The sequence below is a fragment of the Fructobacillus fructosus KCTC 3544 genome, assembly GCF_001438695.1.
In the GTDB taxonomy this organism is placed as follows: Bacteria; Bacillota; Bacilli; order Lactobacillales; family Lactobacillaceae; genus Fructobacillus; species Fructobacillus fructosus.
Window position 1 is genome coordinate 118590 of the sequence record NZ_JQBH01000001.1, and the last position, 57671, is coordinate 176260.

General features: G+C 45.9%; 59 protein-coding genes (2 of these 59 cut by a window edge). 5 read left to right on the top strand and 54 right to left on the bottom strand.

Features of this window, described 5'->3' with window-relative positions; all coding sequences use genetic code 11:
- The 5 genes in view from asp1 to IV71_RS00575 are tightly spaced (at most 60 nt apart) and all read right to left on the bottom strand, a layout consistent with a single transcriptional unit that may run on beyond the window.
- Positions 1–392, bottom strand: partial view of an accessory Sec system glycosyltransferase Asp1 gene (gene asp1 / locus IV71_RS00555; RefSeq protein ID WP_059360730.1) — the 5' end (the start) only. 1027 nt of this gene lie to the left of the window's left edge; the window shows 392 of its 1419 coding nt (coding positions 1–392); its start codon is at positions 390–392; its stop codon lies off the left edge, out of view.
- Between the two features lie 56 nt (positions 393–448).
- Positions 449–1120: a hypothetical protein gene (locus IV71_RS00560; protein WP_010691533.1), complete on the bottom strand. Its 672-nt coding sequence runs from the start codon at positions 1118–1120 to the stop codon at positions 449–451.
- Positions 1110–2600, bottom strand: coding sequence for a glycosyltransferase (locus IV71_RS00565; protein ID WP_010691534.1), 1491 nt, complete (start codon positions 2598–2600; stop codon positions 1110–1112). The genes IV71_RS00560 and IV71_RS00565 overlap by 11 nt, the downstream gene beginning before the upstream one ends.
- A 25-nt stretch (positions 2601–2625) precedes the next feature.
- The gene (pta, locus tag IV71_RS00570) at positions 2626–3615 is read right to left on the bottom strand and encodes a phosphate acetyltransferase (RefSeq protein WP_010691535.1); all 990 of its coding nucleotides are present in this window, start codon (positions 3613–3615) and stop codon (positions 2626–2628) included.
- Positions 3616–3675: 60 nt separating this feature from the next.
- Positions 3676–4350, bottom strand: coding sequence for a uracil-DNA glycosylase (locus IV71_RS00575; RefSeq protein ID WP_010691536.1), 675 nt, complete (start codon positions 4348–4350; stop codon positions 3676–3678).
- 73 nt (positions 4351–4423) lie between these two features.
- On the opposite strand from IV71_RS00575, the gene IV71_RS00580 reads away from it, so the two are divergent.
- Positions 4424–5158 (top strand): hypothetical protein, encoded by a 735-nt coding sequence (locus IV71_RS00580; protein ID WP_056994984.1) that lies wholly within the window; start codon positions 4424–4426, stop codon positions 5156–5158.
- A gap of 30 nt (positions 5159–5188) precedes the next feature.
- Here the strand turns inward: IV71_RS00580 and cls are convergent, their stop codons facing one another.
- From cls to IV71_RS00695, 23 genes are all read right to left on the bottom strand, one after another.
- Positions 5189–6640 carry a cardiolipin synthase gene (cls, locus tag IV71_RS00585; protein WP_010691538.1) on the bottom strand — a complete coding sequence of 484 codons (1452 nt, stop codon included), beginning with the start codon at positions 6638–6640 and terminating at the stop codon, positions 5189–5191.
- Between the two features lie 31 nt (positions 6641–6671).
- Entirely contained in the window at positions 6672–7205 is a 534-nt protein-coding gene (locus IV71_RS00590; protein ID WP_010691539.1) for an adenine phosphoribosyltransferase, read from the bottom strand.
- A 19-nt stretch (positions 7206–7224) separates the two neighbouring features.
- The gene (gene recJ / locus IV71_RS00595; RefSeq protein ID WP_010691540.1) at positions 7225–9255 is read right to left on the bottom strand and encodes a single-stranded-DNA-specific exonuclease RecJ; all 2031 of its coding nucleotides are present in this window, start codon (positions 9253–9255) and stop codon (positions 7225–7227) included.
- Positions 9248–10198, bottom strand: coding sequence for a ribonuclease Z (gene rnz / locus IV71_RS00600; RefSeq protein WP_010691541.1), 951 nt, complete (start codon positions 10196–10198; stop codon positions 9248–9250). Before rnz ends, recJ begins: the two co-directional genes overlap by 8 nt.
- A 27-nt stretch (positions 10199–10225) precedes the next feature.
- Entirely contained in the window at positions 10226–10969 is a 744-nt protein-coding gene (trmD, locus tag IV71_RS00605; protein WP_010691543.1) for a tRNA (guanosine(37)-N1)-methyltransferase TrmD, read from the bottom strand.
- Positions 10969–11487 (bottom strand): ribosome maturation factor RimM, encoded by a 519-nt coding sequence (gene rimM / locus IV71_RS00610; RefSeq protein ID WP_010691544.1) that lies wholly within the window; start codon positions 11485–11487, stop codon positions 10969–10971. The genes trmD and rimM overlap by 1 nt, the downstream gene beginning before the upstream one ends.
- Positions 11488–11607: 120 nt before the next feature.
- A complete protein-coding gene (gene rpsP, locus IV71_RS00615; RefSeq protein ID WP_010691545.1) occupies positions 11608–12051 on the bottom strand; it encodes a 30S ribosomal protein S16 in 444 nt (147 codons plus the stop codon).
- A gap of 122 nt (positions 12052–12173) precedes the next feature.
- On the bottom strand, positions 12174–14972 hold the full coding sequence (gene ileS / locus IV71_RS00620; protein WP_010691546.1) for an isoleucine--tRNA ligase: 2799 nt from the start codon (positions 14970–14972) through the stop codon (positions 12174–12176).
- A gap of 264 nt (positions 14973–15236) precedes the next feature.
- On the bottom strand, positions 15237–15950 hold the full coding sequence (locus IV71_RS00625; protein ID WP_010691547.1) for a DivIVA domain-containing protein: 714 nt from the start codon (positions 15948–15950) through the stop codon (positions 15237–15239).
- A gap of 27 nt (positions 15951–15977) precedes the next feature.
- Positions 15978–16772: a YlmH family RNA-binding protein gene (locus tag IV71_RS00630; RefSeq protein ID WP_010691548.1), complete on the bottom strand. Its 795-nt coding sequence runs from the start codon at positions 16770–16772 to the stop codon at positions 15978–15980.
- 1 nt (position 16773) lies between these two features.
- Positions 16774–17040 (bottom strand): YggT family protein, encoded by a 267-nt coding sequence (locus IV71_RS00635; RefSeq protein ID WP_010691549.1) that lies wholly within the window; start codon positions 17038–17040, stop codon positions 16774–16776.
- Between the two features lies 1 nt (position 17041).
- Positions 17042–17479 (bottom strand): cell division protein SepF, encoded by a 438-nt coding sequence (locus IV71_RS00640; RefSeq protein ID WP_010691550.1) that lies wholly within the window; start codon positions 17477–17479, stop codon positions 17042–17044.
- Between the two features lie 13 nt (positions 17480–17492).
- Positions 17493–18761, bottom strand: a complete 1269-nt coding sequence (gene ftsZ, locus IV71_RS00645) for a cell division protein FtsZ (protein ID WP_056994985.1) — start codon at positions 18759–18761, stop codon at positions 17493–17495.
- A gap of 21 nt (positions 18762–18782) precedes the next feature.
- Positions 18783–20126 (bottom strand): cell division protein FtsA, encoded by a 1344-nt coding sequence (gene ftsA, locus IV71_RS00650; protein WP_010691552.1) that lies wholly within the window; start codon positions 20124–20126, stop codon positions 18783–18785.
- A 111-nt stretch (positions 20127–20237) separates the two neighbouring features.
- Positions 20238–20939, bottom strand: a complete 702-nt coding sequence (locus IV71_RS00655; protein WP_010691553.1) for a cell division protein FtsQ/DivIB — start codon at positions 20937–20939, stop codon at positions 20238–20240.
- Between the two features lie 9 nt (positions 20940–20948).
- Positions 20949–22046, bottom strand: coding sequence for an undecaprenyldiphospho-muramoylpentapeptide beta-N-acetylglucosaminyltransferase (murG, locus tag IV71_RS00660; RefSeq protein WP_010691554.1), 1098 nt, complete (start codon positions 22044–22046; stop codon positions 20949–20951).
- 3 nt (positions 22047–22049) lie between these two features.
- Positions 22050–23408, bottom strand: a complete 1359-nt coding sequence (gene murD / locus IV71_RS00665; protein ID WP_010691555.1) for a UDP-N-acetylmuramoyl-L-alanine--D-glutamate ligase — start codon at positions 23406–23408, stop codon at positions 22050–22052.
- A 55-nt stretch (positions 23409–23463) separates the two neighbouring features.
- Complete coding sequence (gene mraY, locus IV71_RS00670) at positions 23464–24417, bottom strand: phospho-N-acetylmuramoyl-pentapeptide-transferase (RefSeq protein ID WP_010691557.1); 954 nt, start codon at positions 24415–24417, stop codon at positions 23464–23466.
- Between the two features lie 3 nt (positions 24418–24420).
- Positions 24421–26478 (bottom strand): penicillin-binding protein, encoded by a 2058-nt coding sequence (locus tag IV71_RS00675; protein ID WP_158534679.1) that lies wholly within the window; start codon positions 26476–26478, stop codon positions 24421–24423.
- 86 nt (positions 26479–26564) lie between these two features.
- Entirely contained in the window at positions 26565–26933 is a 369-nt protein-coding gene (locus tag IV71_RS00680) for a protein required for the initiation of cell division (protein ID WP_010691559.1), read from the bottom strand.
- Positions 26934–26992: 59 nt separating this feature from the next.
- The gene (gene rsmH / locus IV71_RS00685) at positions 26993–27940 is read right to left on the bottom strand and encodes a 16S rRNA (cytosine(1402)-N(4))-methyltransferase RsmH (protein ID WP_010691560.1); all 948 of its coding nucleotides are present in this window, start codon (positions 27938–27940) and stop codon (positions 26993–26995) included.
- A 51-nt stretch (positions 27941–27991) separates the two neighbouring features.
- Positions 27992–28423: a division/cell wall cluster transcriptional repressor MraZ gene (mraZ, locus tag IV71_RS00690; RefSeq protein WP_010691561.1), complete on the bottom strand. Its 432-nt coding sequence runs from the start codon at positions 28421–28423 to the stop codon at positions 27992–27994.
- A gap of 163 nt (positions 28424–28586) precedes the next feature.
- The gene (locus IV71_RS00695; RefSeq protein ID WP_010691563.1) at positions 28587–28931 is read right to left on the bottom strand and encodes a hypothetical protein; all 345 of its coding nucleotides are present in this window, start codon (positions 28929–28931) and stop codon (positions 28587–28589) included.
- Positions 28932–29035: 104 nt separating this feature from the next.
- Here IV71_RS00695 and IV71_RS00700 point away from each other — a divergent pair, with 104 nt between their 5' ends.
- Positions 29036–29263, top strand: a complete 228-nt coding sequence (locus IV71_RS00700) for a DUF4044 domain-containing protein (RefSeq protein WP_010691565.1) — start codon at positions 29036–29038, stop codon at positions 29261–29263.
- Positions 29264–29311: 48 nt separating this feature from the next.
- On the opposite strand, the gene IV71_RS00705 is transcribed toward IV71_RS00700, so the two are convergent.
- The 21 genes from IV71_RS00705 to tig all read right to left on the bottom strand — a co-directional run bounded on the left by IV71_RS00705 (position 29312) and on the right by tig (position 49348).
- A complete protein-coding gene (locus tag IV71_RS00705; RefSeq protein WP_010691566.1) occupies positions 29312–31012 on the bottom strand; it encodes a DAK2 domain-containing protein in 1701 nt (566 codons plus the stop codon).
- Positions 31013–31015: 3 nt separating this feature from the next.
- Complete coding sequence (locus IV71_RS00710; RefSeq protein WP_029489887.1) at positions 31016–31375, bottom strand: Asp23/Gls24 family envelope stress response protein; 360 nt, start codon at positions 31373–31375, stop codon at positions 31016–31018.
- Positions 31376–31529: 154 nt separating this feature from the next.
- Entirely contained in the window at positions 31530–31730 is a 201-nt protein-coding gene (gene rpmB, locus IV71_RS00715) for a 50S ribosomal protein L28 (protein WP_010691569.1), read from the bottom strand.
- A 91-nt stretch (positions 31731–31821) separates the two neighbouring features.
- Complete coding sequence (gene trxA / locus IV71_RS00720) at positions 31822–32139, bottom strand: thioredoxin (protein ID WP_010691570.1); 318 nt, start codon at positions 32137–32139, stop codon at positions 31822–31824.
- Between the two features lie 3 nt (positions 32140–32142).
- On the bottom strand, positions 32143–32790 hold the full coding sequence (locus IV71_RS00725; protein ID WP_010691571.1) for a thiamine diphosphokinase: 648 nt from the start codon (positions 32788–32790) through the stop codon (positions 32143–32145).
- 59 nt (positions 32791–32849) lie between these two features.
- A complete protein-coding gene (gene rpe / locus IV71_RS00730; protein ID WP_010691572.1) occupies positions 32850–33506 on the bottom strand; it encodes a ribulose-phosphate 3-epimerase in 657 nt (218 codons plus the stop codon).
- Positions 33507–33530: 24 nt separating this feature from the next.
- On the bottom strand, positions 33531–34448 hold the full coding sequence (rsgA, locus tag IV71_RS00735) for a ribosome small subunit-dependent GTPase A (RefSeq protein WP_029489889.1): 918 nt from the start codon (positions 34446–34448) through the stop codon (positions 33531–33533).
- 74 nt (positions 34449–34522) lie between these two features.
- Entirely contained in the window at positions 34523–36358 is a 1836-nt protein-coding gene (gene pknB, locus IV71_RS00740; protein WP_010691574.1) for a Stk1 family PASTA domain-containing Ser/Thr kinase, read from the bottom strand.
- Entirely contained in the window at positions 36358–37227 is an 870-nt protein-coding gene (locus tag IV71_RS00745; protein WP_010691575.1) for a PP2C family protein-serine/threonine phosphatase, read from the bottom strand. The genes pknB and IV71_RS00745 overlap by 1 nt, the downstream gene beginning before the upstream one ends.
- A gap of 5 nt (positions 37228–37232) precedes the next feature.
- Positions 37233–38579, bottom strand: coding sequence for a 16S rRNA (cytosine(967)-C(5))-methyltransferase RsmB (gene rsmB / locus IV71_RS00750; protein ID WP_010691576.1), 1347 nt, complete (start codon positions 38577–38579; stop codon positions 37233–37235).
- A complete protein-coding gene (gene fmt / locus IV71_RS00755) occupies positions 38572–39543 on the bottom strand; it encodes a methionyl-tRNA formyltransferase (protein ID WP_010691577.1) in 972 nt (323 codons plus the stop codon). The genes rsmB and fmt overlap by 8 nt, the downstream gene beginning before the upstream one ends.
- A gap of 109 nt (positions 39544–39652) precedes the next feature.
- Positions 39653–42076 carry a primosomal protein N' gene (gene priA, locus IV71_RS00760; protein WP_010691578.1) on the bottom strand — a complete coding sequence of 808 codons (2424 nt, stop codon included), beginning with the start codon at positions 42074–42076 and terminating at the stop codon, positions 39653–39655.
- Between the two features lie 83 nt (positions 42077–42159).
- Positions 42160–43275 carry an AAA family ATPase gene (locus IV71_RS00765; RefSeq protein ID WP_010691579.1) on the bottom strand — a complete coding sequence of 372 codons (1116 nt, stop codon included), beginning with the start codon at positions 43273–43275 and terminating at the stop codon, positions 42160–42162.
- A gap of 100 nt (positions 43276–43375) precedes the next feature.
- Complete coding sequence (locus IV71_RS00770) at positions 43376–44083, bottom strand: DUF4097 family beta strand repeat-containing protein (RefSeq protein ID WP_010691580.1); 708 nt, start codon at positions 44081–44083, stop codon at positions 43376–43378.
- Positions 44076–44642, bottom strand: coding sequence for a DUF1700 domain-containing protein (locus IV71_RS00775; protein WP_010691581.1), 567 nt, complete (start codon positions 44640–44642; stop codon positions 44076–44078). Before IV71_RS00775 ends, IV71_RS00770 begins: the two co-directional genes overlap by 8 nt.
- A 1-nt stretch (position 44643) precedes the next feature.
- Entirely contained in the window at positions 44644–44952 is a 309-nt protein-coding gene (locus tag IV71_RS00780) for a PadR family transcriptional regulator (RefSeq protein ID WP_010691582.1), read from the bottom strand.
- Between the two features lie 101 nt (positions 44953–45053).
- Entirely contained in the window at positions 45054–45494 is a 441-nt protein-coding gene (gene msrB, locus IV71_RS00785; protein WP_010691583.1) for a peptide-methionine (R)-S-oxide reductase MsrB, read from the bottom strand.
- Positions 45481–46017, bottom strand: coding sequence for a peptide-methionine (S)-S-oxide reductase MsrA (gene msrA / locus IV71_RS00790; RefSeq protein ID WP_010691584.1), 537 nt, complete (start codon positions 46015–46017; stop codon positions 45481–45483). Before msrA ends, msrB begins: the two co-directional genes overlap by 14 nt.
- 103 nt (positions 46018–46120) lie before the next feature.
- Complete coding sequence (yihA, locus tag IV71_RS00795) at positions 46121–46705, bottom strand: ribosome biogenesis GTP-binding protein YihA/YsxC (RefSeq protein WP_010691585.1); 585 nt, start codon at positions 46703–46705, stop codon at positions 46121–46123.
- Positions 46706–46710: 5 nt separating this feature from the next.
- Positions 46711–47955 (bottom strand): ATP-dependent Clp protease ATP-binding subunit ClpX, encoded by a 1245-nt coding sequence (gene clpX / locus IV71_RS00800; RefSeq protein WP_010691586.1) that lies wholly within the window; start codon positions 47953–47955, stop codon positions 46711–46713.
- Between the two features lie 100 nt (positions 47956–48055).
- On the bottom strand, positions 48056–49348 hold the full coding sequence (tig, locus tag IV71_RS00805) for a trigger factor (protein WP_010691587.1): 1293 nt from the start codon (positions 49346–49348) through the stop codon (positions 48056–48058).
- A gap of 179 nt (positions 49349–49527) precedes the next feature.
- On the opposite strand from tig, the gene IV71_RS00810 reads away from it, so the two are divergent.
- Positions 49528–49950 carry a GtrA family protein gene (locus tag IV71_RS00810; protein WP_010691588.1) on the top strand — a complete coding sequence of 141 codons (423 nt, stop codon included), beginning with the start codon at positions 49528–49530 and terminating at the stop codon, positions 49948–49950.
- 78 nt (positions 49951–50028) lie between these two features.
- Here the strand turns inward: IV71_RS00810 and pepV are convergent, their stop codons facing one another.
- The gene (gene pepV / locus IV71_RS00815; RefSeq protein ID WP_033444894.1) at positions 50029–51444 is read right to left on the bottom strand and encodes a dipeptidase PepV; all 1416 of its coding nucleotides are present in this window, start codon (positions 51442–51444) and stop codon (positions 50029–50031) included.
- A gap of 123 nt (positions 51445–51567) precedes the next feature.
- Here pepV and IV71_RS00820 point away from each other — a divergent pair, with 123 nt between their 5' ends.
- Both IV71_RS00820 and IV71_RS00825 read left to right on the top strand, forming a co-directional pair.
- On the top strand, positions 51568–52428 hold the full coding sequence (locus IV71_RS00820; RefSeq protein WP_010691590.1) for an NAD(P)H-hydrate dehydratase: 861 nt from the start codon (positions 51568–51570) through the stop codon (positions 52426–52428).
- Between the two features lie 26 nt (positions 52429–52454).
- A complete protein-coding gene (locus tag IV71_RS00825) occupies positions 52455–53273 on the top strand; it encodes an exodeoxyribonuclease III (protein ID WP_010691591.1) in 819 nt (272 codons plus the stop codon).
- Between the two features lie 48 nt (positions 53274–53321).
- Here the strand turns inward: IV71_RS00825 and IV71_RS00830 are convergent, their stop codons facing one another.
- From IV71_RS00830 to IV71_RS00850, 4 genes are all read right to left on the bottom strand, one after another.
- The gene (locus tag IV71_RS00830) at positions 53322–54425 is read right to left on the bottom strand and encodes an HlyD family efflux transporter periplasmic adaptor subunit (protein WP_010691592.1); all 1104 of its coding nucleotides are present in this window, start codon (positions 54423–54425) and stop codon (positions 53322–53324) included.
- A 14-nt stretch (positions 54426–54439) separates the two neighbouring features.
- Entirely contained in the window at positions 54440–56605 is a 2166-nt protein-coding gene (locus IV71_RS00835) for a peptide cleavage/export ABC transporter (RefSeq protein WP_010691593.1), read from the bottom strand.
- Positions 56606–57034: 429 nt separating this feature from the next.
- Positions 57035–57568, bottom strand: coding sequence for a 3'-5' exonuclease (locus tag IV71_RS00845; protein ID WP_010691595.1), 534 nt, complete (start codon positions 57566–57568; stop codon positions 57035–57037).
- Positions 57565–57671, bottom strand: partial view of a GNAT family N-acetyltransferase gene (locus IV71_RS00850; protein ID WP_010691596.1) — the end only. Its footprint extends 451 nt past the window's final position; 107 of the gene's 558 nt are visible here — the last part of the coding sequence; the start codon falls outside the window, past its right edge; it ends in the stop codon at positions 57565–57567. Before IV71_RS00850 ends, IV71_RS00845 begins: the two co-directional genes overlap by 4 nt.

Below are 57671 nucleotides of genomic sequence, written 5' to 3' on the forward strand. Positions count from 1 at the left end.
AGTTGCCCCTTCGCGTAACGATCGATTCGGTCAATCTGGTTAGCCTTTGGGTAAGTGAAAAAGACGCTGGCATAATGCGACAAGTTGACCAACACCACCACTCGATCGAACATACGAATGAATTGTGCTCCCTTTGGCCAACTCAGATTATCGAGTTGCATTGGTTTTTTTACCGTTAAATGAACACGTTGTAGGGCATCAAAAACCGACCAACTAGGTAAGTCATCTAGGCCAAGTTGACGACTGTAGCTTCGCCATTTTGGCAAATAAGTTGATAGTAGCAAAAAAGGATCAGCCACGTTTTTCAACTGATCAATAACTGCTTTAACTTCTTTTTCATCTTGGCTGGCCTGAAAATGATCAGACCAATTTGGCATAATAATTAATGACACGTTCGTCCTTCTTTCACACGTTTTTGGACTACTCATTTTTTCAAAATAAATAACTTCTAACTCGTCCGGTGGGTAACTGCCGGCGACAAATTTAACAGCGAATCATCCGTCGTTTCAACCAGAGTACCGGCAAAATGCTTTTCCAAGTACGCCGATACAACGGCATCATAGTGCGGATACTTTTGGTCTTTGACAACGGTTAAGTCGTTTTGACCATTCTGATAAAAGTTCGAGAGGAATGGTTCGTGATGACCAAAGTAAAAGTCTGATTGCAGCAACCTTCCCTGGCTATAGTATTGTTGTGCAAATAACCGACCGTTCCGTTGATAAATGGTTTTCCGGCTTGCTTGTCCCCCTGTTGTCAACCAGGTGATTGATTGAATCGAGTAAGGACTATCTGAATAGAGGATTACTTGCGCGATTTCAAAGCCTGCCGATTCGAAACGGATTGTCCCATTTGGGCCTGCTTCAATACGTCCTTGGTTGGGAACGGGGTAGTCAAAAAGAAACTGACCCTTTCCCGTTGCTTCTGCAGCCAGAATAGCCTGACTAGCCAAATCAATCACCTGTTCAACTTTTAATCCAAGAGCAGTCACAATGGCAACGGCATCCTCATGGGGCGTATAAATCAACAAACAATCCGCTTTTCCCAACCGAACTTGTTCAATTTGCCAAGCCACAGCCGGTTCATTACGCTGATCAAGCGATTTAATTAATTCAGCCTTCATGCCAGTCCTCCAACAACGTTTGCCATGTCGACGCAACGGACGTCAGGTCATAAGCTTTAATTGATTCCCGGCTATGGGCAGTCAACTCATTCAACCGATCAGCCGCTTGTAAAACGGCTGCTGCCAATTGCTTGGCGTTTCGTTTCCGAACAGCCGGTTCCTTTCCCTTAATAAAGGGAACTAACAAACCGTTTTGACCATCTTGAATCAATTCTTCGGCACCATAACGGTTTGCATAGGAAACGAGCGGAAGACCCTGCCCCAGGGATTCCAAATAAGTCAATCCAAAGCCCTCGGAATAAGAGGTAGAGAGATACAGATCAAAACTAGCTAAATCGTCCGTTAATTGTCTAGACCAGCCAGCAAAAGTCACTTGGTCTTCCAATTCCTCATCCCTCACTAAATCCTGAAGCGTGGCTTTTTCAGGGCCCTCACCAAAAATGGTCAACGTCACGGCCAGTCCAGCCTCCTTTAGCCGAGGAAGCGCCAGCAGCAGTTCATCCAAGTGCTTCTCCTGGTGCAAACGAGAAGCCGTGACCAAATGAAGGGTTTCTCCTTTAGCAGTATCAATTTGCCCTTTCTGTTGCTGTTGCTGTTGCCTACTAGGTAAGCAAAAAGCAACGGGGAGTGTCAAGATTTTATTAAGCGATGCTTCATTTGCTCCAGTTTGTTGCAAATCCTCTTTTAGGTCATGTGCCTGCAAGAATGTTGAACAAATCAGAGCATCATAAACGTCTAAATGTTGAATGGGATACTGATAAAATTGGTTGAATATTGGCCGGTCCCCGGCCATTGCTACTCGATGATTAGCATGGATCACCGTTGCCAGATAATCGTTTTCGTACTGCTTTTCATGATTAACAAAATACTCATGATAGGCCAGCCCACGGTCAATAAAATAACGACTCGCACCAAAACAGTCTTGAATGGCGGCCATAAAAAAGGCCAGTAATTGCTCAAAATTCTGGAAGTATTTATTTTTACCCCAAAAATTTTCCAAATGAATCGCCGTCATCTTCAGATGATGACCTTCCTTTTGATACGACCAAGATAGTCGGCGACAGCCCCTCGTTAATTCAACGTGGGCATCTCGTACTACTGTTTGCTGATTCGTGTCATCTGGAAAACAATCTTTTCGCCTTTTAATTTGATACCCCGCCATTGCTTGCTCATTAACAAGGCGACGCATCCCCGAATCATCTAATAAGACCGTCTCTTCAAATTCAACCAGGTCATCCACAGCAAGACCATGTTTTAAATAGTCGTCTGGCGAATCCGCCATCAAAAAATCAAAGAGGTTAATGACTTTATTAACGGGAATTTGCCACTGCTCCAAGTCTTTTGGTAGCTTGGGTAGTAATTCTGTCAACACAAGACGACTTTCTTCTTTCAGTTCATCAAAGATTGCCAAACGATAACGTTCGGCATGTTCAACGCCAGAATTAACTGACCGAAAGCCTTCATTCAGAAAGAAATTCATGTCGTCCTCCATGATTCAATCAGTCTTAATTCTGATTTTGAACCTGAATGGCCGTAATGATGGCCACCTTATAAACATCCTCTTCTGAACAACCACGAGACAAGTCAGAAACTGGCTTGGCCAACCCTTGCAAAATGGGACCCATGGCTTCAAAACCACCCAAACGTTGCGCAATCTTATAGCCAATGTTTCCCGCTTCAAGGCTTGGGAAAACAAAGACATTGGCTTGACCGGCAACCTTTGATCCAGGCGCCTTTGCTGCAGCCACAGACGGAACAAGCGCGGCATCAAACTGCAATTCACCATCAATGACCTCTGCTAATTCAGGGGCCATTTCCTTCGCCAATTGGGTTGCTGCAACGACTTTATCGACCATTTCACCCTTTGCCGAACCCTTTGTTGAAAAGGATAGCATGGCAATTTTAGGGTCAACACCAAAGGCTTTCGCGGTACGAGCAGACTGGATGGCAACCTGTGCCATCGTTGGTGCATCGAGTTCAATGTTAATCGCACAATCCGCAAAGACGTAACGCTGATCGCCTTTTTGTAAGAAGAAGGCCCCCGAAATTCGCTTCGATCCTGCTGCCGTTTTAATCAATTGCAAGGCTGGCCGAACCGTATCACCGGTAGGATGAACGGCTCCGGAAACCATTCCATCGGCCAAGCCCATCTGCACCATCATCGTGCCGAAATAGTTGACGTCCTTTAACCATTTAGCAGCTGTTTCAGCATCAGTTTTGCCGTTACGTCGGTCAACCAGCGCCATCACCATGGCTTCATGTTCCTTTGGTGACTGCTTTGCTGGATCGATGATTTGGACTTTGTCTAGCTTGTAGCCGGAAGCTTCCGCACTTTCATTAATGGCAGCTGTGTCACCCAATAAAATCGGTTCAACCAACTGTTCTTCTGCTAAGCGAATGACAGCCCCTTGAATGCGGGCGTCCTCTCCTTCTGGAAAGACTAAACGAATCTTTTCGTCTTGAATCTTCTCTTTTAATTCATCAAATAGGGCCATGTTAACTACTCCTCTAACGTTTTTACTGTCTAAATTATAGCAAAGTCCACTGCTATGAAGCTACTTCAACCAATTAATTGGCGAAAGATAAGACTTTTTTAAAAAGTCGTTGCTGCGGGAAAACGGTTTTGAGCCAAAAAAACCGCGGTAAGCTGACAAAGGACTTGGATGAGCCGATTGAATAATCAAGTGTTTTGATTGATCAATGAGCCGTGCTTTTTTACGTGCAAAACCTCCCCACAAAATGAAAACTTTGGGCGAATCGTCATTTGAAGCAGCTTCGATGGTGGCATCGGTTAACCGTTCCCAGATAATGCCCTGGTGGGCATTGGCTTGCCCCTCTTTAACTGTCAAAACAGCGTTCAAAAGCATGACCCCCTCTTCTGTCCAGGGTGTTAAATCTTGGTGTGAACGGGCTTGACCCAGATCGTCTGCCAATTCCTGTAAGATATTTCGTAATGACGGCGGCGTTTGCATGCCATCCGGAACAGAGAAAGCCAGTCCCTGTGCTTGGCCAGGTTGATGATAGGGATCTTGCCCTAAAATAATGACTTTTGTCTGGGAAAGGGCTGTTTTTTGATAAGCATAAAATACTCGGTCACGTGCTGGATATGTTGGGCTTGTTTCCCCATAGACTTTAGCTAAGAAACGCTCGACATCTTCTTGATAGCCTTCCGGTAATAGCGGTTGAATCGCCCGATCCCAACTCGAATGGGTTAAATTAAAATTTGTCATGATATACTAACTCCTAGTCATAAACTCTGTTTCTACTTTACCAAAAATCGTTGCATACTGCGGGAGGTTCGAATTGTTAACGGTAAACGAATTAAATCATTTAACAACACGCTACCAGGAAAGGCCAAAGCAGCTAGCACAAATCGAAGCCGTTTCACAGGCGCTCGTTCACCTGGCCAATCAACGGCTTCCGGCCTCACCGCTACCTCCCCTTCTCTATTCAGAAAAACAATTGATGCGTGACCCCAGCCTGCTACCCTTAGACCAGGTATTCGGTGGACTACGCGAAACCATGATTAAGGAATACGGACTATGGTTCTTACCAAATCAGGCCCTTGTGCAAGACCTTGCTGACTGGTTGGCTGGCCGTCCACTTGTCGAACTAGCAGCCGGTAACGCTGCACTGAGTGCGAGTCTGCTAGCGGCTGGTGCTCACGCAGTCGCTGTGGATTCTTTGGATTGGGTTGGACAAGACATTGAACAGGCAGAACCATGGACCACCGTAGAACAATTGGATGCACTTGACTGGGTCATGAACGAGATACAAGCGGTTCAACAGGGGAAAAAAGATTCTCTGCCCGTTTTCTTAATGGCATGGTGGCCAAATGGCAATGCGGGTGATTGGTCTATTTTACAAGCTCTTCGACAATCAGCACTACCTTTTACCCTCATTGTAATCGGTGAACCTGGTCCCTATACAAATTCCCAATCGTTTTGGGCCAAGGCCCAACTGACGAAGGACAAACGGTTAAATAAACACTACCAACCATTCGATGATTACCAAGACGCCCTCTATTTTGCCCAATAAAAAAAGCCCACATGGGCTTTTTTTATTGATCTATAGGATTGGTGCCAACAGTCGTGAGGCAACTTGTTTGAAGCGCAACCAACGGCTTTGTTCTTCAAAACTTTCAACCGTCTGTTCAGATGATTGGAGAATGTCCTTTTCGTAGACAGCGGCTAATTCTTTGGCGATACCTTCATCATACAAGAAGGCATTCACTTCAAAATTGAGCTTGAAAGAACGAAAATCGAAGTTAGCGGAACCAACCGACGATAGTTGGTCATCCACCACCATTGTCTTCGCGTGCAAGAAACCATTCTGGTAGTAATAGACTTTAATCCCGTCCTTGGCTAGCTGAGAAGCAAAGTACTGCGTTGCTCGGTAGACAAACATGTGATCAGGCATGCAAGGAACCATGATTCGAACATCAACCCCTGAATTAGCTGCAATTCGCAAGGCATCAATCGTTGAATCATCCGGAATCAAATAGGGCGTTTGAATCCAGCAACGCTTTTTGGCCAATTGGATTAATCGGATATAACCCATCTTAATTTGTTCATCATCTGAATCAGGACCCGAAGTGACAATTTGCAAATTCGTTTTGCCTGGGCGTTCCTTAGGCAACGATGGAAAGTACTGTTCATCCAATACATTCATTGGCTTTTTTAAAGCCGAGGCATTCCAGTCAAGCAGAAAATGCGCCTGCAGGTAATAGACCCCTGACCCTTTGATCTTTAGGTGGGTGTCACGCCAGTGACCAAACTTCTTCTTACGACCCAAATACTGGTCGCCAATGTTAAAGCCACCGACAAAGCCCACTCGACCATCGACAACCACAATCTTCCGGTGATCTCGAAAGTTCAACTGAAAGTTAATTAGGTTGAAGCGACGTTTTAAGAAAGGAACGGCATGCCCACCGGCTGCCCGCAAGGGTGCAAAAAATCTGGCCGTTGTTCCAGCTGAACCAAGTGAGTCATAGAGCACGTGAACTTGAACACCGGCCGTCGCCCGTTCAATCAGAATATCACGAATTTCATGCCCTAGCTCATCTGAGTAAAAGGTATAAAATTCAAGATTGATACTTTCTTGTGCCTGACGTAATGAACGCTTCAACCGTTCGAAAAAATCCTGACCTGAAGTCATTACCTGCACTTCATTATTCGTCGCCAGTGGTGTCTGGTTAATTCGTTGGAAGAGTGTCACCAATGATTGGGCTGACCGTGGCAACTTGGCCACCTCTTCATCAACTGACGGACCAGGTCCTTCACTAACTAGTTGACGGATGCGACGAAGCATTTCACTAGCATCTTGTCCCTGATAAGCAAACAATCGTCTCGCAGGTAGTTTTCGACCGGCAAACGAATAGAGCACAAATCCGAAAACAGGAATTAGGGTCAAAACCAAAATCCATGCCCAGGTTGCCGCAATATCCCGTGGTTCTCTAAAAACAGTAATTAAGGCAAACAGGGTGTTTAACACAATGATAATTGTAATTGCTAAAGTCATCAAGACTCCCCTCCCTGTGACTTTACAGGATTTAGTATTCCATCAAAGCCAAGAAAGGTACTTGACCGGCTTCCATGATTTTTTCACGCCCGTGCAAGGCTTCTAATTCAATAATGAAAGCAACACCAGCCACAACGCCACCGAGCTCTTCAACAATCTTACGAGTGGCATTGATTGTGCCACCAGTAGCCAGCAAGTCATCCACAATTAAAACACGCTGCCCTGGTTTAATGGCATCTTCATGGATCTCTAGCTCGTTTACACCACCATATTCCAACGTATAAGAAGCTGAAACGGCCTTTCGTGGCAGCTTACCAACCTTACGTGCAGGAACGAATCCAACCCCCAAAGCGTAAGCAAGTGGTGAACCAACAATAAAGCCACGTGATTCAGGTCCAGCAATTAAATCGACGTTTAAATCTTTTGCAAAGTCAACAATTTGGTCAATGGCTTCTTTATAAGCCTGGCCATTGCCCATCAGGGGCGAAATATCACGAAAAGTGACACCCTCTTCAGGATAATCCTTAACAGAAGCCACATAATCGTGCAAATCAATCTTAGTCATTAGAATTCCTCATACCGGTTTAACCGGCAAAATAACGTTGGTAAGTAAGCGATTCAGACAGCGACCGTTTCCCCTCTTGCTTCACGCAAAGAATCCGGCCCGTCTCCATTTTAACAAAACCGAGGTCCAAAAAGACCTGAATCATTAATTTAAATTCTTTTTCCTGCATGGTCACATCAATCAGGACCTGATCAAGACCTTCGACCAAGTTTTCCTCTTGATGTCCATACAAATACTTATAGATGCGAGTAAAATCCGCTTTTGTCGCGTTAAAAGTCGTCTTAGCCCGATTATTAACAGCTGCTCTTTTGGGTACGACAGCCGGTTCAGACTCAGCTTTTTGCTCTTCAAAGGTCACATCTTCAAGCATTAATTGTAGCCTTGTTCGACCAGCAAAATGATTCAAACCAACGGTCCCCGCCATCGTTGCACGTTTTACACCAGTTGCCTGCGCCACGAGTTTAGGACGATTAAAAGCCAAGGCCTCCACGGGACCACGGCCCCCATTAAAGGCTAACTTTAGGTGCTTTTTTTCAGATCCTAAGGCTTGCACCCCTGTTAAGGGTACGTTTTTCAAGCCAATCACGGGCTGTGAATTGCCTTGACCAAACGGTTCTAGCAAAACCAAATCATCGTAAAAGTTTTTGGTTAACAGGCTGGGTTCCATGACAAGGTTGATTGGCAATGGCGCCTCTTCAAAACGCAAGTCAGCCCCCGCCTGCTTAATCTTTTGTCGAACCTCGGTGAGCTTATCCTCTGCAATCGCAATTCCTAATGCCCCTGCATGACCACCAAAGGAAGCATAATCATCAGCAAACGCTGCCAAAAAAGCATGCAAATCAAAGTCACCGTACGAACGACCAGACCCCTTATAAACGCCATCAACCTTAGTCATCACCACCACTGGCTTGGCAAATAGCTCTGTCAGGCGTGCGGCAGCAATGCCCAATACGCCTTGGTGCCAGTCTTCACCAGCAATCAGCAACACCGGTTGGTTTGCCATTTCAGGTTGTTCGGCCTGGCTCTTTGCTTCGTCAAAAACACGATCGGCTAATTCTCTTCGTTGATCATTTAGTTCTTCAATCTGTTTGGCCAGGGCTTTTGCCTCAGACTCATCCTTTGTCTGCAGCAATTTCATGCCTAGAAAGCCATCCCCTAAACGCCCCACAGCGTTAAGCCGTGGCGCAATTTTAAACCCAACGGTTTCTGAGAGAACTGCTGCGCCATTGGCCTGTTTAGCAGACTTCAAGAGGGCCTTTAAGCCTGGTCGTGGATTTGTTTCAATTTCCTTCAATCCCCAAATGACAAAGGCACGGTTTTCATCAGTCAATGACACCACATCGGCGATTGCCCCCATGGCCACTAGGTCAAAAAATTCAGTTGGCAAATCCGCTAGGCTTTCGGCTGGCATACCGTCTTGCAAGACGGCCTGGGCGACTTTGAAAGCGACCCCTGCGCCAGATAAGTCACCAAAGGGATACTGACCCTCCGGGTGCCGTGGATGAATCACGGCAACGGCATCTGGTAGTTCCTCTGGTAAGGCGTGGTGATCGGTGACCACCACGTCAACCCCTTGTTCCTTCGCCCAGGCAATCGGTTCTTTACCAGAAACACCATTATCCACCGTGATAATTAAGCTAGCACCCGTTTTATCAATTAACCGTTCGTAAGTTGCCTGATTGGGCCCGTAGCCATCCGTAAACCGGTTCGGAATGTAGGGAACGACGTCAGCACCGAGAGAAACTAGCGCCTCCGTCATGATGGTCGTAGCGGTCAGACCATCCACATCATAATCGCCATAAACTAAAATGGTCTCTCCCGAAAAAACAGCCTCCTGGATACGCGAAACGGCTTGATCCATTTGGTAAAACTCGGCAGGATCATGTAGTTGGGAAAAAGCCGGGTGCAAAAAAGCCTTCGCTTTTTCGACCGTGTCAATTCCTTTTTGAACCAAAAAACCAGCCGTAACTGGAGTTAATCCTAATTTTTCTTGTAATTGTTGGCGTTTTTTTTCGTCTGGCTGCGCCAGCACCTGCCACTCTCTAGTCATGCTGCTCCTTTTCAAATGGCACGTCAATCACATCAAGGTCCCGCGCAACGTACACCTGACCAAACACGTGGTGAACATCCCCAATAAAACGTTGCAGAAGCGGGCCGATGTAGCGAGCTGAAATATGCGTTAAGACAAGTTTCTTTGCACCGGCCTTCACCGCGAGGTTGGCAGCGTCTCTTGAGGTTGAGTGCCCGTGGGCCCGGGCCATTTTACTTTCTTCCTTGGACATGCCATAGGTTGCTTCATGAACGAGAACGTCAGCCCCCTTGGCTAATGCCAATTCACTGTCTGAGGGCATGGTGTCAAAAATAATGGTAATCACTCGACCGGGTTGTTCAGGCCCCAAGTAGTCCTTCCCATTCACCACCCGACCATCTGCTAACTGAACCGTTTCACCGGCTTTCAACTGTCCATAGACCGGACCAGCGGGAATCTTATCCGCCTTGACTTTATTAATCAGTAACTCGCCTTGATGGGGTTTTTCTTCCACACGAAATCCCCACGATTCCATGCGGTGCCGCAACGGTGCCGCAATAACTTTGAAAGTTTCGTCTTCAAAGATGACCCCTTCTTCAATTTCCACGTAGTGAATGGGGTAAGAGAGGTGCGTTTCAGAAACACGTAAGGCAGCAGAAATAAAGGAACGAAGACCCTTAGGGCCATAAATGGTCAAGGGTTCATTCCGGTCTGCTCCTTGAAACGAACGGGAAGAAAGTAAACCAGGCAACCCAAAAATATGGTCCCCATGTAGGTGAGAAATAAAGATTTTTTCGATTTTCCGTGGTCGAATCGTTGTCTTTAATATCTGATGCTGGGTTGCTTCACCCACGTCAAAGAGCCAGACGGCATTTCGCTCATCTAGCAAGCGAAGGGCGACACTGGCAACATTTCGAAATTTTGATGGCTGACCGGATCCGGTCCCTAAGAATTCTAATTCCATCTTTCAATCTCCCTATTGACGAATGCTTTACTCTTCCGCCAACTCTGTTTTAATATCGTCGAGCAAATCACGCTCTTCCTTGGTTAATTGGCGATTTTCGAGCAAATCTGGTCGGCGTAAGTACGTCTTTTTCAAAGATTCCTTTAAACGCCAGTCCGCAATCTTCTGATGATTACCAGAAATCAAAACATCAGGCACCCGCATCCCACGAAAATCGGCCGGACGAGTATATTGTGGATATTCCAAGAGACCATCTTGGAAAGAATCGCCACTGGCTGATTCACGATTGCCCAGAACATCGGGCAAGAAGCGAACCGTGGCATCAATCATTACCATGGCGCCCAGTTCGCCACCAGTCAAGACATAGTCGCCCAACGACAGTTCCTCATCCACAAGTGTTTTAATCCGCTCATCATAGCCTTCATAATGGCCACAGATAAAAGTCAAGTGATCATGCTTAGCCAAACGTTCTGCTACCTGATGATCAAACTTAGCCCCCGCAGGATCCAATAGAATCACGTGACCAGCAGACTGCGTCTCATCCCGCTCCTTAATTGAAGCAATGGCATCAAAAATCGGCTGGGCCGTTAAGAGCATACCCGCACCACCACCAAATGGATAATCATCCACGTTGTTGTGCTTATTGGTCGTATAGTCACGAAAATCCGTCACGTTGAAAGACAAAGCTCCTCGTTCAATGGCCTTCCCGATGATTGATTCTTGCATTGGGGCGAACATCTTTGGAAAAAGTGATAAGACATCAATTTTCATTAATCTAACAATCCTTCCAAAACATCGATCGTAATGACCTGATCCGCTATATTCACATCTTTCACAACGTCAGCGATTACCGGAATTAGGGCATCTGGGCCCTTTGGTCGTTTCACAATCCAAACATCATTAGCACCGGTCTCCATGATTTCTTTGACCTGACCAATCACTTGACCGCTTTCATCTTGAACCGTGCAGTCGATAATATCAGAGTAGTAATACTCCCCATCGTCCAGGTCTTCTCGGTCTTCGGCCGCCACGAAAAGATCTTGCCCCTTGTAGGCTTCCACCTCATTAATGTTGGTCACACCTTTAAAAGTCAGCAACCACATCCCCTTATGGACACGGGCCTTCTCAATGGTTTCTTCGTGATATTTTCCATCTGCCAGGCGATAAACCTTGGCTCCCTTTGCAAAACGGGTTTCGCCAAAGTCAGTAATGGCTTTTACCTTTAGCTCGCCACGAATCCCGTGGGTATTGACAATGGTTCCAATTTTAAAATAGTTTTCAGTTTCCATATCGTCTATTATAGCAAATTATTCGCCACTCCTCCTGTCAAAAGCAGTTCAGCTTATCTTCTGCTAGTGTACATACAAAAGAAAAAAGAACCACCGAAAGGTAGTTCTTTTATCGCTTAATTAAACCAATTCCAACAAGTCAGCCTTCTTAGCTGATGATGGGTACTTAACACCGGCTGCGTCCAAGTATTCCTTGATTTCTGCAACAGTGTTCTTAGTCGTTGGCTTTGAAGATGAAGCAGCAGCTTCCTTCTTTGCGGCTGGCTTAGCAGCGGCCATCTTAGTAGCAGGCTTCTTGCCGGCCTTTGATTCAGCATACTTAGTCATGATGCCGGCCTTTGACAACAAGTTACGAACCGTGTCAGAAGGTTGTGCACCGTTTTGCAACCAACCCATGATCTTTTCTTCGTCCAACTTAACTTCTGCTGGAACCGTAATTGGGTTGTAAGTTCCAACCGTTTCAATGAAACGGCCGTCACGAGGTGAACGTGAGTCTGCAATAACTACACGATAGAAAGGACGCTTCTTAGCACCCATGCGCTTCAAACGAATTTTAACTGCCATGAATAATTTCCTCCGTATTTCTTTACAAGTTATAGTATGCCAGACATTAAAAAGCATGTCAAGTAAAATTACTTGACATGCTTTTAACTTTGGTTTTATTTTAGCAAAAAACGTTAAAATACTTACTTTTCAAAACCTTCTTCAACAGCTTCTGGGTAAAAGTCACGAACAATCTTTGCTTCATATGCTGCCAATTCTGGGAAAGCACTGTCTGCTCCCAAATCTTCGTGGTAGCGACGGTCACGTGGTGACAAACCACCACGAGCCTTTTCAACTTGAATTTGAACGCCATCAAAGCTTGGTACATCAGCAGGAGCTTCGCTCGATTTTTTCAAATCTAACTGCGAAACCATCAACATCAAACGGAGATCCAACCCAAGGGCTTCGACGGTCGCCAACTGTTCATCTGACAAATACAAAGTCATCGCTGCTTCTGCATTTTTACCAATCAAGTTCGCCTCACGAGCCATTTCAATGGCTTTGTTGGCCGCTGAACGGATGGCAAAGATTGTTTGCCACTTTGACTTGATATCAGCGGCTTCTGGGAATTCCTTGGCCTCTGGCATATCTTGCAAGTAGGCAAACTTTGTCGAATCGTCTGGTAAGTACGTCCAGATTTCTTCAGCAGTGTGTGGCAAGACTGGCAAAATCAACTTCGTCAAAGCCTGCACGGTTTCATAGAAAACCGTTTGCATTGAACGACGTTGCTTGGAGTCAGGTGCTTCCACATAAACGACATCCTTGGCCACATCCAAGTAGAAGGCTGACAAATCAACGTTAATAAAGTTAATCAACTTTGAGAAAACATCGTTAAAGCGGTAATTAGCGTAAGCCTCTTCAATCCCCTTAATCAAATCGTTCAAGACGATCGTTGCATACTTGTCGTGTGCTTCACGCTTCTCAAATGGGACGGCATCCTTAGCGTAATTGAAATCCGACGTGTTGGCCAACAAGAAACGCATCGTGTTACGAATTTTGCGGTATGAATCAGCCACCTGTTTCAAAATTTCTTGTGAAACCGGCATGTCCTGTGACGTATCAACGGTAATGGTCCACAAACGGAGAATTTCAACCCCGAGCTGGTCACCGACTTCTGCAGGAGAAATCGTATTACCGAGTGACTTTGACATCTTGTTACCCTTACCATCCAACGTAAACCCTTGGGAAAGTAAGTTCTTGTAAGGTGCCTGCCCCGTGACGGCAACAGAGGTAATCAATGATGAGTTAAACCAACCACGGTACTGATCAGACCCTTCCAAGTATAGGTCAGCTGGGAAATCCAAATTAGGACGTTGACGCAAGACACCATTCCAAGAAGAACCAGAGTCGAACCAAACATCCATGATGTCTTCTTCCTTCTTGAAAACACCGTTTGGTGAGTGCACGTTTGTGTACCCTTCTGGCAAGAGTTCCTTAGCTTCCTTTTCAAACCAAATGTTTGATCCGTGCTTTGCAACTAATTGAGCGACGTGTTCAATTACATCGGCATCTAAAATGGCGGTTCCATCTTCCGCGTAGAAGATTGGCAATGGAACACCCCAAACACGTTGCCGTGAGATGACCCAGTCCCCACGACCGGCAATCATGTTGTGCAAACGCTTCTGACCCCATGCAGGATAGAAGTTCACGTTATCCAACTGGTCCAAAATTTCTTGACGGAAGCCATCGATGGAAGCAAACCATTGGGGAACGGCACGCCAGATAATTGGCTTCTTTGTTCGCCAGTCAAATGGGTAGGAGTGGGTAATGCTTTCCTTAGCCAAGAAAAGCCCAGCTTCCTGCAACTTGGTAATCACCGTTCCGGTAACGTCATCGTAAAAGCGGCCTTCAAAGTCGGGTCCTGCTGACTTGGTCATCATTCCCTTTTCATCAACCGTCACGGCCACTTCCAAGCCGTATGGCTTAGAAACGTTGTAATCGTCTTCACCAAAACCAGGCGCCGTGTGGACTAAGCCCGTTCCAGAATCAAGGGTAACGTGATCACCCACCATAACGACTTCGTCGACGTCCTTGTCCCATGGGTGGTAAGCCGTGATGTTCTCGAGTTCGGATCCTTTGTGTTCTTCGAGCACTTCGTAGTCTTCCCAACCGAACTTCGGCGCCACTGTTTCAAGCAAGTCCTTCGCCACTACGTACTTCTTGTCTTGACCAGCTGGCTTAACTACTACATAGTCAAAGTCAGGTCCGACCGTCACACCACGTGAAGCGGTCACCGTAAATGGCGTTGTCGTCCAAACCACGAGATAGGTATCGTTGTCCAAGACACCCTTACCATCCTTAACACGGTTTGCGTAAAAGAGTGACGTTGACTTCAAATCATGGTATTCAATTTCGGCTTCGGCCAGAGCAGATTCAGATGACCATGACCAGTAAACCGGCTTGGCTCCCTTAAAGATATAACCCTTCTTAGCCATCTCACCAAAGACGCGCAACTGCGCTGCTTCGTATTCCGGCTGCAAAGTAATGTATGGATGGTCCCAGTCCGCCAAAACCCCAAGACGCTTGAAGTCCTTCTTCTGCTTCGCCACTTGTTCCAAGGCAAAGTCCTTGGCCAAGTTACGCCATTTTGCCTTTGGCATTGATTTGCGATCGTAGCCTGCCTTCGTCAATTGTTGCTCAATTGGCAAGCCGTGTGTATCCCAACCAGGAACGTATGGTGCGTAAAAACCAGACATGTTCTTGAAACGAACAATGATATCCTTTGTGATTTTATTCAAAGCGTGTCCCAGATGAATGTTTCCGTTGGCGTATGGTGGTCCATCATGGAGGTTAAAATGGGGCTTCTTTTCATTTTGCGCCAATCGTTGACCGTATAGGTCTTCGTCAAACCAGACTTTTTCACGTTCTGGCTCCGTTTTAGGCAGCGAACCACGCATTGGAAAAGCGGTCTTGCCAAGGTTCAATGTCTCTTTGTACTTCATGAACTTTCTCCTTTATTAATCAATTGTAATAAAAAAGCCCTGTCTACCTCATCGGTAAACAGGACGAATGAACGTGGTACCACCTATTCTTTCACTGGTGAAACCAGTGCTCAACGCAGCTCTAACGGGCTGCCCTTCGCCAGAACCTACTTCGTTCAGATCTGGAATTGCGTCAGTGATACCCCACCTTAAGGAATTGGCCATCTTCCACCAGACATGGCTCGCTTACAATGTTAAGGTGATGCGCGTCTCACGCTTTAATAATTATTTCTCTTCTGATTCTGGGAAGACAACAACCGTTGGGTCCGCAGACTTTTCAGGGTTCGCATTGGCTTCTTCTGCGCTAATACTAACCGTTTCGTTGCCGGCTGGTTCAATCGGTCCCTTAGCAAAGTCAGGAATGTCCGTTAAATCAGTTGGTAAATCTAGCGACTCTTCGGTTTCTTCGAGGACCTTGTTTGACAAAGCAGAAGCAGGCAAGGACTCAACGGCTTTCGCCAATTCATCCTTTTCCAAAAGGGCCTTTTGCTCATCAATTAATTGGATGAAGGACTGCTTAAAGGAATCAACGTGTGAACGTAGTTCGTTTTGTTCGTCAATTAAATCAACGTTTTCTTGCGCCAAACGTCGTGACTCTGCTTCCGCTTCATTACGGGCCGTTTCAACAATTTCCTTCGCTTCTTGTTGTGCCTTTTCAAGCTGAATCTTCACTTCCTCTTCCGTTTCAGAACGAAGTCGAGAGGCCGCGGATTGGGCAAAAAGAATGGATTCATTCACTTGATCCTTTTGTCCTTCTAACTGGTCAATTTTTTCTTGCTGCTGACGAATCTGCTTTTTCAGCTCTTCGTTTTCAACAATCATTGCCCGGTAATCATTATTGACTTCATCAAGGAATGAGTCGACTTCACGGGCGACATAAGCGCGTGATCCCTTTCGGGTAAATTCATGATTCAAAATTTCATCAGGTGTTAATGCCATGTTGTCTCCCTCTCTATATCATTCTACTCAACGGCGAATGATTTGAAAAACTGCCTTTATTTTATCCCTTTTACTCTGCCCTGCCAAGCTTTGTAAACGAATTCGACCATATTTTCGAACTGATACAACATCTTGACGATGCATTAGACGACTAGCGTCGTCATTTTTGACCCAATTAACGCTAACAAACCCCCTGCTAATCATCTCACTAACTTGCGTTCGTGAAATACCAAAGCAAGCAGCAATCACAGCATCCAGACGTAAAGAAGGAATTAAAACAAATCGTTCCTCCTCGTCGACAGCGGGCACAAGTGCCTTTGAATCAGCCACTTGTTCAAAATGGACCTTAGCCTTTCCAATCTGATCAACAGTCTGTGTCAAAAAAATTTGATGACTTTTCTCCACAGCGAGCTGAGCTAACCCAAGGTCCTGATCAACGACAATGTCACCAATCACGCTTCGGTTAACCCCTGCGGCTAATAAAGCCCCGAGTAGATCCTTATGGCGTAAGTTAATGAACTTCTTGGCAAAACGAATCTGTAAAAGCAGTTCTTCAAAATCTTGACGACCAACTTCGAAGAATTCGGGTGCAATGACCAGTCGTTTCTTTTCAGCCCGGTCAAAAATACCATAAGAGCGAACTTGGATATCCGTTCGGTCGCCAACAATGATTGAAACGATGTGTCGTTCTCGTGGGTTTAAAAAATGTGTCAAAACAAGCTGATAATCCTGACTAGCCTGTGTTAACCAATCAAGTACTTGTGCAACAAAGGCCCGCTCTTCATCATCGAAGTGCTGGGCCACTGCTTGATTTTCTGACATATTAGCTCACCAGATTGCTGACATAAGCCAGCAAATAGAGCAAACCTTGCAGACCAAACCAGGCCACTAAAGGACGAAAATCAAAAATCCCAAGTGGTTTAACAAATGAAAAAATAGCTAAGTAAGGTTCAATAATTTTACCGAGCTCCCTTCCAAACCAAGTATGGTAAAGACCAGGGAACCAAGACATCAGAATATAAACCAGCAAGGCGTAAGAATAAATCTGAATCGCATAACCTAAAACGATAAAAATAATTGATAAAGCCATATTAATACCGCGATTGGTTATCCAAGTTTTCACTCATTGATCCAGCCACCTCATAGGTAGAAGGCGTCAATAGAAAAATCTTTTCACCAATTCGTTCCATCGAACCATCGACAGCGTATACAGCACCACCAATATAATCCAAAATTCGGCGTGCAGGTTCTTCTTCCAGTTGGGAGAAGTTAACAATCACGGCATCCCCTTCGATTACCTGTGATGCAATGGCACGAGAATCAGCGTAAACCTTTGGTTCAAACAGCGCAATGCGTGTGGATGAACCGGCAACGTTTCCCTGGTTAGCTACCGTTTTGGCTTGCTTTTTGACCGCTGTCATTGGCTTTGCTTGCTTGGCAACAGGTTCTTGTTCTTGCACTTCTTCATACTCTTCATCGTAATAATCATCATCACCAGAAAAGAGTGTTTTAATTTTATCAAAAGCCATGGATTACTCCTTCTTAGCGCTTCTTAAAGAAAGGTGGCTGGTCGTCATCTTCTGAGGATAAGTCAAGATCAATATTTTGATTCTTTGGTTCAATGGGGTCAAAAGCTTGCTTTTGAACGCCATCAAATTGCTTATCATCTTGCTTGGCTTGTTGCTTCGTCGTGATGTCCCAATCAGCAAACGGATCATTCTTAGCGTCAGATGCTTCTGAACCGTTTCCGGCTGTTCGTGCAAATAAACCGGATTGAGCATTTTCTTGATCCTTTGGTGCAGCAGTTGCTTCTTTCTTAGCTGCCGCTTGGTGAATAACGGGGCCCTTCTTACCATCCTGCAAGCCAGTGGCAATCACTGTGACACGAATGGCATCGTTCATATCCATATCAACAGAAGTTCCGAAAACAACGTTCACGTCACGTCCAGCTTCTTGGTTAATCACGTCCGCAGCCGATTGGGCTTCGAAGACGGACAAATCAGCACCACCGGTAACGTTCAACAACACTTCAGAAGCACCCGTCATATCAACTTCGAGTAGCGGTGACGAAATAGCAGAGCGCGTTGCGTCAACAGCACGTGATTCACCGGTGGCCGTTCCAACACCCATGAGGGCTGGTCCCGCATCTTCCATCACAGTCTTCACATCAGCAAAGTCCAAGTTGATGAAACCAGGGTTCGTAATCAACTCTGAAATTCCTCGAACACCTTGTGCGACAACGTCATCAACAACGCGGAAAGCTTCAATAATTGGTAGCTTCAAGTCAATTTGATCCTTCAGACGTTCGTTCGTAATCACGACGAGGGAATCAACTTGTTCGGAGAGTGCCTGTAATCCTTCAGTAGCATACTTGGAACGCTTAGGGCCTTCCCATGCGAATGGACGAGTCACAACGGCCACGGTCAAAGCCCCCATATCCTTGGCAATCTTTGCCACGATTGGTGCGGCACCGTTACCAGTTCCACCACCCATACCAGCAGTGATAATGACCATGTCGGCGCCCTTTAAGGCCGCCTCAATTTCTTCTGTCGACTCTTCAGCCGCTTTCGCCCCACGTTCAGGGTTTGAGCCAGCTCCAAGGCCGCCGGTCAACTTAGGACCAATTTGAATCTTTTGCTTAGCAGCGGACTTGTCAAGTGCCTGAACATCCGTGTTTGCAACGATGAAGTCCACTCCCTGGATATCATCTTCAATCATGTGGTTAATGGCGTTTGAACCACCACCACCGACACCGATGACCTTAATTACCGCGCCGGTTGATGCCTGCGTCTCGTCGATTGTAAAGTCCATGAAAATACTCCTTTGGAATGGTTAGTCTTCGTCGTCTGTTTCGGCAAATAGTGAACTCAAAGAATTTTTCATCCGTTTAAAGATGCCTTCCTTTGGAACTTCTTCGTCAATATATGTTTCGTCTTCTTCAGTCGTTTGAATGAGCTCTTCACCCTTATTGGGTTGATGGTAGGGCTTTGCTTCAACTGCTTGATAACCCTTTTTGCCCATCACGACCGCTTTAATTGTTCGTTGTAATTCTGACTGAAATGCTTCGTAGGAAGCAAAGGCCAATGCGCGTGCAAATGATGGGTGGCGCAAACCAATTTGGTTGGGCCGGGCCACCTGAACATTTTCGCCGAAGTGTTCACGAGCTTTTGCCAGTAACCCTGGCGTGGCGGCAGAACCACCGGTGATGATGTAACCACCCGGCAAGTCATCGGCACCGACATTATCAAGTTGTTGATCCAAACGATCAAAAATCTGATCAAAACGGGCAGCCATGATTTCAGAAAGATATTGTTCGTCAACCGGCTTCTTTTCGGAACGACCAACAGCATCAACATAAAAAATCTGTTCTGGTGAAGCTTGCTCAGGATCAGCTGCTCCATACTTTACCTTGACTGCTTCGGCCTCGTTTTGTGAAATACTCAAAACGGTTGAAATGTCTTTAGTAACTGAAACACCACCTTCATAATCAACCGTCATGTACTTGACCTTGTGATCGTGAATGACAGAGGCGGTTGATTGTCCACCGGCTAAATCAATTAAAATCGCGCCAAAGTTTTGTTCAGCGTCGGAAAGAAAAGCAGGTGCCAGAGCCATCGGCGCCAAATCAAGGGCAGTAATGTGTAAGCCAGCTTTCTTAACAGCTGTCTTAATACCATCAACCACTTTGTTTGGTGCTAAGTATACCAAGCCCTGAACTTCAAGCCGGACACCAATCATATCCGTTGGGTCCTTAATACCGTCAAAACCGTCCACGACAAATTGGCTTGGAATGAATTCAACCGGCGTTTGTTCGGCTAATGAAAGTGAATCCAAAGCCTGCGTCGTCACATTTACGACATCTTGTCCTGTAATCTGTTTGTTTTGGTTTTCGATCGAAACCAAGCCGGAAACTTTTTGAATCGTCACTTGGTTAGCTGGCAGTCCAACGACCACCTCGTCAATACGAACATTTGCCTTTGCTGCTGCTTGGGAAACGGCTTGCTTAATCGCTTCTGCCGTTTGGTTAATATCAACGATTACACCACGTTTCAAACCTGCTCCGGCTGCCGAACCCGTTGCAATGACGTTGAATCGGCCACCATTATTCTGGGCAACAACCACTTTCACCATGGTTGTTCCGATATCTAATCCAACTATCATGCCATCTTGGGTCATGCACTTACCCCTTTTTTAATAAAATTTTAAACTAAACCTAAAGATAATCTTAACATATTGACAGCCGGTCTGGTAGGATTTCAAGCGAATTCCTTGGATATTTTCTCACCTTCACGACCCGTATGCGTAGGAATACGAACCAACTTGTAAATCGATAATTCCAGACTGAGTCATCGACTGGGCAATTCCACCGTAATAACGCATTTTTTCCGCCATTGTTTTTTGACTAGCATACACGGTGTTCCCGTCGTTCATCACAAGAATCAGTTTGCTGTCGTTGTTGCTGTCAGGAGCAAACTGAATCTCACCAATGTCATCCCGAATGACTTTATCAAGTGACGAAACAGATTTCGCTACTTTCTTCACCTGACTGTCTGATTTAAAGCCTGTGTATACCGGTCCACGACCATCTGGCTTAGCAACCTGCTGCTTATTACCGTTCGAATCTAACTGGTACCAGTGACCTTTTTCCTTAATAAAGCCTGCATTAATCTTTTCAGCAACCGTGATGGTGACTTTTTGTCCCTTCAGTGAAACATCAGCCTTTGACACTTTGCTATTTGCTTTTTGCAATTTTCTTTCGAGAAAACCCTCTTGTAGATAAACGTCATAGCGCTTACTTCCTTGGTGAAGACCGATTTGTTTTTCAATGGTTTCAGTTGGGATATTACCTGAATCAACCGTAACCGTTGTAATCGTGGCCCACGGACGCCAAACAAGAAGTAAAATCCCTGCCATGGCAAAAAAAGCCAGGGCCCACCAGGCACTGGTTAAGAAATTTTCTTTTGTTATCCCACGGACGTTTTCTTGCACGGTCTTCTCCTAATCAATCACTTCTTTAATCAAGTGGTAGAATCGGTCCCCCGCGTCTCGGATACCGACTTTTTTCGATTGACCTTCCATAGCCTTAGCCTGCGCATCATTGGTTAATAGTGCATCAGCAGCCTTCACGAGGCTTTCACCGTTCAAATCAGGTTCCTTAATCGACAGTGCGGCGCCTGCATCGACAAGCGACTTGGCGTTTTTGGTTTGATGATCACCTGTGACGAATGGTGACGGCACCAAAATCGAGGGCAGACCCAAGGCAGTTAATTCTGCAATCGAGGTAGCACCAGCACGTGATACCAAGACGGAGGCCTTCTGCATCACGGCCGGCATGTTATCGATGTATGGGAGGACTTTAATGTTAGCGGATAAAGTCTTTCCCTGCTCATCCAGCATGCGCATGAAGTTATCGATGCGCTTTGGACCAGCAACCAAAACCACTTGGTAGTCTCGTTTGTTAAAAGCTGGAATGGCTTCTAGGGTTGCTAAATTAATGGCAGGCGCTCCCTGAGAGCCGCCAAAAATCAAGAGCGTTTTTTTATCATCGGACAAGCCATAAGTCTGCCACGAAAAATCAGACTGCATCTTCGCTACTTCCTGGGCCCGTGGATTACCAATCAACTCGGTTTTCCCTGCTGGAAAGAAAGCTTCGGCATCTGGAAAAGCAATGCCAATTTTCGTGGCACCCTTTGCCAAAAACTTATTCGTCACACCAGCCACTGAATTTTGTTCGTGAATGACCGTTGGAATATGTAGTTCCTGAGCTGCCTTCAACACCGCCCCCGAAACATAACCACCAGTTCCCACAACAACATCTGGTTGAAAGTCCTTGATGATGTTTTTCGCTTGCTTGACCGCCTTCAAAAACAACCAAACGGTTTTGAAGTTATCGAGTGACAATGACCGCTTAAAGCCTTGCACGTGTAATTGTTTGAATGGAATACCCGTCTTAGGAACAATGTTTTTTTCAACACCGCGAAAAGAGCCAACATAGAGAAACGCTGTCTCCGGCTCCTTTTCCTTAATCACGTCGGCAAGTGCCAAAGCTGGATAAATATGGCCGCCAGTACCGCCACCTGATAGCATGACTTTCATCGATTAATCCTTCTTTCCTAAAGCTTTTTTCAATGCGGCAACGTACTTGTCCCCGCGAATTTCAAAGTTGGGATATTGGTCCCAAGATGCAGCAGCAGGTGAGAGCAAAACGACATCACCCGGCTGAGCCATCTTAACAGCAAGTGGTGCTGCCTCTTCTACGTTTTCGACCACGGTTACCGGCAAATTTGCCTGCTTGGCCATCTCAACTACTTTGTCCTTAGTTTGCCCAAAAGCAATGACCTGGGTCACATTCCCCAAATCCGGCACGAGCCGGTTCAAATCATCGCCACGATCCAAGCCACCAGCCAATAGAATGGTTGGTTCCTTAAAAGCAGACAAAGCCGCCTGCGTGGCTTCAATGTCCGTTGCTTTGGAGTCGTTGTAATAAATCACGCCATTATCTTTAAACAAAAACTCCAAACGGTGCTTCACACCTGCAAAAGTCTTCAACACAGCGCGCATCGCTTCGAAATCACAACCAGCAACAGTCGCCGCTGCCGTGGCGGCCAAGGCGTTTTCCAAGTTTGGCCGGCCGACTAACTTGACTTGGTCAAAGGGCATCAGATCCTGACCATTCAAAATTAAGTCTCCAGCCGTTTCATGCGCATAGGCGGATTGGTCTTCCGGATTGAAGGTCAAAACCTGGGCCTTCGTCACTTGAGCAATCGCCGCTGTATCTTTACCGTTACCGTTCAAAATCAAGGTTTGATCCGCCCGTTGATGAATGGTAACCCGTTCCTTTGCCGCTAAGTAATTGGTTCGATTATGGTGAAAGTCTAAGTGGTTAGCAAAGACGTTGGTAATCACCGCAATGTCTGGTGCAATTTCTGGAATCCCGACTAACTGGAAAGTCGACAATTCAAGCACTAGCGTATCCGCTTCTGTCATGTCCCCAACAACATCGCAAACCGGCGTTCCAATGTTTCCTGCAATCACGACTTTTCCCTGTTTGGCATCGTGTTGAAGCATCAAACCAAGCAACGAAGTGGTCGTCGTCTTCCCGTTCGATCCCGTCACGACAATCAAACGACCTGTAAAAGTCGAAAGTGCGACCGCTACCTCTGTTAAGACAGGCACTCCCAAGGATTCAGCCTTTTCAACTAAGGGGTGATTATAAAAGATACCCGGGTTCTTAACGACGTAATCGGTGTTTGCCACTAGCGCATCTGGCCCATCGTTTTCAATAAAAGTCACGCCCGCTTTTTTCAAAGCCAACACATCGTCGTCTTCCTTGATGGCATCGCGATTAGCCACCGTCACCTTCGCACCGAGCTGAACCAAACGGTTGGCTGCCGCACGACCCGACTTGGCCCATCCTAGAACCAATACTTTTTTCCCATGAAACGCTAAGGCTGTCATGTACTTCCCCCTTATTTTTTATTTCAATTATGTACGGTGGCGAGCCACCTTATAGTTAGAAGAGCCATAACCCAATTAGAGCGCAGCCCAATCCAAAGAGCCAAAAGGCTGTATCAATTTGCCATTCAGACCAACCAAATTTCTCAAAGGAGTGGTGAATGGGTGCCATCGGAAAGACACGCACTTTGAAGAAGTGGTATGAAATGGTCTGAATAATGACCGACAGTGTCTCAATGACAAAGACCAAACCAATGATTAGTAGGGAAATGACGGCGTGCAATTGGATTGATTCAACCGCTAAACCTGCCCCAATGGCTAAGGAACCCGTATCACCCATGAAGATCTTTGCTTTTGGCTTGTTGAAAAGCAAGAAACCAACCAAGGACCCCATTAAAACGATGTTGAAGGAAACCATTGCCCAATTTTCGGCACGGACGGCCATGAGGGTGTAGGCACCGTAGGCAATCAAGGCCAAGCCGGTCAATAACCCATCCAATCCATCTGTCAAGTTGGTGGCGTTTGACCAGCCGACCAACCAGAACCAAAGAAAGACCAAGTAAAAGACACCAAGATAAACAACCCCAACGAAAGGTAAGTTTAACCCGGCCGGCACGTGCATTGCCCAGAGTAACAGCATCACCAAGAAGGCCGAAACAGTCTGAGCCAATAACTTGGGCTTAAAAGCAAAACCATCGTCAGCGTGATTAACCAACTTCAAAACATCATCAACGGCCCCAATTAATCCGTAGGAAGCAAAGCCAACAGACAAAGCCAAAATAGTTGTCAACGAACGACTATCATGATAAGTACTTGGCAAACAAAAGACGATAATTAAGGTCACCAGACCGAAAACCGCTCCACCAAGTGACGGTGTTCCGGCTTTTTGCTGATGATCCGGTCCGAGCACACGAATAACCGCCTGCTCCTTACTCTGTTTCAACTTTTTAATAACCGTTGGCATGATGACTGCGGTGAGCACCATCCCCAAAAGAAACTCTAATACAAGCATTGCCTAACCCTTCTCTTTAAACGTAATTTCAATGGTTTGATTATCAAATGTCTCCGTTCCAACTTTAACGGACTGCTTTGTCGCAAAACCAGAACCAGATAAGTTCATTTTAACACCCGCAAGGTTTCCCCATGACAAAATTTCATTTTTTGTCCAACCGGTAAAGTCTGGCACTGTCGACTGACCAGAAGCTGTCAACAACACAAGTTGCCCCTTCACGGCTGATTGACCGCCCTTAATCGACTGTGCGGTCACCTTTCCGCTGTTTCCAATTGAGGCAACTTTCATGCCCAAATCGCTCAATGATTTTTCGGCATCCTGTACGGATTGCCCCCGAACGTCCGGCATTTCAATGGTCTTGGTGGCCGATTTCACTGTGGAATCTTCATCATTGAGGGCTTGAAGCATCACTGGTCGGAAGACATTATTTAGGGTAATTTGAATGTTCGCATCTGGAAAGACCTGTGGCTGACGGACAACGATGTACATAATGTAACGTGGGTCATCACCTGGAACCAGCGCCATGACGGAGTGAACAGCATTCGTCAAACCATCCAGATATTTTCCATTTTCAGCAATCTGCGCCGTTCCGGTTTTCGCCGCTACTTGATAACCAGCATCCGAAAGGGAGTACTGCTTGGCCGTTCCGTCATCAGCATTGACCACCCCTTCAAGGTTTGAAAGCACTTCCTTGGCTGTCGCTGCTGAGACAGGCGAGCCCACCTTCTCAGTCTTACCAGCAGACACTGTCTTACCAGTCGTTGGATCCGTCGTTTTCTGCACGAGGTATGGTTTGACCATCGTCCCCTTATTTGCAAAAGCTGAATACGCCTGCAACATTTGGGCAGGTGTCGTTCGAATGGCCTGTCCATACGAAGTGTTTGCCTGATCAATTGGCTGTTCAAATGAAATTGATCCGCTTTGCTCATTTGGTAATTCCATTCCCGTCTTTTTGAGGAAGTGGAAGCGATCGAGATAGGATTTCCAGGTTTTGGCTCCCAATGATTGCTCAATCTTAGCAAATCCAACGTTGGAAGAACGTTCAAAGGCCTGACGATAAGTGAGTACACCAGCATTGTTACCGAAGGCATCGGTGACTTTCTGACCATCGATGTTTAAAGTACCGGATTGGTAGGTGGCATTTGGTTGCCACTTTTTCTCTTGGATAGCAGCTGCCAACGTAATGGTTTTCATTGTTGAACCAGGTTCAAAGGCTGCCTGGTTTAGCATGTTTTCCCAAGCATCCGACAAACCATCTTGCGTATTCGGGTCAAAGTTTGGCCGCTGGGTGGCCGCCACAATTTTACCTGTCTTGGCCTCCATAACGAAAGCCGCAGCAGACTTGGCCTTGGTACCGGCATACAAAACATCCATCCGGTTTTCAAGCGTCGCTTGCAATTTTTCGTCAATGGTTAGCGTGACGTTATCGCCATTCTTAACCTGGTTCTTTTTGCTATCCTGAACCTCTGATCCCAAAGTCGTGGTCAGTCCATCTTTACCTCGCAGCGACTTATTTTTATAGGCTTCAATCCCCAAAACGCCGTTCAACGTTTTCTGACCAACGTTATTTGAAACCGAATTCGTTAAGCCAATGATATGGGAAGCCATTCGATTGTTTGGATAATAACGGGCGGGTTGTGCAGTAAATTTAATTCCAGACAGCTTTAATTTCTTAATTTGGTTGTATTGGTCAACCGAAAGATTCTTGGCTTTTGTTCCCAATTCAACTTGCAACTTATTAGACGAAAGTTGTTGGTACAAATCATTTTCATCCGCCCCTAAAATGGGTGCCAATGCAGCAGCCGTTTTTTTAGCATCCGTGACGTAGTCGGGTTTACCATTCACTTTTTGCTTTTTATCTAAGACAGCATACATATCGTAGACAGTTGAATTATCAGCAAGCACTGATCCATTCGAGGATAGAATCTGTCCTCTCGTAGCTGGTACCGTCGACTTTTGCATGAAAGTCAAACGGGTTGCCGCCGATAAGTCATGGTTGTTGACGTTTTTAATGGCAGCAATTTTAAAAAGACGACCACCCATTATCACAATAATAATCAACGAAAAAAGGCCTAAAAATAGACCAAATTTTTTTGCGTTACCTGTGATTCGTTTTCCGAGTTGTCGTCTTTTATTTTTTTTCATGGTTATTGATTAACATTGCGAACGTTCGTGGTGCTCTGCTCCATGTTAGCTGATTTCGCAACCTTTTCCAAGTTATCTTTGTTCGTCTTTGCCTGAATATCCCCACGGTAGGAATCGTTTTCTTCCTTTACCTTGTCGATTTTCTGGCTAACGGCTTGGTTTTTAGCCTCAACACGTTGCATCGATACCGTGGTCCAAACCGTCGCTAACATCATGAAGAGAACCGTTACCGCCATCACAATGACCAGCGAACGTTCTTGCTTAGTCCAAACGGCCGGTTGATAACGTTTTCTAACCTTTGTTTTTACTTGCGCAGGTCGCTTGGGAACTGTGCGTGCTGCATCTTGGTAATGATAGGCGTTTTGTGCCATTCGCTTCTCTCCTTTTTAATCAATAGTCGTTGCCATTCTCTGTTTCAAAAGTTACCCGTTCATTGAACCCGTAGGCGTTCAATACCACGTAATTGAGCAGATGCGGAACGATGGTTCTCTCGTTGTTCCTTTTCACTTGGCTTAATCGCCTTGCGTGTTAGGAGCTTATAGTCAGGTGCCATTTCATCCGGCATAATCGGCAAACCGCGCGGTAAGTCTGGTAGCTGTGTTTTTTCTTTAAACATTTGCTTAATCAATCGGTCTTCTTGCGATTGGAAGGAAATGGCCGCAATACGACCACCCTGATCCAGCAAATCCAACGCCTGGCCAAGGGAATCTTCCAAAGCACCCAGTTCATCATTAACCGCGACGCGTAACGCCTGAAAAGACCGCTTCGCTGGGTGTCCACCATGTCGCCGAGCTGGTGCTGGAATGGCTTCCTTAATGATTTCCACCAAGTCAAAAGTTGTCTCAATTGGCGCCTGTTCGCGAGCTTGCTCAATCTTTCGAGCAATGGCCTTACCAAAACGATCTTCACCATAACGAGTCAACACACGGACCAAATCATTAAAAGGCCAGTCATTGACAATCGTCTTCGCCGTCAACTCCTGCCGCTGGTCCATCCGCATGTCAAGTGGCGCATCGTGGTTGTATGAAAAGCCACGGTCTCCTTGATCAAATTGAACAGAAGAAACGCCCAAATCATAAAGTACACCATCAACGTACTCAACCCCTTCGTCAGCGAGTGAAGCACGGAGCGTACGAAAGTTATTAAAGATTAACACCAACTTACCGGCTGCAATCTCATCTTTGTACTGTTCCTTGTTATAGGCAATGGCCGTTTCATCTTGATCGAAAGAGTACAGACGTCCGGTTGTTAAACGTGATAACACAACACCAGTGTGACCACCCCCACCTAAGGTAGCGTCAACGTAAATGCCATCGGGCTTTACATCAAGTAAATCGACCGCCTCTTTTTGAAGAACGGTAATATGTTCAAATGTCATTGCCGGCCTCCTTTCAAAGTCAGTCACAAGGTGTCACGGGACAACTGCCCATTAAAAGTCAAAATCAACCAATCCTTCGGCGATGTCATCGAAGTTTTCAGCGGTTTCTTCCGTATAAGCCTGCCAATTATCAGCTGACCAAATTTCAAAAGAATCGCCAACACCGGTCACCACAACTTCTTTTTCAAGTTCGGCGTGCTCTTTTAAATTCGAGGCAATAATGACTCGCCCTTGCTTATCAAATTCCGCCTGCATGGAACCAGCCATCACAAAGCGCTTAAAAGCTCGGGCATCTTTTTTCCCGATTGGTAAATTATTCAACTGTTCTTCCAGCTTATTCCATACATCCAGAGGCATGGCGCGCAGTGAATGTTCCATCCACTTCGCAATGACGAAAGTCTCACCCAGTTGGTTTCGAAACTTCGCGGGAATCGTGAGCCGGCCCTTGGGATCTAAGTTATGTGTTGATTCGCCCATGAACATAATGGCCCACTCCTCCCTTCTGTGGATTACTTAAATACAATTTACCACATTCCCCCACTTTCCACCACTTTTCTTTAAGACTTTTTTAAATTAAGGCAACAAAAAAGGACAAAAGGTTGATAAATCAACTTTTTGTCCAGGTGGGGAAGTTTCCCTATTTTAATTAATGTACCAGTATCAATGAAGCAAAAACGGTGATCAGCAACAGTAGCATCGCCACCAGGCCTGAGATGCGCCAGAATTGGTGAAGAAAGCCAGTCACCGTTAGTCCGTTCTTTCCCAAACGTAAAAAGGCCCAGAAGCCACCGATAACGAGGTAGGCCACAATCACCGCCAAAATATCCGAACGGTTAAAAGCCGCCCCCTCAACAAAATAAAGGGCCAACCACGTTGGTAAAGTCGCCAAATCAACAAAAGACAGCCACGGAAAGGCACGGTACAAAAAGCGCCAAATCATTAATAACAGTAACACCGCCAGCCAAAGACCAGCCCAAAAATACCAAACCATTTGTTTTCACCTCGTAAACACTTTACCAAGCCGTTCGGTAAATTTCAATTTTAGGAGGAGCTATGTTAAGATAATCCTAGTAAATTCAGGAGAGTTGCGAAACTATGCTAAAGAAGAAAAAGAAACAGGTAGCCGAAAAGGCCCCTGTCTCCCCCACTGTTGATCAGGCACTAGAGGACGAAGTGAACCGCCAACTTGCCAAAAAGCCACTTCCAAAGGTCGAAAAGAAAAAGAAAACCCGCTACCAGCGCTGGACGCTTTTCATGGCTCTTTTTATGGTCATCGTCTTCGTTGGAACCGCCATTTACGCGGCCATCTCAGCCATTTTTTAAAAAATAAAAACAGGACGTGCAAAACGCACGTCCTGTTTTTTTATAAACTTATTCAACGGATAAGAGGAATGGATACAGTGCTTGACCACCATCATGAACTTCAATTTCAAGGTCATCATCAATTTCGGAAACCGCTTCTTCTAAGGCCTTTTCATCCTTAGGTTTAGCACCTTCACCAGAGATAATGGTAACGATCTCAGAATCATCATCACACATCTGTTCCAAAAGGGACTTCGCCGTTTCAGCCAATTTCTTGCCAACGACAACAATCTCGCCGTCTTTCATGCCGAGCCAGTCACCCTTCTTAATGTCATGACCCTTCAAAGTCGTTTCGCGCACCGCTTGCGTCACAGCCCCCGATACAACGGTGTCCAATTCCGCCGTCATATCCTGCTCGTTATCAAGCAAAGTGGCGTCGGGATTGTAACCTAACATGGCTGTCAAACCTTGTTGAATCGAACGAGATTTAATAACTGAAACGGGCACGCCCGCCACTTCCTTGGCTTGATCAGCAGCCAGGAAAATGTTTGAATTGTTTGGCAAAATAATGGCTTGTTCGGCACCAGACGCCGTAATCGCATCCACAAAATCCTTCGTAGAAGGATTCATCGTCTGTCCGCCAGTAATCACCTGATAGACACCCAGCGAATCAAACAGCTTTTCGATTCCCTTTCCTGAAGCAACAGCAAAAACAGCTAACTTAGGAGCCTTCTTAGGCTTAGCCTCCGCCCGTTCTTCTTGCTTCTCTTCTTCCTGTCGATCAATCACCGCTTGTTGCTGATCACGCATGTTATCGACTTTGACCTTGCGAAGGGAACCAAATTCAGTTCCCCAATGAATGATTGTTCCAGGATCTTCGGTGTGGACGTGCACTTTAACAACATCATCATCGTTGATGACAAGGAGAGAATCCCCCTTATCGGCGATGAAGTTGTAGAAGGTATCATAATCAAACTTGTGGTCCCAAGTCGTCCCCTCAGCCAAATCAACCATGATTTCTGTACAGTAACCATATTTAATATCTTCAGGGTTCAACGATTCGTCAGCCTGTGCACCAGCATGCAGTTTCGAAACCATTTGGTCTAATTCAGCATTATCGGGCGTTGTTAGATTCTTATCATCAAACGTCCCCAACACCACGTCCGTAAAGGCTGAAAGAACCATCACCAGCCCTTGTCCACCAGAATCAACAACGCCAACCTCCTTTAACACGGGAAGAAGGTCGGGTGTGGAATCCAAAGCTTTTTGAGCAGCTTCTTTCACCTTTGTCATTAGAGTTGGTAGATCATCGCCAGCACTGGCTGCCTGATCGGCCTCGGTGGCCGCCATTCGAATGACCGTTAAGATGGTTCCTTCGGTTGGCTTCATCACGGACTTATAGGCTACCTTGGCCGCTTCCATCAGGGCATCGGCCATGTCTCGTGCTGACAAAGTTTCCTTGTCCGCCATCGCCGTAGCCATCCCACGGAAAATTTGAGACAAGATGACACCAGAGTTACCACGAGCCCCCATCAACAAGCCCTTAGCCGTTGCTTTTGAGAGCAATCCAACACTTTGGTCTTGCGATGCTCGTTCATATTCGGCACCAGAAGCCATCGAAAGCGCCATGTTCGTCCCCGTATCGCCATCCGGCACAGGAAAAACGTTTAATTTGTTAATGTTTTCAGCATTAGCAGACAACCTAGCTGCCGCCGCATTAACCATTTTACCGTAAACGAGCGGCGTAATGGTGGTGATTTTTTCAGTCATTTTTTAATCCTCGGTTTCAATCCCTTGAACAATGACGTTCACTTCAGGTACTTGTAGGCCTAGGTAGGCATTTAAATAATACTTCACGCGACTTTGAACCGAAGCCGCAATGTCAGCCAACTTCATGCCGTGTTGCACAACGATATAGACATCAATCGTCAGCCCCTGTGGTTGCTGTGAAACCACAACACCACGACCATAGTTCTCTCGGTTTAGAATCTGGTTAACGCCATCTTTGAAAGCGGAACGAGAAGCCATACCAACCACACCAGGGTTAGCAATGGTTGCCCCACCAACAACAGATGCGATTACGTCGTTTCCAACCGTGACATCACCGTTCTTTGTTCGAATTTTAATTGCCATCGTATTTGTCGTGTGAAGCTGTGTTGCATGCTCCACTTTTCCTTTCAAATTACTTACTACTTATTTTAACATGATTAGGGAAAAGCCCCAAAACGAAAGAGCATAAAGGACAGTGTGTCTTATAAAATAAAAAAACCACCCAGTGGAGTGGTTTTTATACACGTTCGATTGAGCCGTTCTTCAAACCGGCCTTCAAAGTACGTGCAGTCAAGTAAACTTTCTTAGGTGCGGAACCGTTAATCTTAACCGTTACCTTTTGCAAGTTTGGCTTCCAGCTACGACGACTTGAGTTCAAGGCGTGTGAACGTTGGTTACCAAAACGGGTACGTGCACCGTTAATTGCATCTTTTGCCATGTGTGACCCTCCTATCCGAGCCGCACGATGTGCCTGCTCTTCTTATCAACAATACAGTATTTTACCAGAGCATTTGCACTTTGGCAAGATATTAAGCATATTTATGCAAAATTTCACTCAACTGTTCCTTGTTGTGAAAGCCAGTCAAACGTTCAACCGCCTGGCCATCCTTCATGACCACCATTGTTGGGATGGCACGGATACCAAAGTCAGCTGGTACCTGCTTATTGGCGTCGACATCGACTTTGTAAAAAGCGACGTCCTTCAGTGAATCATCCTCTGACAATGCATCCATTACAGGTGATTGCATCTTGCAAGGACCACACCAAACCGCCCAAAAATCAGTGATTGAAACACCGGTCTTTGTCTTTTCTTCAAAGTTCGCGTCTGTTAATGCTGTTACTGCCATTTATCAGTACCTCCGATCAGTTGATTGGGTCGCCAGTACGATGCCTCGTTCAATCGAAACATGTACCAATTCCCCAACAAATTCATTCGATGAGTACATGATACCGCTATTTTCCTTTAAGGTCAATGGGTATTCCGCATCGATAATTGAAAAATTATCAACTATACCTAATGGCATAAAACCAAGATAATGGTGACCAGGAAGTCGTTTGACAGCATTGTGGCTGTGATCGACATAAGTGATGGTGTTTTGTGCATCCACAATTGAAAAACGGCCGACCAAGCCAGCAAATCCAGGCAACAACGGAATGGTTAAGTTTGAAAGCTCGTGATCCAACCGCCCTCCTGTTGCACCATACAAGACAATCTCATCCGCCCCGGCTTTCATGGCATACTGAACCGCTAAGGCAGTGTCAGTGTAATCTTTTCTAGCCGGATAAGACTCAAAACCGCGATTGCGTTGGTAGTCCGCTAACTCAAGCCGTTCCTTTTCCGAAAGCGAATCAAAGTCGCCCACTGCAAAGAGGGGGTGAATCCCAGCTTCCATTAAAAAATAAGCACCGCGATCGGCACCAACCCACTCACCAGGTTGCTGAAACAAATCATCAGGACGGTTTTCTTTTGGCCCACCAGCCAAGACATTAATTCGCATAACTCCTCCTAGAAAAAAAGCGAACCGAAAGTCAGTTCGCTAACGCCTTATGGCGCTCTTTATTTCGTGACCTCTAACAATGTCTGCACCTTAGCAGCTGGGTCTTTTTTATCATAAACGTATGAACCCGCAACAAAAACGTTCGCTCCTGCATCAGCAGTTAGCTTAGCCGTTTCATTGTTAATACCACCATCAACCTCGATATCGAAGTCCAAGCCAAGTTCCTTCTTGTAAACCATCAATTCCTTGATTTTATCAACCATTTCAGGCAGGAAGGCTTGTCCACCAAAACCAGGATTAACCGTCATGACCAATACCTGATCAACCATCGACAAAACGGGAACAATGGCGGACACCGGCGTTCCCGGATTAATCACAACCTCCGCTTTTACGCCAGCCTTCTTAATCATTTGAAGGACACGGTGAATGTGTGGCGTTGCCTCGACGTGAACCCCAATGAGGTCAGCGCCAGCTGCAGCTAGTGCTTCCACATGGTTTTCTGGGTGAACAGCCATCAAATGAACGTCCAAGAATAGGTTAGTCATCGGACGAAGTTGTTTGACCCATGCAGGTCCATAAGCCATCGAAGGGACAAAAGAACCGTCCATTAAATCAATGTGCAAATACTTTGCACCAGCCTTTTCGACCAAAGTCACGTCAGCGCCAAGCTTGGTTACGTCGGCACTCAAAATTGATGGAGCAATAATTCCAGCCATATCTTTCCTCTTTCTTCTCAAAAGTTAATTTAAGCGATCCTGTTTCCACTTTGAAGAATTCTTCTGGTAGACAGGCCGCTTGCCCTTAATAATCTGGTAAAACAATTCATAGCTATTATAGCGCGCTGCACTAATGCTGCCAAGCTCGACCGCTTCTTTCACGGCACAGCCAGGCTCATTTAAATGCGAACAAGTTCGAAAACGGCAGTTCGGTGCCACTCGGCGAATTTCTGGGAAATAATCCCCCAGTTCTTCCGCCGGAAAATCAAAGACCTCGTAGGACGAAAAGCCAGGCGTATCAGCGATTAAGGTTTGGTAAACCTTTACCGGAATCAACGAAACCTGACGCGTCGTGTGCTTACCCCGTGATAGTGCTTGGGAAACTTCACCAACCGCTAACTTCAAATTTGGTGCTAATTCATTGAGGAACGTTGATTTCCCAGCCCCGGTTTGACCCATGACAACGACCACTTGATTTTTTAGTAAGGACTGAAAGGTATTTCGCCAATCATCCTTTGAAAAAATCACTGTATAGCCAATCGTTTCATACAGTTGAACTTGCTTTTGAAAGGCCACTTGGTCCGTTTCCGACAGTAAATCCAGCTTTGAAAAGTACAAAACCGGCTGAACTTTGGCGGCTTCAAGCGCCACCAACTGTCGGTCCAACAAGTTCTGTGAAAAAGCCGGCTCAATGACAGACGTCACCACGATGGCCAAATCAACGTTCGCAATGGGCGGACGCACCAAGCTATTTTCCCGAGGATGTAAAGACCAGATTAAGCCCTCCCCGTTTTCAGATTCGAAATCGGCCCAATCGCCAACCAAAGGCTTTTGACCATTTTTGCGAAACTGTCCCCGAGCCCGTGTTCGTTCAACGGACCCATCGGACAGCATCAAATCATAATAACCGGCCAAAGACCGAATAATTCTTCCTGTTTTCATAGCCCCATTATACCATGGGTCTGGAGTTGGCATTCTAATAAAAAAGGATTCCCCATGGGGAATCCTTTTTAAAATTAACGATTGGTTGTACTCATTGAACTACTTGCACTACTACTTGAAGTAGTTGTCGAGTTTGAGCTACTTCCTGAAGAAATCACGACTTTCAATGTTTTATCGAGTCCAAACTTTGAACCTGCCACTGGTGACTGTGAAATAACAGTCCCCGCCGTTTTATTCGAATCTTGTATATCAAAATTCAACGACACCTGGTTATCGTTTGCCCAATCAAGAACCGCCTGCTGACTTTGCCCCGTAAGGTCGGGTAAAGTAATGGTCTTCGGTCCATCTGAAACGGTCAGCGTGACAGTGCTATCCGATGGATCAATGGCCGACCCAGCGGCAATTGACTGGGAAATCACTTGACCGGAAGCAACACTGTTGGAATTTTCGGTCTTCTTCTTGACGGTAATCCCCTTATTGCTCAACTGATTAGCCGCACTTGAATAGGTCCAACCCGTGTAATCCGATAACGTGATAGTGGCACTTCCTGATGAGATCACCAGTTGAACCGAACTGCCTTTCTTAACGTGACGACCAGCGCCAGGGCTTAGTTTGATGACATCCCCCTTATCCACTGACTTGGAACTAGCCGTTGTCGTGGATGATACATCTAAACCAGCACTACCCAACTTACTCTTGGCAGTGCTTTCGGCTTGGTTAGTGACATCTGGTACCGTCACATAATTATTCTCGGCATAGGCAAAACTACCGAGACCAAGTAGTAACAAGAAAACAACAAAGCCGAGCACGTACCATTTCTTGTTTGAACGGAACTTAATTCCGTTCTCACTCAATATCTGGCGAACATATTTTGGTGTCCGATCGACTCGAACAGCAATGTCCTTGACAGAATAACCCTGTTTCCCGAGATCGATAATTTGCTCTTTCACGTCGCGGTTCGCTTGCTCATCGTCAGCTTCAGCATCGTCCGGATCTCTCTCAACAAAGGGATGGGCCGTCCAATCCGGCGTCACGAGTTTCGTTTCATCCGAAGCTTCCGGAACAAAGCGCCCTTCACCAGCCCGACGTTTTGAAAGCGAGGTCTTTAAATCCTCCGCCATCGCTTTCGTTGAAAAATATCGGTCCTTAGCATCCTTAGTCGTTGCCCGGAGCACAACGTTTTCAAGGGGTTGCGGAATCTGCGGATCAAAGTCACGCACATAGGGCATCGGCACCTCGGCGTGTTGATAAGCAATACGGTCAGCGGAATCCCCCTGATAAGGCAACTTATTCGTCAGCAATTCGTATAAAATCACCCCTAACGAATAAATATCAGACTTCTGCGAGGCACTCTGTCCCCTCGTCAATTCGGGTGCTAAATAGTGAATTGAGCCAATAATCGGCTCCTGTCCCTGCTGTCGACCCGTTCGTTTTTGAGCTAAGGCAATTCCAAAGTCCGTGATCTTAACGTGCCCCTTTTGATCGATTAAAATATTCTGGGGTTTCAAATCACGGTGGATGATGCCCGCTTGGTGGGCTGCGGTAACCGCGTCAAGAACCTGCTCCATAATGTCGACCACTTCTTGGTAAGGAATTGGAAAATGGCTTTTGGTATAGGCTTTCAAATCCATCCCATCCACATATTCCATCACCAAGTATGGACAACCATCAGCTTCCCCGGCATCGTATAGCTGCACGATGTGGTCATTTATCAGTGCCGTTGCCGCCTTCGCTTCTTTTTGAAAACGAAGAAGGGCCTCCGGATTATTTTGAATGGCTAAGCGAATCATTTTCAGCGTGACGTCTCGCTTCAAATAGGTATCGAAAGCTTGGTAAACATTAGCCATTCCGCCTTCACCCAATGGGCGAACAATTTGATAGCGGTTATCAATGATGGTTCCTGCTTCCATTAGTCCAACCTTCCTTTCAATCCATTCTTAACAAACACTTCCGTTGCTTTCTTTGGGACCTCAACCGTCTTGGTTAACTGCTGCTTGCGACCGTCTTGCTCGTCTTCAGTTAAGTTCGTGACAAGCAAGGAGGTGACGTTATCTGGAACGTTTCGCATAATTGCCGCTTTGGTCAGCGCAGCTAACCGTTCGGCAATATCTAGCGCCGACCCTAGCGCTGGCTGATTACCAGGACGGCGAATGCCTGGTTGGAGTATCTGGAGCTGCTCATCTAAAGTCAGGACTTTGGACAAACCATCCGATGTCAGGTAAAGCCAGTCGCCCACCTGTGGCGTCACAACCGTCCATTCCAAATCAACCTGATGATTAACACCGAGGTAACGGGTCAATGAATCACCCTCAGGAATATTTTCAGAAACACGTTGCCCAGACTGTCTTTCTAACTCATTTTTCAATGTATGGTCAAAAGTCAACTGCTTCGCTTCGTGCCGGCGCAAAAGGTACGCGCGCGAATCGCCAGCATTAGCAACCAAGATTCTGTTTGGTAGACAAACGGCAACAACGAGAGTGGTCGCCATTTGACTACGCCCTTCATCGTGTTCGCCAACCAGTAGAATCGCTTGGTTAGCCAAATCAGCTTGATGAATCAACCACTCCTTGACCCGCTCATCTTCGCTGAAGGTAACCTGTTCCCAGGCACGCCCTAACGTTTGAATCACTAATTGAGCGGCTTTTTTGGAGCCCTTTTGTGAAGCAACACCATCAGCGACCAACACTAAGGGATCGCCAGAGCGGTTGTAGAAAGCGCCCACGGCATCTTGATTGTCAGAGCGCTTCGGCCCCTTGTCACTTTGGTAGGCAATTGCCATAGCGATTAGTCCTTTCTTTGAAAGGTTGCAATATAAAAACCATCGGTTTGAAAATCATCAGGGTAGAGTTTCAATGCCAGCGTTTCACGAGAAGACTTAATGGACCGGCTCGTTTCCGTCTTGACCTGAATAAAGTCAGGGTGTTTAGCCAAAAAGGCAGCCACTACCTCATCGTTTTCCTGATTCAGAATGGTACAAGTTGAGTAAACTAAGTACCCATCCTTCTTTAACTTTGTGGCTGCTGCCTCAAGAATCGCCAATTGCAACTTCGATAGATGACGCACATCATCCATCGTTTTATCGTAACGAATCTCGGGCTTACGGCGCAGCAACCCCAAACCAGAACAAGGGGCGTCAACGAGAATTCGGTCAAACTCTTCTGCTAACTTTTCTGGAATTTCACGGGCATCCATTTCCATCGCCCTCACTCGATCAGCCAGACCAAGGCGAGCAGCGTTTTGCGCGATTAACTGCACTTTGTGTCGGTGAATATCCAAAGCCGTCACAAAAGCTCCCTCAGGCAAATCCTGTGCGATTTGCGTTGTTTTGCCACCCGGAGCCGCCGCGGCATCCAAGACAGACCGCACACCTTGGTCAATGTGCATAGCCTCAACGGGTAGCATCGCAGACTCATCTTGCACTGTTAGCAATCCTTCTTGATAAGCCTTCGAAGAAGCCACATGACCCCCAGAAACAATCAATGCATCGGTTGCCAACTGGCCATCCCTGACGGTGTATCCCTCATCTTCCAGTTGTTTTCGAACCAGCGCCTTAGTCGCACGGACTGTGTTAACACGAACCGACTGCTCCGGAGCGTGATTCAAGGACTGCAAGATGCTGGCTGTCTTTTCGGTCCCAACCTGGTCTTGTAATTCTTCGACAAGCCAAACGGGTACCGAATAGGTAATGGACAGCCGTTTCAAATCATCTTGAATTTTTTCAGGATCAGGTAGGCCATGACGGTCCATGTTGTGCAAAATCGCTGTCACGAACTTCGCTGCCCCAACGTTACCAAGTGTTTTCGCCACTTCGATTGTTTCGTTAAAGAGGGCGTGCTTGGGAATCCTGTCCAACTTTTGCCACTGGTAAAGCGCCGTCAGCAAAAGTTCCTTCAACCAAGGCTCCATTTTCTTGCCTTTAACGAAGGGAGCCAACCAATATTCCAGAAGCAATCGGTATTGAATGGTTCCATAAACAAGCGAGGTCAACAATCCCTTATCTTGGTCCTTCAAGGGATTTTGCTTAATAATTTGGTTTAATTGTAAGTTTGAATAGGCCCCGTTTTTAACTTTAGCCAGTGTCACAGCAGCTAATAAACGGGGATTATCGGAATGTAACGTTTTCTTAGGCATCGGCCTCTCCTAAATCAATCCAGGCATCGCCAACCGCCAAGTGCTGCCCAGCGCCATTTAAGAAGGCGGCAATCGGCATGGCAGCCTTTCCAGCCGGTTGTATCTCCAAAACGGCTAATTGACTGCCATCAGCGGCTGCCAGGTGTAGATGCTTCTTATCCTTTTGCGTAATGACACCTGGTTTTGCATCGGTCTTTTCTTGTAAAGGCGCCACTTTAATGAATTTAACGGTTTGACCAGCAGCCACTGCGTGCGCCGGATGAGTTGGGTACAAACCGCGAATATGCCAATCGATTTCCTGAGCGGTTTCTCGATCAAAGTGCAGAATCTGCTGATCACGTGCAATGTTTGGTGAAAAAGTCACGTCATCAGGGTTTTGCGCCGTTCCCTTCAGCTCCCCCTTAGCGATTTTTGGTAAATTATCGGTCACTAAGTGGACTGCCGCCTGGCCCAACTTCGTAAACATCGTCCCAACATTATCGTCTTTTGTGATGGGCACCTTAACCACTGCTAAAACATCACCAGCATCCATCTTTTTAACCATGTACATCAGCGACACGCCGGTTTCCTGGTCACCATTCATAATGGCGTAGTGGACGGGTGCGCCGCCACGGTACTTAGGTAGTAAGGAGGCGTGGGCGTTGACCGCACCGTACTTGGCAGCGTGCAGTAGCTTTTCCGGTAGGAACTGACCAAAAGCAGCCGTCACGATAAAGTCGGGAGCCAATTCAATGATTTTTGCCATCTCGTCAGAACCCGAAATCTTTTCAGGCTGTAAAACTGGTAAGCCGAGCTTCGAGGCCGCCTCCTTAACTGGACTCGCCTTCAACTGCCGCTTCCGACCAAATGGGCGGTCCGGCTGAGTCACCACGGCCAAGACATCAAAAGAACCATCGGCCGCCAAAGCCTCCAAAGTTGGAACCGCAAACTGGGGGGTCCCCATAAAAACGATTGATAATGCCATGTATTTGAAACCTCATTACGCTTTCTACAAGTATTTTACTTGCTCTTATTATAACAAAAATAAAAGAAAAGACCCAAAGGCAGCACAATGACTAGCCTCAGGTCTTCGCTTACATAAAGGAAACCGGGTCCCGCCGAACCTCCAAGTGAAAGTCCTTCTCGGCATGTTGCGAACGATCAACGAGTTCTCGTAACTGTTCATCCGCTTCATCCGGCTTCTTCATCTTCAAAATCATTTGGAAGAAGTACCGTCCCTTTAGCTTGGCAATCGAACGGGGTGATGGGCCGAGAATCAAGACATCTTCCGGTAATCTTTTTTTCAACCAGGCAGCGATTTTAGCACTTTGTAGGGCGACTTTGGCCTCATCCGGATCCGAACATTGGATTTGCACCGTATAGAAGTAAGGTGGAAACTCCGCGGCATGCCGAATGGCCATTTCTTGCCGGTAAAAGCCTTCATAATCGTGCTGCTGGGCAAATTTCAGGGCATAGTGGTCAGGGTTAAAGGTCTGAATCACCACCTCGCCACGCGCCTTGGATCGGCCGGCTCGACCAGCCACCTGCGTCAGTAGTTGGAAGGTCTTTTCTGATGCCCGAAAATCCGGTAATCCCAGTCCCGTATCGGCATTCAGCACACCAACGAGGGTCACATCTGGAAAGTCGAGTCCCTTCGCCACCATTTGAGTGCCCAAGAGAATCTGCGCCTTCTTCTGACCAAAGTCAGCCAGCGCCTTAGCCATGGCCCCTTTCTTACGGGTTGTGTCCTGGTCGAGGCGAATCACTCCATATTCAGGCAGTCGCTTTTGCAGTTCCGCCTCGACTTTTTCGGTTCCAGTCCCATAGTAGCGAATCCGTTTGGAACCACAGACAGGACAGACTTGCGGGATTGGCGCCTGGTAGTCGCAATAATGGCACTTCAACGTATGCGTATCCATATGCAAAGTCATTGCTAAATTACAGTTGGGATCCCTCGGAACATAGCCACAGTCCCGACACATAACAAAGGAGGAAAAACCGCGCCGGTTCAACAAGAGCACGGCCTGTTCCCCCCGAGCGAGGTGTTCCTTCAACTTTTCCAACAACTCCTTTGAAAAATTGGTGTCGCCGTTGTCCAGAAATTCTTGCCGCATATCAACAATATCAACCTTGGGGAGCTGTGCCTCCGGGTTTGCCCGCTTCGTCAAGGACAACAAGTCATAAACCTCCTTTTGTGCCCGGGCCCGACTCTCCAAGGAGGGCGTTGCCGAACCAAGAACAACCGGAGCATTGTGATAACTCGCCCGCCAGAAAGCAACATCGCGAGCAGAATAGTGTGGATTTTCACTCTGGCTGTATGAACTTTCATGCTCCTCATCAACGATAATCAGCCCAAGACGATTCAGTGGCGCAAAAACCGCGGACCGGGCACCGACAACAACTTGGACTGCCCCCTCTCGGATTCGCCGCCATTCATCGTAACGTTCACCGTTCGAAAGGCCCGAATGCAAGAGGGCAGTCTGATCGCCGAAGCGGTCCTGGACACGCTTTTGCATCTGTGGTGTTAGGGCGATTTCCGGCACTAAAAACAGTACCTGTTTCCCCTCATCGATGGCCTTTTGCGCGGCTTGCAAGTAGACTTCGGTTTTACCCGAACCGGTGATTCCTTCCAGGAGAAAAACCTTGTTGTCGTCTTTTTCAATGGCTTTTGTAATCCTTGTGTAGGCTCTTTCCTGCTCGTCATTTAAGGTCTTAGCGCTTTCTTTTTGGCTGGTAACAGCGCCCAGCGGTCGCCGCTTCACTTCTACCTGAACCTTGTCTAAAACGCCTTTCCCAACGGCGGTATTTAATGAAGAAGGCGAAACATCGACCAATTCGCCCCATTCCTGCTTTGAAAAAGTCTGACCCGGATGGGCAAGGGCAAAGTCCAAGATTGCCCGTTGCTGCTTCGCCCCGCTCTTCATCTGGTCAGCCTTTTCGGCTAACTCAGCCTCATTATCGATCACTTTAAAGGCTAATTGTGTCTTAACCTTTCCCTTGTTTTCGATGACGTTTCGAACGGCCAGTACCCCATCCTTTTGCAAACGAAGGATGGTCCGCCAACCCTTGGCCGAAAAGTCCTTCGTCTTCACCAAACGACGACTTTGGCCATCTAAATAAGTCACCCGATCAGTATCTGAAAGCCCAGGAAGGGCCGTTAATTCTTTCCGATAATCAGCTTTGAGCGCCGTTGGCAGCATCAACGCCAAGAAGGAAACCCAAAAAGAAAAGTTCTTTTCAGCCAAGTCCTTGGCTAGAGCCAGCAATTCCTTTGACAAAACGGGCTGTTCATCTAAGACGGTGAGCACATCCTTCAGCTGATCAACCGTTAAATCCTTGGGTAGCTCATCCGACAACCCAACCACGTAGCCCAAAACGGACCGGTGGCCAAAAGCCACAAGTACACGAACACCCGCTTGTACTTGCTCCGCCAATTCAGCAGGTATCAAGTAACTATAGGGTTGATTCGTCTGCTGGGTGGGCACATCAACGATAACTTGTGCGTACTTTTTGACCATTACTTCCTCCTTTCCCGAAGGGAGTGACTCACCATCCCCTTCGTTCATTTCTTATAAAAAGCCTGCCAAACGGCAGACCTTTCTCAAACCTTTGTCAGGTTTACCCCAACTCTTTTTTCAATAATTTCTAACGCCTGTAAGTAACGTGCGTAGTAGCCAGCAGGGTCATCAGCCCCACCAACACGGTCAAGCAAAACGGCTTTGTCATCAAAACCATAGTCTTCAATCACCTGCCACAAGTGTTGATCAAACAGTTTTGTCCTGGCTTCATCGGCCCCGTTCATGACCGCAACGGCTGGTGGAATGACCAAGATCAAATCCAGCTCTTCTTCCCCGATGGTGTTATCAAAGAGGGCCTTCAACTTCGCCGCATCCTCGTCCGGTAACCAAGCTCTTGTTTCGGCCATGGTCACCATGGCATCGGTATCAAAAAAAGTCAGTCCGTTGTTGGCCGGTGAATTGATTTCAGCCGAGTTCGCATCGTACTGCCCCTGAATAATGCGGGTGTAGTCCTTTAGCAACAGCTCTGAATCAAACACGTTCGACTTTTCCTGGTAAGCCCTCGAAAACTCCAATGAAAACGGCGAGTTCGACGTTCTGGCCAAACGCCGAGTTAACGTAGACTTCCCAGTTTGTGGAGCCCCGACGACCAAGATTTTCTTCGCAAAATGTCGACGAAAGACACGGTTAATGTAATCCCAATTGCCAAGCGGATCCTTTCGAACGGCCGTAGCCGAAACTTTCAAAATCGTTCGATCCATCAATGAAACGGACCAATGGCCATCATTCGGTAATAGTTTTTCTAGCATTGACTTATAGTCGGCTTCTCCCGTGTAGAGAGTGATGTGGGCATTGGGATTTTTAATGTTTCGTTTAATCGTTTTGACCAAACGATCCGTCCACTCTTGCCAACCATTCGGCATCTGGGGAATGTCATCTTCGTTGATGTAATCGACCTTGATGCTTTTTTCGTCATTAAAGGCTTCCCGAAGGTAGCGAAAGCGCTTCTCAACTGGAAGACCAATCTGGTCCCCACGATCACCAGTGTAGCCAGAGGTAATCACGACCACCCCATCGTTTAGAGCCGCCGCTTTGTAAATTTCGGCCTGATGCCCAATATGCATGGGCGCGAGGGTTCCAAAAAAAACACCAATTTTATCGCCCATCAAATTGTCTTTGACTAAGTTTGCTTTAACCATGTTCTCCCGCTTGTTTTGATTACTAGATTGAATTGACCCCATTATACCAAAAATACCCACTAAAACGAAAAAGTCGACCAGCGGTCGACTCGTTCATTGATTATCTTAAGGCAATGTCTCCATTAATTGTGCGAATAATAAAGTCTGCTTTGTTCAAATGAACATTTTGGTAGTTTTTATCAATCTGAACATTTCCTTGGCGACTGACGGTGGCCAATTTAGGGAGGGTCGATTTACGAATCGTCACATCACCATTGCGACTATCAATCAGCCCTGACTTTTCCAGCTTACTATCGAACACCGTCACTGCTCCATTCACATTTGTCAGGGAGAAAACGTTGCTGTGCTGGTTTTTGACTTTTAGCGAACCATTCACATTGGATAACGATAATTTATCAAAAGTCATTTTATCCGGAACTGTAATAATAATCCGGTGTTTATTGCGGTTTTTAATTCCAAATGTCCAATTATTTTTCTCTTCAGCCGTCACGGTGACCAAACCATCATTTGATGAAACCGTTACCGAAGACTTTTCTACCGGATCCGTTAAAATCGAGAAACGGGTCCCCTGCTCCACCACCACATCAGCCTCTTTAGTGGCCACAACCAGGTTCTTCACCTCTTGTTTGCCCGAACTAATTTGGTCTGGTGTAATGTCCAAACTACCGCGCTCGTCTTGATCTGAAATGTAGACAGGACCATTGTTCCAGTAGACTTCTCCCGGTAAGCCCCCCTTCCAGACCGAAAAAGCCGATAAAGCCAAACCGACAAACACGAGGAAAAAACCAGTCATTATTTTACTATTCATGATTCATCACCCTCCTTGCTGTGTGTTGAATTTTCAGCAAAAGAGCCTTCGTCCAGTCCGTCGCCTTCATGACCAACCAAGTCGCGCATGGGGAAAACATAATGGACAAGCCAATTGAGATCACTGCCATGCCAATGTAGAAAAGACCGCCCCAGAAATTCTGAGTTAACACGACGGCACCGGCAATCCCTGAGAACGCCGATACGATAATTAACGATAAGGCAATACCCCAAGCCAACAATGGCAATGACGCAATACCAAGAAAGCTAATTAACGTAACCAGTAGCCAAATTGGGGAAGTCAAAATAACCAGAATAAATTGACCACGGGTCAACGGTTGTGTCTGCTTTGCCCGAGTGGTAACCTCATCCCCATCTTCTTGGTCAAAATCAGCTTTCAATTTTTCGGCTAAGACAGCGGATTCGCCCAACTTCACTCGCGCCTCTTCATCCGACAACCCGCCATCCGCTAGATAGTTCCGGTAATACTCAATAATGTTTTCTTGTTCGTTTTTGGGCAGACCAACCAGGGCCTGCTCGAGTTCATTCAAATAGGTCATCCTAGTGTTCTCCCAACAGTGCATTGATTTGATTAGAAAAAAGCTGCCAATCAGCACAGGCTTCTTTCAAATAAAGCTGGCCACTATCCGTTAATTCATAATACTTTCGCACTCTTTCCGCAAAGACTTTCGAACGGGTCGTCACCAGGTCTTTTTGCTCAAGACGCCGCAAAATCGGATAAGTAGTGGAATCTGAAATTGGTAGCTGCAACTGAATCTTTTTGGTCAGTGCGTACCCATACAGTGGTTCTTCTTTTAATACCGAAAGCACAACAGCCTCCAGCACTCGATTCGGAATTCTAATCGCCATACCTTCCCTCCAGGCAATATTATATAACATATAGTATAGAAGACAAAATTTTTCTAAATAAAAAAGTCCCAGCCAAAGCCGGGACCAAAAATTTTATTTCATTACTTATCGAACAACTTCAGGTACTTACCGTACCCCTCTTTTTCCATATCAGCCTTTGGGATGAAACGCAGAGCGGCTGAGTTAATGCAGTAACGCAAGCCCCCCTTGTCTTGAGGGCCATCTGGAAAGACGTGGCCCAGGTGGGAATTAGCATCACGCGAACGCACCTCAGTACGGGTCATTCCGAACGAATGGTCCGTGTCTTCCTTCAAATCAGCATCATCGATTCCCTTTGTGAAGGCTGGCCAACCACAGCCAGAATCATACTTATCCGTTGATGAAAACAACGGTTCTCCCGAAACCACGTCAACAAAAATGCCATCATCCCACCACTGGTCATACTTTCCAGTAAAGGGACGCTCCGTTGCGGCGTTTTGAGTAACTTCATACTGTTCTGGTGTCAAGCGAGCCTTTAATTCTTCTTGGTTATACTTCGTCATGTGCTTTATCCTCCCAATACTTTTCCTGATAACGCTTGCGGGGAACCATCATCATCGCTTCGCGAAGGGGGTCCTTCTTATAAAAGTCTTGGTGATACTCCTCGGCCTCGTAGAAAGGCTTGGCGTCTTCAATAGACGTCACAATTGGTCGATCAAAACGACCGGATTCTTCAAGTTCTTTCTTGGACTCTTCCGCTATCCGCCGTTGTTCGGGTGAATTAACAAAGATGACTGGCCGGTAACTATCTCCGCGATCCGCAAACTGACCGGTGGCATCCGTTGGGTCTGCCACCTGCCAATACAAATCCACCAGCTCCTTGTAGGAAATCACATCTGGATCAAACCAGATTTTAACGGCTTCCGTATGTCCCGTTGTGTGGGAACAAACTTCTTCGTAGGTTGGATTGGCAACATGCCCACCGGTATAACCGGAACGAACCTTCTCAATTCCCGGTAAGGAATCAAACGGTTCAACCATGCACCAAAAACAACCACCTGCAAAAATTGCTGTATCTTCTGCCATGTAAAAGACCTCCTAAGTACTATTGTACTCAGAAGGTCTTTTTCGTCAATGGTCTAGTTGCTTTTTTTCAAAACAAATCGATAAAATCCATAGCAACCAGACATTACATTTTACTTTCAATCCACTCCCAGACCTTTTCTTTACCGGATTTCGTTACCGATGAAAAGAAACAGAAGTCGGAATTACTTGGGTCGAAATCAACTGCTTTTTTGATGATTGATTCTGATTGGTTTAGTTTTCCACGAGCGATCTTATCCGCCTTGGTCGCCACCAACAGCACCGGAATGTTGTAGTAAGCCAACCACTGGTACATCATGATGTCTTCTTGGCTTGGCTTATGACGGGCATCCACAAGGGAAATCACACCCCGTAACTGTTTACGGGTACTAATATAGGTTTCAATCATTTGGCCGAAAGCTTCTCGTTTCTTTTTTGAAACCTTAGCGTAGCCATACCCAGGGACATCGACAAAGTACAGGGCATCCTCAACTGAGTAAAAGTTCAATGTTTGCGTCTTACCCGGCTGCCCGGAAGTCCGGGCGAAGTTTTTACGGTTAATTAGCGTGTTGGTTAACGATGACTTCCCAACGTTTGACCGCCCAACCAGCGCAAATTCTGGCCGCCCGTCTTCTGGGTATTGGCTTGGTGAAACGGCCGACATGACCATTTCGACGTTATGCACATCCATGATGCTTACCCTTCCTTTTTCAGAACCAACTTCGGTTCCTTACCGTTTTCAACGGCTGCCTTTGTAATGACAACTTTTTCAACATCATCACGTGATGGAATTTCGTACATCACGTCCTTCATCACTTGCTCAATAATGGAACGTAGTCCACGAGCTCCGGTTCCACGCGCAATAGCCAAGTCAGCCATCGCCTTCAAAGCCGTTGGCTGGAATTCAAGATCCACGCCGTCCAAGCCAAGCAGGGCCTTATACTGTTTAACCAGTGCGTTCTTTGGCTTCGTCAAGATGTGGGTCAAGTCTTCCACAGTCAATTCATCCAAAACCGTAATGATTGGCAACCGACCGATAAATTCAGGAATCAGCCCGAATTTCGACAAGTCCTCCGGCTCCACGTTTTGTAAAATATTCTTCTTACTCAATGCCTCCGCATTGTCCGAGGAAGCGGAACCAAAGCCAATCACCCGCTTACCCAAACGCTCTTTGATGATCGTATCAAGACCGGCAAAGGCCCCACCGACAATAAAGAGAATGTTAGTGGTATCAATCTGAATCATCTCTTGGTTCGGATGCTTACGACCACCCTGAGGTGGTACAGAAGCAACCGTTCCTTCTAACATCTTCAGTAGGGCTTGTTGAACACCTTCACCTGAAACGTCTCGTGTAATCGAAACGTTTTCAGACTTTTTCGCAATCTTATCAATTTCATCCACGTAGATAATGCCACGTTGTGCGGTCTCAACGTCAAAATTAGCTGCTTGCAACAGCTTCAACAAGATGTTCTCTACGTCTTCACCAACATAGCCCGCTTCTGTCAAAGTCGTGGCATCGGCAATGGCAAAAGGCACCTGCAAAATCTTAGCAAGCGATTGCGCAAGATAAGTCTTCCCCGAACCAGTTGGACCAAGCAAGGCGATGTTCGACTTTTGAAGCTCCACATCCGTCGTCTTCAACGCGTTTTCGTTAACGCGCTTGTAATGGTTGTAGACCGCGACGGCCAAGGTCTTCTTGGCATCTTCTTGACCAATTACATAGTCACCTAGTGATTCAACAATTTCCTTTGGCGTCGGCAATTCCAATTGTTCACCCTCTGCATCTAGGGCTAAGTCTTCTTTGATGATTTGCTCAGCCAAATCCGTACATTCATTACAAATATACAGACCATCAGGCCCAGCGACCAGTTTTTTAACCTCATCGGCGCCTTTTCCACAGAACGAGCAGTGAATCATTGGTCCTTGATTTTCTTCAGTCATTGATCATCCTTTCAGCTTTATCCAAATTAACGCCGTTTTAGCACGACGTTTGTCAAAGTCTCTCTAAGAAAAAAAGCCCGCAAGGGGCTCTTCATCTTGTTTACTTTGCCTTTGCAGTCGAAACAATCTTATCAACAGCAGACTTCATCGCAATGTCATGCTTCAACAAAGCATCTGACAATGACTGCTTAACTTGCTCTTCAGAAATGTTGTACTGTGAAGCCAAGTCCTTTACTTCAGCGGCAACTTCTTCATCTGAAGGTTGGAAATCTTCCTTCTTAACGATGGCTTCCAACACCAAGTTCGTCTTCACACGAGTATCGGCACCTTCAGCAAACTGCTTCTTTAATGAATCTTCTGTTTGACCAGAGATTTGGAAGAACATTTGTGGTGAGATACCTTGTTGCTGCAATTGACCAAGATACTGTTGCATCTGGCGATGAACATCTTCGTCAATCATTTCTTGTGGAATGTCACCACCAACAACTTCGGCGTTCTTAACAGCAGCTTCAACGGCTGCGTCTTCGAATGCATCGTCTGCTGCTTGCTGGCGAGCTTCTTCCAAGTTCTTCTTGGTCTTTGCCTTCAATTCGTCAAGCGTGTCAACATCTTCGTCAACATCCTTGGCAAATTCATCATCCAATTCTGGCAAAGACTTGCGCTTGATTTCGTGAAGCTTAACTTCAAACAAAGCTTCTTTACCAGCCAAATCCTTGGCCTGGTAATCTTCTGGGAAGGTAACCTTCACATCAACATCATCGCCGGCCACATGACCAACCAATTGTTCTTCGAAACCAGGAATGAATGAACCTGAGCCCAATTCAAGTGAGTAGTCCTTTGACTGACCACCTTCAAAGTGGTCACCGTCAATTGAACCGTCAAAGTCAATAACGACCGTGTCACCGTTTTCAGCCTTTGTGCCTTCAGGTTGCAAAACCAATTCCGCTTGATTTTCTTGCATACGCTTGATTTCAGCATCAACATCTTCGTCTGATACCTTGGCATCTTGCTTTTCAACAGTCAAACCAGTGTAGTCACCCAACTTGATTTCAGGCGCAACGGCAACTTCGGCCTTCATTTCCCAATCGGCACCCTTTTCCATTGAAACAGGAGCGATGTCAGGCTGTCCAACAACCGTAATGCCGGCATCGGCAACGGCTGCTTGGTAAGCAGCTGGCAAAACAATGTCCATGACGTCTTGGTACAAGGCTTCTTCACCAAACTTTTGCAAGAAAAGTGCCATTGGAACCTTTCCCTTACGGAAACCAGGAACCGCAATCTTGTCCTTGTTCTTTTCAAAGGCTGCCTTTAAGCCCTTTTGCACATCTTCTTGTGCGATTGAAAATTCTAACGTACCACGGTTTGCATCCGCAGCTGCTGTCCATTTAGACATATCAAATCCTCCAAGTCATTTCTTCCTACTAATTTTAGACTAAATACCAGATTTTCACAAGGTTTTGACTCATGAAATTTAGAAAAGGACACGGATTAAATGTTTTTATCTAAATTTAATGCTCAATTGATTCATCTTTGTTATCATATTGGAAACATCAATGGTTAGAGAGAATGCCAATGTTAAAAAGACTGCTAAAAAAATATGATCGAATCATCCGATACTTAGTTTTAGGATTTGGTACTTTCCTTGTGAACATGTGGTCCTACGGCTTCATTTCTAAATTCGCCAACTATTCCATTTCCTACACCTTAGCTTGGGGAATCGCCGTCCTGTTCGCCTACGTGACCAACCGTCAATGGGTCTTTGATTCCAAAGTCCGTGGGTGGAAAATCATCCCCGAAATTGTGAACTACTATTTATCACGTGCCCTGACTTTTTGGCTCGGCCTTGGAATTATGTGGATTGGGGTCAAACACCTCTCCTTCAATGATTTTTACGTTAACATTGCACGTAATGCCATGTTGTTAATTCCAAACTACTACCTCTCCAAGCTTTACGTTTTTCGCGACAAGCAAAAGAAAAATAACACAGCAAAATAAGCAACAGAAAACAACAAAAAGCATGAATCGCAAGTAGTCGATTCATGCTTTTTTGTATAGTTTCGGGATTGAAGCCCATTATTCTGGCAGATTTGCCAACTCAACGATTGCTTGACCGTAAATTCCCATTGAACGAACTAAATCATCAACTAGGGCAAATTCGTTGACTTGGTGCATCGTTTCAGGTGAATCTGGGAACAGCGCTCCAAAAGCAACACCGCGTTCCATCAAACGTCCATATGTCCCCCCACCAATCACCTGATCGTAAGCCTTCAGACCAGTCTGATCATGGTAAATGTTCAACAAAGTCTTGACTACTGGGTCCTTAGGTGAAACATAGTGCGGTACCTGAGCATGGCCACCAATCTCGGCCTTGTGACGCCACTCCGGCATCGCCTTCGCCAATTGTTCACGGATAAAGTCCGGCGTAATGCCCTTTGGATAACGGAAGTTATAGTTAATGAAGACGCCGTTTTCTTCATCAAACCGAATAATTCCAACATTCATGGACAAAGCGCCCATGACTTCGTCTTTGTACGCCACGCCTAATTGACGACCCGTTGGGTCATCGTGTGACCACGTACCAAGATAAGTCAAGAAACCAGCTGCACTACCACCAAATTCGTATCGATCCAAGAAGTTGGCCAAGTAGGTTCCAGCATTTTCCCCCGTTTCGGGTAATGAACCGTGCACCTGTTTTCCAATGACTTCTAACTGAATCTCATCGCCATCCTCGGCGACTTTTCCTGATACCTGTGGATGGTCAGCTAAGTAGTTTGAAAAATCATCGTCCACTTGGTCAAAAGTCAAGCCGGCAACCGTGGCACGGGCAACACCTGGTACCATGTTTGTCCGTAAGCCTGATTCAAAGTTCAGCAATTGTGCCTTGTCTCCGTTCGTCCCTTCAGACGTGACGTTAACCTGTACATTCCCCTTTTCCCCATTGATGATGGGGTACTCAGCATCGGGTGAGAATCCAAATGCCGGAGCTGGTTCAACTTCGAAGTAACGCGTCATGCCCGTCCAGTCGTTTTCTTCATCCGTTCCGAAAATCAAACGAACACGACGCTTCAAAGGCAAGTTCATATCGCGAATCATCTTGAAAGCGTAGTAGGCGGCAAGACCAGGTCCCTTATCATCGGAAGCACCGCGGGCAATGACTTTACCATCCTCAATCACGGCAGTGAAGGGATCCGTATTCCATCCTTCACCAGCTGGCATCACATCAACGTGGGCCAAGAGTGCGACATATTCCTCGCTGTCCTTGGGTCCAATTTCAATGTAACCGACAACGTTATCGATGTTTTTTGTCACAAAACCATCACGATCTGCCAACGACAAAATGTGTTCCAAGGCGGCCTTTGGTCCAGGTCCCAATGGCGCTTCTTTGGTTGCCTTACTATCATCTCTGACGGAAGGAATGGCTAAATAATCAGCCAAATCTGCCAAATAAGCACTTTCCTCTTCCTTTGCTTTCAACTGCCAATCGACCATGAAAATACCTCCGTTAATAGTTTCCGGAAAAGCCACACGGGACTTTTTCATAATTTTCTAATGATTTAATTTTAATTATACACAAGTCCGCGGTAAAATGTGTGCAGGAGGTTGAATTTTTTTATGATAAATCTATCCCATGAACTCGCAGCAAATGTCATCACCCCCAGAAACCGCGATAGTTTCAAAGGGACGTACGGACACGTTTTAATTGTTGGTGGCAACGCCAATCTTGGCGGAGCCGTTATTATGAACGCACAAGCGGCGGTCCAATCGGGCGCTGGCCTCGTCACTGTGGCCACCGACTTAACCAATAAAACCGCCATCCACGCCCGCTTACCCGAAGTCATGGTGGTGGATTACCAGTCTGACCTCACACAAACAATCAAAAAGGCTGACGTCGTCCTTGTCGGGTCAGGATTGGGCGAAGAAATTGGGGTTTTAAACCAAGTCTTGGCTCATATTCAACCAAAACAAACTTTGATTATCGACGGATCAGCGCTGACGATGATGGCTGAGCAAAACCTTTCCCTCCCTAATGCCAAAGTCGTGCTGACTCCTCACCAAATGGAATGGCAACGCTTCGGCGAAGTCACCATTGCTGATCAAGCCCGGGAAGATGCTAACTGGGAGGCCCTCATTAATTTCAAAACTGAACCCATTCTCGTTTTGAAATCTTCTGCTACCCAGGTATACTTGAAGGATGACATGTATCAACTAACCGTCGGCGGTCCTTATCAGGCCACCGGTGGGATGGGTGACACCCTAGCCGGAATGGTTGCGGGTTTTGCTGCACAATTTCAACCACTGGGGCCAGCTGTCCTGGCCGCTGTTTATTGCCATTCTGCTATTGCAGAGAACCTAAGCAAAACAGCCTACGTTACCCTACCATCCACGATTGCCGCCGCCATTCCGGCCTACATGCAACGGTTGGCACAAGAAAGCATCAGCAAGGACCCCGTTGATACCAAGCAAGAAGAATAGACTTTGACTAAAGGAAGAAAAGGCAAATGAAACTGATTTCCTGGAACATCGATTCCATTAATGCAGCTGTTGAGCACAAATCCGACCGTGGCTTGATGACTTGGGGCGTTCTCGAAAAGATCGCAGAAGCAAAACCCGACGTCGTCGCCATTCAAGAAACGAAATTAAAAGTCGATGGTTTAACTAAGAAGCAAAAGGCTGCACTGGAAGCTCTTTTTCCCGACTATCATTTCTACACGAATTCATCGTCTGCCCGTAAATCTTACGCCGGTACCATGTTAATGACGAAGGAAGAACCCCTCAACGTTGATTATCCCGCAATTGGAGCTCCAGGCGAAATGGATCAGGAAGGTCGTATTGTCACCGCTGAATTCAACGATTGCTTCGTTTCAACCGTCTACACACCAAATGCCGGTGGCGAACTTGCCCGCTTAGATGATCGTCAGCTTTGGGACGATGCCTACCGTCAGTACATCAACGGGTTAAACGAGCAAAAGCCAGTTATCTTCTCCGGTGACTTTAACGTCGCTCACGAAGAAATTGATTTGAAGCATCCAAGTGCCAACCACCATTCGGCTGGCTTCACGGACGAAGAACGTTCACACTTCACAAAGTTGCTTGATGCTGGCTACACAGACACGTTGCGGGCGATGCATCCTAATGAGGCTGGTATTTATTCTTGGTGGGCACAGCGTTCTAAGACATCTAAAATCAACAATTCCGGCTGGCGGATTGACTACTACCTCGTGTCAAACCGCATTGCCGATAAAGTTCAAAAGATTCAAGTCGTGGACACCGGCGCCCGCCAAGACCACGCTCCCTTGGAATTAGATATTGAAATGTAAAAAATTCGCCAAATATTGGCGAATTTTTTTTTACGCAATGAATGCTAATTATTTCGCCAGTATTAATTCTCTTAAATAATTTAGCCATGTCTTCTTTCCAGTGATAATCGACACCGTTCCCTCCACGCCATATCGAATTTCTTCAAGTTCAGACTGTGTCGGCATCAATCTAGCCCGAATAGTGTAAACATTACCTTGTTTTGTATTAGTTGGTGTTTCATCAATCTGATTAATGGTTCCATTAAGTAAAAGAGGCTTAGGTCCGGATTGATTAGCGTGAAAGCGAATTTTTTGATTACTTTTCAAGCTGTTCATTTGATTAGCAGGAACGGCAAAACTAACTTCAAGCTTGGTCTGCTCATTCAAAACAGGATAGATTTCTGCAATCTCCGTCCCACTTGGTAGGTATTGAGAGTTTGTCGTAGCCCCTTTTAAATGTAATACGCCATCCGTTGGAGCTTTCAAGACAGCGTTATTCGCGGCATTTACCAGCGAAATTTGGTTACTGTTTAAATCTAGTTTGCTGTCCTTTAAGCTCTGAATTTCTTGATTAATGCTAGCCAGGGTTTTAGCTTTTAATGATTGGATTTTTTGATTCGCTTCTTGTTGACTTTGATTAATCTTTTTTTCTTTATTCTTTTGTTCTGCGTCGCTTTGATTGATTTCGTCAATACCTTCCTGATTGGACCGATTCAGATTATCTAACTGGCTTTGATAGTGAGTATATTGCTCTGAGTAGCCGTAATCGTCATTTGTTGTAAACAAATTTTTACCTTGTTCAACACTTTTCTTAAAGGTGTTCAGCGCTTGTAAATGGCGATTCGTTCGATCAATTTTTTGCTGATTATTAATCTGGCTGATGGTAGTGTCTTGATTATTGAAGACGACGAGGGTTTCACCACGGTGGACCACTTTGTTTTCCTTCAGGTTGTTTTGAGTGATGACCGAATTATTGGCTGATTGAATTGTGGTTAAGGTACTTTGGGGTATGATTTGCCCGACAGCTTTTACCGTGATTTCTTTTTTTGTAAAGCATAAGAAAAGAACAGTCAACAGTACAGCAATCATGATTGGCCAAATCAGTTTTGTCGTAAAAGTCCCGTAACGACGATTATAAAATTCAGCACTTTCGAGTTGATTTTCTTTAAACAATTGGTCTCCTCACTTTACTGCTGTACCAGGTTTGTATAGGCCTCGTTAGTCCCGAGTAAGGCCGCATGCTTTCCATCCGCTACGATTCTTCCATGATCTAACATGACCAGCCGGTCCGCTCGTTCGGCAACGGTTAAACGATGAGCGACAAAAATAATGGTTTTATCCTCTAGAGCTAGTAGATTATCAATCACTTTCTTTTCGGTTAGCAAATCAAGATTACTAGTGGATTCATCCAAAATAAGGACCTGGGAATCAGTTAAAAGTGCCCGGGCTAACGAGAGGCGTTGTCGCTGTCCGCCGGAAAGTGTCCCCGCATCGTTAATTTCAGTATGAAAACCCTGTGCCATTTTTTCGATATCTTCTTTAATGCCAGCGATTTCTACTGCTCGATAAATTGCTTCTGGTTGGACTGGCTCTTTAACCCCTAGGAGTAAGTTTTCAATGATGGTTCCAGTAAAAAGATGGGCCTCCTGAGGAACATAGGTAATGCTTGAACGAAGGGTTTCCTTTTTAAACTGGCAAATATCATGGTGGTTAATCGAGATTTTCCCGTGATTGGCTTCGAGGTCAAAAAAACGAACCAACAGTTTAGCTAAGGTTGATTTTCCAGATCCAGAAACGCCAACCAGCGCAATTTTTTCATTGTTTTGTATGGTTAAATCTAAGCGATCGAAAATTGGTTGATTGTATTGATACTCAAAGGAAATGTTTTCAAAGCGAATGGTTAAATCCTGCTTTTCTATTGATAGCAGGTTTTCTTCACCGTCAAACTCAGACGAAACGGCATAGATTTCTTGCAAGCGGTGAGCGGCGACAATGGCGGACTGAATCTTACTTTGTAGGTTAATGATGGTTTGCAGTGGTTCCGTAAAATAACCAAGCAAAGCGTTATAAGCCATTAATTCCCCAATGGTCAGACGATTTTGCACGACTAAATTGGCGCCATACCATAAAACAAACACTTGAAAAACAAGTTTTAAAGTCCCCTTTAAGGATTCTTGAATCGCTGTTAAGCGTTCTTTGGAAAAAGAACGCTTTAAAAAACGGACATAGTTTTGATCAATTTCATCATAACCAGACTGTTCAGCACCAAGCGCTTTAATTGTTTCCATGCCAGTTAATCGTTCAATAACCGCTGCTTCTAGATTAGCTCCCGCGCGCATGGTTTCGTGATTTAAACGTGAAAAGACTTTAACAAAGACCAAGATAACAAAAGTGTAAACAGGAATCGATAAAGCCGTAATTAGGAATAACTGAGCATTATAGCTCAATAAAACAACAGCCATAATGATCACAATGACCAGGTCAATGAATAGAGACAGTATGGATGAAGCAACTGCTTCAATCACGGAATTGGCATCATTAAAGCGAGAAGTTAGTTCGCCAACCCGTCTGGTGTAAAAGAAGCTCATTGGTAATTTAAACAAATGCCGGACATAGGAAAGAATGATGTCAATTGATAATCGTTGTCCCAGAATAATAAGCAAATACTGTTGTACATAGGCCATGACCTGTTGCAAAAGATAGGCTGAAATCAGGCCAAGACTAACAATGGCCAGGGTGCTCATCATACTATTGGGAACATACTCATCAACTAAGAATTGCAGAAAATAAGAGCCAACAATGCTAATCGAGATCACAAACAGCGAAGCCGCCACAATATTGGCCACTAACCCTTTTTGCTTTATGATCACGGATGAGAGACCACTGAAACCACGCCAACTCTCTTTTTCTGGTTTGAACTCTGAGTTGGGGGCAAAAAAGAGGGCCACGCCTGTCCACTGTTCTTCAAATTCGGCATGGGTCATGGTTCTCTTTTTGACGTTTGGATCCGGGTCAGCAATTTTAATTTTATTTTTTGTTACACCGTACACGACGTAGTAGTGTTCGAGTAGCTGACTATGATCGGGCTTTTGGACATGCACAATAAATGGAAAGGGTTTTTGATTATCTTTCTCAAATAGAGTCATATCCGCTCGAATGGCCTTTGCATCAAAGTTCATTCTTTCGGCCGCTTTTTTTAGACCAAGTGCCGTTGATCCTTCTAAGTTAGTTTTCGCTAAGCGACGTATTTTTGCAATGGATACGTCATAGCCGTATGTCTTCGCAACCATGGCCAGACAGGCAGTGCCACAATCGCGTTCATCAACTTGTGCTCTGTATCGAAAATGTTGCATAGGTGCTTTCTCCGAATAAGGATTATGAATTGCTCAAAAGCGGTTAGATTCATCAATGTTTTCTTCACTTAGTATTACGTAAAAAGGATGATACTCACTCAAAATCAAATGATCACGATGAACAAAACAAGCTTTCCCCATTAACACCTCGTAAATTCCAAAATTTACCTTGTCATTACTTGCCCTCATGGACATGAAAAAAGGCGCTAACAACGTTTCGTTGTTAGCGCCTTTTATTTAGAAATGATGACGATAAATTCCGCCACAGTCCATACGAAATCATGACAGCCCCCAAGCCGGCAAAGAAAGCCGCAATTGGTTTATCGGTTGTCAGCATTGTGTGGAGGGCCAGCAGCACTAAGAATAGTGCTGGAACATTTCTCGCTATTTTTTTTCGTTTCAAACCGTTCATCTGTGAAAGCTTTCCTTCTACTTATACCGGACCGCTTTTTTCAACGGTTCCGTTCCAAAGAGCTGTCCCTGACGAATTAAAATTTCAGCACAGGCAATGGCATCCGCGAGCGCATTGTGGTGGTTTTTGAGGGAGATATCAAGAGCAGCAGAAACGGTGTTCAATTTGTGATTAGGCAAATCAGGCATTAATTTCCGTGAAGTTTTTAAGGTGTCCAAAACCTGAAAATGAGCATCTGGCAAGTCGTAATAATCCAAGCACGCCTTTAAAACGGACACATCAAACGTCGCGTTATGAGCAACCACCATTTTCTCCTCTGTAAAAAACGGCGCAATGGTAGGCCAAATTTCTTTAAAAGTCGGGGCGTTCACGACATCTTTCTTATAAATGCCGTGAATTTGCGAATTACGTGCGGAAAACGGTGTATCGGGCTTCAATAGCGTATAGAATTGATCCACGATTTCATCGTTACGAACAACGACTAAGGCCAGCGAGACAGCCGAGTGGCGCTGGCCAGACGCTGTTTCAAAATCAATGGCAACAAAATTCATCTTAGCACCAATTCCCTTCGTTCAAGCGTGGCAGTTCGACCCGTCGGTAAGACAACCGTTTGTTCACCGCCAGGTTGAATAGCAAAGCCAAGTTCATCATAAA

What these genes read in the sequence shown, in the direction of transcription:
- IV71_RS00560 (WP_010691533.1), bottom strand. Translation starts at nt 1,120, where the DNA reads ATGAAGGCTGAATTAATTAAATCGCTTGATCAGCGTAATGAACCGGCT.
- IV71_RS00565 (WP_010691534.1), bottom strand. Translation starts at nt 2,600, where the DNA reads ATGAATTTCTTTCTGAATGAAGGCTTTCGGTCAGTTAATTCTGGCGTT.
- pta (WP_010691535.1), bottom strand. Translation starts at nt 3,615, where the DNA reads ATGGCCCTATTTGATGAATTAAAAGAGAAGATTCAAGACGAAAAGATT.
- IV71_RS00575 (WP_010691536.1), bottom strand. Translation starts at nt 4,350, where the DNA reads ATGACAAATTTTAATTTAACCCATTCGAGTTGGGATCGGGCGATTCAA.
- cls (WP_010691538.1), bottom strand. Translation starts at nt 6,640, where the DNA reads ATGACTTTAGCAATTACAATTATCATTGTGTTAAACACCCTGTTTGCC.
- IV71_RS00590 (WP_010691539.1), bottom strand. Translation starts at nt 7,205, where the DNA reads ATGACTAAGATTGATTTGCACGATTATGTGGCTTCTGTTAAGGATTAT.
- recJ (WP_010691540.1), bottom strand. Translation starts at nt 9,255, where the DNA reads ATGACTAGAGAGTGGCAGGTGCTGGCGCAGCCAGACGAAAAAAAACGC.
- rnz (WP_010691541.1), bottom strand. Translation starts at nt 10,198, where the DNA reads ATGGAATTAGAATTCTTAGGGACCGGATCCGGTCAGCCATCAAAATTT.
- trmD (WP_010691543.1), bottom strand. Translation starts at nt 10,969, where the DNA reads ATGAAAATTGATGTCTTATCACTTTTTCCAAAGATGTTCGCCCCAATG.
- rimM (WP_010691544.1), bottom strand. Translation starts at nt 11,487, where the DNA reads ATGGAAACTGAAAACTATTTTAAAATTGGAACCATTGTCAATACCCAC.
- rpsP (WP_010691545.1), bottom strand. Translation starts at nt 12,051, where the DNA reads ATGGCAGTTAAAATTCGTTTGAAGCGCATGGGTGCTAAGAAGCGTCCT.
- ileS (WP_010691546.1), bottom strand. Translation starts at nt 14,972, where the DNA reads ATGAAGTACAAAGAGACATTGAACCTTGGCAAGACCGCTTTTCCAATG.
- IV71_RS00625 (WP_010691547.1), bottom strand. Translation starts at nt 15,950, where the DNA reads ATGGCATTAACACCTGATGAAATTTTGAATCATGAATTTACCCGAAAG.
- IV71_RS00630 (WP_010691548.1), bottom strand. Translation starts at nt 16,772, where the DNA reads ATGTCAGAAAATCAAGCAGTGGCCCAGCACTTCGATGATGAAGAGCGG.
- IV71_RS00635 (WP_010691549.1), bottom strand. Translation starts at nt 17,040, where the DNA reads ATGGCTTTATCAATTATTTTTATCGTTTTAGGTTATGCGATTCAGATT.
- IV71_RS00640 (WP_010691550.1), bottom strand. Translation starts at nt 17,479, where the DNA reads ATGGCTTTTGATAAAATTAAAACACTCTTTTCTGGTGATGATGATTAT.
- ftsZ (WP_056994985.1), bottom strand. Translation starts at nt 18,761, where the DNA reads ATGGACTTTACAATCGACGAGACGCAGGCATCAACCGGCGCGGTAATT.
- ftsA (WP_010691552.1), bottom strand. Translation starts at nt 20,126, where the DNA reads ATGACCCAAGATGGCATGATAGTTGGATTAGATATCGGAACAACCATG.
- murG (WP_010691554.1), bottom strand. Translation starts at nt 22,046, where the DNA reads ATGAAAGTCATGCTATCAGGTGGCGGTACTGGCGGCCATATTTATCCA.
- murD (WP_010691555.1), bottom strand. Translation starts at nt 23,408, where the DNA reads ATGACAGCCTTAGCGTTTCATGGGAAAAAAGTATTGGTTCTAGGATGG.
- mraY (WP_010691557.1), bottom strand. Translation starts at nt 24,417, where the DNA reads ATGCTTGTATTAGAGTTTCTTTTGGGGATGGTGCTCACCGCAGTCATC.
- IV71_RS00680 (WP_010691559.1), bottom strand. Translation starts at nt 26,933, where the DNA reads ATGGCACAAAACGCCTATCATTACCAAGATGCAGCACGCACAGTTCCC.
- rsmH (WP_010691560.1), bottom strand. Translation starts at nt 27,940, where the DNA reads ATGACATTTGAACATATTACCGTTCTTCAAAAAGAGGCGGTCGATTTA.
- mraZ (WP_010691561.1), bottom strand. Translation starts at nt 28,423, where the DNA reads ATGTTCATGGGCGAATCAACACATAACTTAGATCCCAAGGGCCGGCTC.
- IV71_RS00695 (WP_010691563.1), bottom strand. Translation starts at nt 28,931, where the DNA reads ATGGTTTGGTATTTTTGGGCTGGTCTTTGGCTGGCGGTGTTACTGTTA.
- IV71_RS00700 (WP_010691565.1), top strand. Translation starts at nt 29,036, where the DNA reads ATGCTAAAGAAGAAAAAGAAACAGGTAGCCGAAAAGGCCCCTGTCTCC.
- IV71_RS00705 (WP_010691566.1), bottom strand. Translation starts at nt 31,012, where the DNA reads ATGACTGAAAAAATCACCACCATTACGCCGCTCGTTTACGGTAAAATG.
- IV71_RS00710 (WP_029489887.1), bottom strand. Translation starts at nt 31,375, where the DNA reads ATGGCAATTAAAATTCGAACAAAGAACGGTGATGTCACGGTTGGAAAC.
- rpmB (WP_010691569.1), bottom strand. Translation starts at nt 31,730, where the DNA reads ATGGCAAAAGATGCAATTAACGGTGCACGTACCCGTTTTGGTAACCAA.
- trxA (WP_010691570.1), bottom strand. Translation starts at nt 32,139, where the DNA reads ATGGCAGTAACAGCATTAACAGACGCGAACTTTGAAGAAAAGACAAAG.
- IV71_RS00725 (WP_010691571.1), bottom strand. Translation starts at nt 32,790, where the DNA reads ATGCGAATTAATGTCTTGGCTGGTGGGCCAAAAGAAAACCGTCCTGAT.
- rpe (WP_010691572.1), bottom strand. Translation starts at nt 33,506, where the DNA reads ATGGCTGGAATTATTGCTCCATCAATTTTGAGTGCCGACGTAACCAAG.
- rsgA (WP_029489889.1), bottom strand. Translation starts at nt 34,448, where the DNA reads ATGAAAACAGGAAGAATTATTCGGTCTTTGGCCGGTTATTATGATTTG.
- pknB (WP_010691574.1), bottom strand. Translation starts at nt 36,358, where the DNA reads ATGGAAGCAGGAACCATCATTGATAACCGCTATCAAATTGTTCGCCCA.
- IV71_RS00745 (WP_010691575.1), bottom strand. Translation starts at nt 37,227, where the DNA reads ATGGCAATTGCCTACCAAAGTGACAAGGGGCCGAAGCGCTCTGACAAT.
- rsmB (WP_010691576.1), bottom strand. Translation starts at nt 38,579, where the DNA reads ATGCCTAAGAAAACGTTACATTCCGATAATCCCCGTTTATTAGCTGCT.
- fmt (WP_010691577.1), bottom strand. Translation starts at nt 39,543, where the DNA reads ATGGCATTATCAATCGTTTTTATGGGGACCCCCCAGTTTGCGGTTCCA.
- priA (WP_010691578.1), bottom strand. Translation starts at nt 42,076, where the DNA reads ATGGTCAAAAAGTACGCACAAGTTATCGTTGATGTGCCCACCCAGCAG.
- IV71_RS00765 (WP_010691579.1), bottom strand. Translation starts at nt 43,275, where the DNA reads ATGGTTAAAGCAAACTTAGTCAAAGACAATTTGATGGGCGATAAAATT.
- IV71_RS00770 (WP_010691580.1), bottom strand. Translation starts at nt 44,083, where the DNA reads ATGAATAGTAAAATAATGACTGGTTTTTTCCTCGTGTTTGTCGGTTTG.
- IV71_RS00775 (WP_010691581.1), bottom strand. Translation starts at nt 44,642, where the DNA reads ATGACCTATTTGAATGAACTCGAGCAGGCCCTGGTTGGTCTGCCCAAA.
- IV71_RS00780 (WP_010691582.1), bottom strand. Translation starts at nt 44,952, where the DNA reads ATGGCGATTAGAATTCCGAATCGAGTGCTGGAGGCTGTTGTGCTTTCG.
- msrB (WP_010691583.1), bottom strand. Translation starts at nt 45,494, where the DNA reads ATGACGAAGTATAACCAAGAAGAATTAAAGGCTCGCTTGACACCAGAA.
- msrA (WP_010691584.1), bottom strand. Translation starts at nt 46,017, where the DNA reads ATGGCAGAAGATACAGCAATTTTTGCAGGTGGTTGTTTTTGGTGCATG.
- yihA (WP_010691585.1), bottom strand. Translation starts at nt 46,705, where the DNA reads ATGGATGTGCATAACGTCGAAATGGTCATGTCGGCCGTTTCACCAAGC.
- clpX (WP_010691586.1), bottom strand. Translation starts at nt 47,955, where the DNA reads ATGACTGAAGAAAATCAAGGACCAATGATTCACTGCTCGTTCTGTGGA.
- tig (WP_010691587.1), bottom strand. Translation starts at nt 49,348, where the DNA reads ATGTCTAAATGGACAGCAGCTGCGGATGCAAACCGTGGTACGTTAGAA.
- IV71_RS00810 (WP_010691588.1), top strand. Translation starts at nt 49,528, where the DNA reads ATGTTAAAAAGACTGCTAAAAAAATATGATCGAATCATCCGATACTTA.
- pepV (WP_033444894.1), bottom strand. Translation starts at nt 51,444, where the DNA reads ATGGTCGATTGGCAGTTGAAAGCAAAGGAAGAGGAAAGTGCTTATTTG.
- IV71_RS00820 (WP_010691590.1), top strand. Translation starts at nt 51,568, where the DNA reads ATGATAAATCTATCCCATGAACTCGCAGCAAATGTCATCACCCCCAGA.
- IV71_RS00825 (WP_010691591.1), top strand. Translation starts at nt 52,455, where the DNA reads ATGAAACTGATTTCCTGGAACATCGATTCCATTAATGCAGCTGTTGAG.
- IV71_RS00835 (WP_010691593.1), bottom strand. Translation starts at nt 56,605, where the DNA reads ATGCAACATTTTCGATACAGAGCACAAGTTGATGAACGCGATTGTGGC.
- IV71_RS00845 (WP_010691595.1), bottom strand. Translation starts at nt 57,568, where the DNA reads ATGAATTTTGTTGCCATTGATTTTGAAACAGCGTCTGGCCAGCGCCAC.